Origin of the sequence: Olivibacter sp. 47, from assembly GCF_030372825.1 — a bacterium.
Classification (GTDB): Bacteria; Bacteroidota; Bacteroidia; order Sphingobacteriales; family Sphingobacteriaceae; genus Olivibacter; species Olivibacter oleidegradans.
The window spans coordinates 2,741,616-2,799,286 of the sequence record NZ_JAUCNR010000001.1; the positions used below are offsets into that span (position 1 = coordinate 2,741,616).

Sequence of the window (57,671 nt, forward strand, 5' to 3'; positions counted from 1 at the left end):
TAAATTTCTTATCATAAATAGTTCCACCAATATAATAACTCAGCAAATATTCATTGGTTAAACCGAAAACCTGTTCGTCAATTGCTTCTACTAATGCAAACTCTTTTGCCTCTATATCTCCGATAAAATGGCGTAATACGGAAGTTTTTACTTCGCGCTCATCCTTCAAACCATAGCCCTTGCTGCTGATAAGCACATTCTTTATGGGTTCTTCCTTTTGGTTGATTAAGTAAACATTCCAGTGTCTGCTGGTAGGCGAATCACTTTCCAATACAACAGCTACATATATATCTTCTACAACGTTTGGAGGAAGGTCCTTCTTCATATATCTTCCGCTATTTTTTCTTTGCCGTTTTACTTTTGCCTTTCGCAGGTACCTTCTTTTTGGTGCCGGTGTTAGACTTATCACTTTCCGCTAATTGCAAAATATCATTATATGTTATTTTGTCTACGTCCTTATCTTTAGGAATCTTAATGTTTTGTTTTCCGAAACGGATGAAAGGTCCCCAGCGGCCTTGTTCAATTCGTGCCTCCGGATTTTCATCAAAGGTCTTGATCACTTTCTCAATGTCCTTTTTTCGTTTCAATTCAATGATTTCTATCGCTTGGGTCTCGTTTACATCCATTGGATCTATTCCTTTGGGTAAGGAGTAAAAAGCATTGTTGTGGCGGATATATGGTCCAAATCGGCCAATTGCTACCGTCATCTCCTTATCCTCGTACTTTCCAACTTTTTTTGGCAACTTAAATAATTCCAAGGCTTCCTCTAAAGTGATGGTCTCGATCATTTGTCCGCTGCGCAGACTGGCAAATACCGGTTTTTCTTCATCATCTGCCGAACCAATCTGTACCAAAGGGCCAAAACGGCCTATTCGTACACTTACCTGTTTACCCGTTTGTGGATCCGTCCCTAAAATCCGCTCACTGCTTGCTCGGTCGGCGTTTTCAATGGTATCGGTTACTTCTTTATGAAAAGGGCCATAGAAATTGTGGAGCATAGCGGTCCATTCTTTCAGTCCATTAGCGATTTCGTCAAATTCTTTTTCAACCGTAGCCGTAAAATTAAAATCGACGATATCCTTAAAGTGTTCTACTAGAAAATCATTAACCAAAATCCCAATATCGGTAGGAAATAGTTTTGATTTTTCGGCTCCTGTGATTTCGGTTTTCTTAGTAGTATTTACTTTACCATGGCCTAATGTCAGTACATTGTATTCGCGTTGTTTTCCCTCCCTATCTTCTTTTACCACATAGCCTCTATTCTGGATAGTCGATATCGTAGGAGCATAGGTTGAGGGTCGGCCAATACCGAGCTCTTCTAGTTTTTTTACCAAACTTGCTTCAGTATAGCGGGCAGGTGGCCTACTAAAACGTTCTGTAGCGGTCATTTCCTTTAAACCGAGCTGCTGACCGTTTCTAAGAGGAGGTAGAAGTGCATTGTCATCAGATTCTTCTAAATTGACTTCGCTTTCCTCATCAGTCGACTCAAAGTAGACTTTTAAGAAACCATCGAATTTCATGACCTCGCCACTAGCCGTAAACTCTTCGTTACGCGTTGAAATATTAATTTTTGCGGTGGTTTTTTCAAATTCAGCTTCGCTCATTTGCGAAGCGATCGCTCGTTTCCATATAAGCTCGTAGAGTCTCTTTTCTGAATGATCCCCCTCTATGGTGTGTTGGTTAAAATAGGTAGGACGGATCGCTTCGTGTGCTTCTTGGGCACCGGCTGATTTAGTTTTATATTGCCTTCTCTTATGATATTTATCGCCATAGGCAGAACGGATCTCTTGTTCGGCTGCCTGTAAGGCCGTATCACTTAGATTGACAGAATCGGTACGCATATACGTAATTTTTCCCGATTCATACAAACGTTGCGCCACTGTCATGGTTCTAGCTACTGAAAAGCCAAGTTTTCTACTGGCTTCCTGTTGCAAGGTCGAAGTTGTAAAAGGTGCAGCAGGATTTCGCTTGCTTGGCTTTGTTTCTAGGCTTTTGACATGATATGATGCCGGAATACAGTCATTAAGAAATTTTTCGGCTTCATTTATAGTTGCGAATCGTTTCGATAATTCCGCTTTGAAAAGTTCTTTTTTATTTTCTTCCGTAAAGAAGATTGCAACAACCCGAAAGGCTGCTTCGGGCTCAAATTTGTTTATTTCCCGTTCTCTATCAACTAACAGCCGTACTGCTACCGACTGTACGCGACCGGCCGAGAGGGAGGGTTTAACCTTTTTCCATAATACGGGAGATAATTCAAAACCAACTAGACGATCCAATACGCGTCTGGCTTGCTGGGCATTTACTAAGTTAAAATCAATTTTTCGCGGCTGTTCAATGGCTTTAAGAATGGCAGGCTTGGTAATTTCGTGAAAAACAATCCGTTTTGTGCTGGATTCTTTTAGGTTTAACGTTTCGTATAAGTGCCAGGAAATCGCTTCTCCTTCCCGGTCTTCATCGGACGCGAGCCAAACAGTTTCAGCAGATTTGGCCAGCTTTTTTAACTCGCTTACAACCGCTTTTTTATCCGCCGGGACTTCATATTTCTGCTCGAAATTATTTGCAGTATCAATGGCATCATCCGTTTTTACCAGATCACGAATATGTCCATAACTTGATTTAACTAAAAAATCTTTTCCTAAATATCCTTCTATTGTTTTTGCTTTTGCCGGTGATTCTACAATTAATAAGTTCTTTGCCATTCAGTATCTTGATTTTTGCAAATAAAGGGATTTATTCATGTTTTAGCAAACTGCCTTCGCCTTTTTGATCAAAAAGCCGAAGTATACACGCTTCGGCTTTTTGTTTTATCGCTCAAACATAGATAAAATTGTTCGTTATTTGTATAATAGTTAGTTGATTTTATCTTTCGTTTTCGTTGCCAGTCTAATCAATTTATGGATCAAATTAAATATTGGAAATAAAGATCACCAAATTTTTTTAATTAAAATTGCATTAAAATTTACATGAGGAATCCACCGCCCAACAAATCATTCCCTTCGTAAAAAAACCGCCGATTGGCCCGGAGCTATTCCTTTTACATAATGTTCGAAGTCCACTTTCATACTTCCGTTTTCTTCAACAATCCGACTAATAGCACCGGCATCCTTATAGCGTATTTTGGTTACTGCTTCCATCGGTTCAGGTATATGCTCGTATTTGATCAGATTGATATTTCTGACGTATGCCGTATCTTTTTGGAGTTCCTCTTCTGAACCCAACACTACTGTATTGCTTTCAGGTAGTATTTGAATAACAAAAACAGGACGTCCCAGAGCAATCCCCAAGCCTTTTCTCTGTCCGATGGTATAATAGGGATATCCCGCGTGTTTGCCCACTACCGTACCGTCCGATAAGATAAAGTTACCAGCACCTATACGCTCATCAATGTCCTCTACGCGATGGCGTAAAAAAGATCGATAATCGTTGTCCGGAACGAAGCAGATTTCATAGCTTTCCGATTTATTGGCCAATTCTACTTGTCCCATTTCAAGCGCCATCTGTCTGATTTCAGCTTTGGTAAAGCTTCCCAAGGGAAATTTTGTTCTAGCCAGATTTTTTTGGGAAACGCCCCACAACACATACGACTGATCTTTATGCTCATCTCGGCCTTTGGATATGACATACCGACCGCTGTCCTGTAAGCGAATATTTGCATAATGACCCGTTGCAATAAATTCGCAATCCAGTTTGTCCGCTCTTTTTAATAAAGCCTCCCATTTGATATGGGTATTGCAAAGAACACAGGGATTAGGCGTTCTTCCCGCCAGGTATTCATCCACAAAATTATTGATCACAAAGTCGCCAAATTCATTTCGAATATCTAAGATATAATGAGGAAAACCATAACCAACTGCTAAAGCACGGGCATCGTTAATGCTATCCAAACTACAGCAACCGGTTTCTTTGGTGCTTCCTCCGGAAGATGCATAATCCCAGGTTTTCATCGTCAACCCAATAACCTCATAACCTTGCTCATGAAGCATCACTGCGGCCACTGAACTGTCTACCCCGCCACTCATAGCTACTAAAATTCGTCCGTGCTTGCTCATATCTTAAAAATAAAGCGCAAAGATAAGTCTAAATTTTTGTAAAGCCAGCTCTTTGGCAGTCAGTTAAATGTAATATAGGCCTTTTATGCTCCCTGTCCCAAATTTATACTTAAGGCGCCATCAATAGTAAAAGTCGTTCCCGTAACATAATCACTATCAGACGACGCAAGGTATACCGCTAAAGGGCCAATCTCTTCGGGTTTGCCGGCACGCTTGATGGGAATGTGCTGCTCCTTCTCCTCCCGTACCTTTTTGTTATCCATGGCTTGCTGGTTCATAGGAGTTAGTATCATCCCCGGGGCGATGTTATTAACACACACACCTTTAGGTGCCAGCTCCAAAGCGAGGCTTTTGCTGAAGTTTCTAACCCCACCCTTAGATGCGTTATAATCGGCATTGCCTGCTGTACACACTTCTTCGTGGATAGAACTGACAATGATTATTTTAGTTCCCTTAAGTTTGTTTTTTCGCAGCCTCAAAAATTCTCTACAGCAATAGAATGCACCATACAGATTCGTTTTGATACACGTATCGAAAGTTTCTGTGTCCATTTCCACTACGGGGATATTACTGCCGTTAACGCCTGCATTGCTGACCAGTATATCGATTTGACCAAATTCCTTTACAGCCTTTCCGAAAACCGATTGAACACTGGTCTCATCACTCACATCCAATTGATAGGTTGAAACTTTTGTTTTTAATTTCTTTATCTTTTGTTCAGCCTCTTTAGCACTTTCCCGGTCAGAATGGTAGGTGATAATAACCTGAGCGCCTTCGGAAGCATACGCTTCGGCGATTGCACGACCAATGCCGGAATCAGATCCGGTTATTAGAGCCACTTTGTCTTTCAATTTACTCATAAATCTTAAATGAATTGATTGTTCTTTTTTATACTATGATGGAACAATAGAAAGCGCAAATTGTTGGTGCCGGAGCTAGCACAAAAAGATAGGCTGGATGGTTTAATTTTTTGAATAATGAAAAACAGCCATTACGATTATCGTTATGGCTGTTTTCCGGTCTAGAAGTTCATGTTTTCCACCTCTTGTGCGGTCTCTTCTATTTTTTTCTTCAACTCTTGTTTGAAATGGATAAGATTCTGTGCCAATTGCTGATCAGCAGTAGCTAAAATCTGCGCAGCCAAAAGGCCTGCATTCTTTGCTGCATTCAATGCTACCGTAGCAACGGGAATGCCATTAGGCATTTGTAATATAGACAAAATGGAATCCCATCCGTCAATAGAATTGGAAGATTTGACGGGTACCCCGATCACCGGCAGGTGCGTAATCGATGCTACCATACCCGGCAAATGAGCGGCCCCTCCGGCTCCTGCAATGATTACTTTCAGTCCGCGCGACGCAGCCGTTTGCGCATAGTCGAACATACGTTCCGGAGTCCTATGCGCCGATACGATAGAAACCTCTATTTGAACACCCAGTTCTTTTAATATTTTAATCGCGTCTTCCATTACGGGGAGGTCGGATTTGCTGCCCATAATGATTCCTACTGAAGGAAGTTGACTTGTTTGCATAATAATGGATTTGATTTTTATTTAGGCCTTTACTTTAATGGTAGCCTGTACTTTTCTAGCTAAGGTAACCGCCTTTTCACGATCTTCGTTCACAATAGTTACATGTCCCATTTTACGAAAAGGTTTCGTGAATTTCTTACCGTAGAGGTGTATATAAACCCCTTCTTCCGCCAATACCTCTTCAAGCCCCTCATAAATCGCCAGTCCTTCATAATTGGCTTCACCGAGCAAATTAATCATCACCGCATTGCTACGTGCAGCGGCGTTGCCTAGCGGCAAATTGAAGATTGCGCGCAAATGCTGTGCAAATTGCGATGTACAGTTTCCTTCAATTGTATGATGTCCGCTATTGTGCGGTCGGGGGGCGAGTTCATTTACCAGAATATTTCCATCCGGCGTTAAGAACATTTCCACTGCAAGAAGTCCTACGATTTGAAGATCCTCTGCAATCTTTATGGCTAACTGTTCGGCTCTTTCCTGTATTTCGAAAGGTAAAATGGATGGGGAAATTAAAAACTCAACCAAATTAACCTCTGCGTTAAATTCCATTTCAACCATTGGAAAGGTCGATACATCACCTTTATCATTTCGCGCTACGATGACGGCGATTTCCTTTTCGAAAGCCACCCATTGTTCAATCAAGCTCGGTGCCTCAAAGGCATTTGCTAAATCAGCTTCATCTGCAATTTTATGCACTCCTTTTCCATCATAGCCATCTTTTCTCAATTTTTGTATATAAGGAAAAGGGATGGTTAAATCTTTTAATGCATCTTTTGAAGAAATCAACTGAAAGGGTGCTGTTGGAATATCGTTTTGTTTAAAAAACTGTTTTTGAAGTCCTTTGTCCTGAATTAAGCGGATGACACGCGCCTGAGGAAAAACGACAACACCCTCTTCCTCTAGTTTTTCCAGCGCATCTACATTTACTTTTTCGATTTCAATCGTAAGCATATCTACTTGCTTACCAAACTTATAAACTGTGTCAAAATCGGTTAGTGATCCTGCTTCAAACCGATCGCATAATTTTTTACATGGGGCATCCCGGTCTGGATCCAATACTGAAACACTTATGTTCAGATTGATCGCTTCTTGGATAAGCATGCGTCCGAGCTGTCCGCCACCAAGGATGCCCAAGCGTAAATCGCCATAAAAATCTTTTTCCATAGATGTGTTTAGTTAAGGAGTAGCTTAACTAATAATTGTATTTTTTAAGAGTTTATTTTTTCGTTAATAATGTGTTCCGATCCTATTTTCTTTTGAAGTTCTAAAAATGCACCAATCAGCGCCTCAGGTCGGGGAGGGCACCCTTGCACGTATATATCAACCGGAATTATCTTGTCTACTCCTTTTACTACATGATAACCGTGTTGCCAGTACGGGCCCCCGCAATTGGAGCAGGACCCCATGGATATAACGTACTTTGGTTCGGGCATTTGTTCATATAAAAGCCGTATTCTATCAGCCATCTTAAATGTAACGGTACCCGCTATAATAATAACATCTGCCTGCCTTGGAGAAGCCCGCGGAAAAACACCGTATCGATCCAAGTCGTAAGTAGCGGCCATTGCGCCCATCATTTCGATGGCACAGCAAGCGATACCGAAACTCACGGGCCACATGGACGATAACCGTGCCCAATTAAGGAGGTCGTCCAACTTTGCTACAACAATACCACTATCTGTTTGCGTGCTTGTACTCATTACGAATCCTTCTTTACAAATTTAGGTTTAAAAGCAGGTTTAGCGAGAGCAGACGGTTTATCCGACTGTATATCCTCCGTCTTATTCGTTGCTTGAAATGGCCTTAGCTTATAAGTCGCTCTGTTAATGTTCTCATAAACTTCGAGTGGGATTGTACCCGGTAAGGAAGGGAGGCTCGGGTTAGGTTTTATCCATTCTAAATCGCCTTTTTTCCAAACATAAAGTAAACCAACCAATAGAATTCCAATGAATATGAACATTTCCGCCAAGGTATACCAGCCCCATCTACCATCTGCATGGATTAAATCAGCAGCACCAAAAATGGTTGTCCATGGAAAAATAAACACCATTTCCACATCGAATAAAAGGAATACGAGGGCTATAACATAGAACCGTGAGTTAAACTGAACCCACGAACTTCCCCGCGCCACTTCGCCACATTCATAGGTGCTGCTTTTTGCCGAACTAGGTTTACGGGGAGACAATAGTTTTCCTAACAATAAAGTGAAGAGAACCAAGAACGTTCCAACGATCAGATAAATAAAGACCTTGCCAAATTCCGTTATTTGAGAACCATCTTCCATAGGTTCAAAAATAATAAAAAAATTGCTCAAAAAGATGTCGAATTTCTTTTCCCTGTTTACAGTTCAAGCTTTATCCGCTAATATGTCTTATGATTTGTTCTGCGTGAACGCGTGAGTTCTCGATAAACCAGAGGTGTGTATTCATGCCTCCGCAAACTACGCCTGCGAGGTACAAATGTGGAATATTAGTTTCCATTGTTAATTCGTCATGCTCCGGAATCAATAAATCATCAGGAGATAACCTAATGCCCAGTTTTTTCAGAAAGTCAAAATTAGGCTGATAGCCGGTTAAAGCTAACACAAAGTCATTTTTAATAGTAATCGGACCTTCAGGCGTAGCGATATGAACCACATGTTCTTCAATGGCTGTTAAACAACTATTAAAGTAGGCCTTGATTGAACCCTCTGCTATACGGTTGTCGATATCCGGACGCACCCAATATTTTACACGATGACTGATTTCATTTCTTCTTATCACCATAGTCACCTTGGCACCTTTGCGATACGTTTCCAACGCGGCATCTACAGATGAATTGCTACTACCTACTACCACTACCTGCTGATTTGCATAGTAATGGGGATCATTATAATAGTGTTTTACTTTCGGTAAATTCTCTCCCGGTATTTGCATCAAGTTAGGTTTGTCGTAAAAGCCTGTAGCAAGAATCACATTCTTTGCCCCAAAGACATTCTTTATGGTTTGGACGGTAAACAGATCATCCTTTTTCGTGACGTTTATTACCTCTTCGAACAAGCGAACGTTTAGCGAAAATTTTTGCTGTACTCTCCGGTAGTATTCCAATGCCTCCAGTCTCTTTGGTTTTGGATTAGTGGATACAAAGGGCACGCCCCCGATTTCCAGCTTTTCAGAGGTCGAAAAAAAGGTCATGTGCTGTGGATAATTGAAGAGTGAATTCACTAAACAACCCTTCTCTAAAATCACATAACGTAGCCCGGCTTTTTCGGCTTCAATTCCGCAAGCCAAACCAATGGGGCCGCCGCCTACAATGACGATGTCGAAAATATCCATAGTATCTAAACTAAGAAGTTACTTAAGGGAACGATCAATGAAGGTCCTTTAAGTAACTATAAACAATTTGCTTGTACAGAGCAAAATTAGGACGAACAGCCTATGCGGAAGACTATCCGGAGGAAATACTTGATAGCCTATTTACCGGCGGCTTTTGCATGATCAGCCAAAAACTGAGCCAGACCACTATCAGTAAGCGGGTGCTTCAACAATGTTAAAATAGCTGAAAGCGGTCCTGTCATTACGTCTGCTCCTATTTTGGCGCACTCAATAATATGCATGGCATGACGTACGGAAGCTGCTAGGATTTGCGTTTCATAGCCGTAGTTGTCATATATCAGGCGAATATCTTCAATCAAGCTTAAGCCATCGGTAGAGATATCGTCTAAACGGCCAATGAACGGAGAAACATAAGTGGCTCCGGCTTTTGCAGCCAAGAGTGCTTGTCCGGCAGAGAAAACAAGGGTGCAATTCGTTTTGATACCTTCACTGCTGAAGTATTTGATCGCCTTTACTCCTTCTTTTATCATAGGTACTTTAACGACTATTTTGTCGTCCAGTTTTGCTAGTGCAAGCCCTTCTTTAATAATATTTTCATAATCAGTGCTAATCACCTCCGCACTTACGTCGCCATCTACAATATCGCATATAGCTTTGTAATGATTGATCACATTTTCTTCACCGCTAATGCCTTCTTTAGCCATTAGGCTTGGATTTGTTGTAACTCCGTCTAAAACCCCTAAATCTTGCGCTTCTTTGATTTGCTGAAGATTGGCGGTATCTATAAAAAATTTCATAAGATATTATTGTTAAAACTTGGTTTTGATTGCAACAAAAGTAACCAATATTTGCTATTTTAGTAAAAGATAAGTGTAAAAAGAGGAAATAAAAAAGGGCAAGCCCCTTTTATCGCACCGCTCAACCTTTTACCCTTGCTGTGTTCCCACCCTGGGGGAGTTCAAAGGGAGCTGGTCGTAAAAGACTTACCCACCGCAAAAATAGGAAAAAAACTTAATTTACTAAGTTTTTTTATTGAAATAGTGCTAGATCATTGGAGATCAGACTGTTTTTTTTTATGCTGTATGCATTTTCATATTTGAAGCGCTTGCGAAAACATGGTTTACGATTTTTTTAAGTTTATTGTGTTATTCTAGATATTTCATCAAGTTTTTATCACAAAAAATAATAAAAATTTAATATTGTCGAATATTAATGTTATTTTAGCAATCTATTTAAACTAAGCAATAACAATGACAGTTGAAGATATGGAAGAACAGGGATTGTATCGTTCTGATTTTGAGCATGATGCGTGCGGGGTTGGTTTTGTGGCTCATTTAAAAGGATTAAAAAGTCACCGTCAGGTTCAGGACGCGTTGACGATGTTGGAGAACATGGAGCACCGAGGGGCCTGTGGTTGTGATGAGGAAAGCGGCGATGGAGCCGGTATTATGATTCAGATACCGCATGAGTTTCTTTGGGAAGAATGTAGTAAGCTGGATATAAGACTGGGAGAACCGGGTTACTACGGCGTGGGGATGACGTTTTTACCCAAGGAGGAATCACTGAACGAACGTTGCAGAGAACTTATTAAGGACTCCTGTGCCCAATTGAGGCTTAATTTTCTCGGCGTACGCGAAGTGCCTGTAACGCCGGAAGGAGTGGGAGTGACCGCCTTAAGTGCTGAGCCTAACATTATTCAATTTTTCGTTGAGCGTCCTAAAGAGGTTCGTAATACGGAAGATTTCGACCGAAAACTGTTTGTGCTTCGGCGATTACTTGTAAAAAGAATAAAAGAAGAGCTGGCAGAAGCAAAGGAGCAATTCTATATGCCGTCCCTATCCAGTAAAACACTTATTTATAAAGGACAGCTAACCACTTATCAGGTGCGTTCTTATTACAATGATTTGTCGGATGAGCGGGTGGTTTCTGCCTTTGGCCTGGTGCACTCGCGTTTTTCAACTAATACTTTTCCTTCCTGGAAATTGGCGCAACCATTCCGTATTGTTGCTCATAATGGAGAAATAAATACGCTTACAGGAAACTTGAATCGCTTCTACGCCGGTTTAAGGTCTATTTCTTCACCTTATTTTTCGGATGAAGAGCTTGATATTTTACTTCCTGTAGTAGATCCGGGATTATCGGATTCTGCTTCATTGGATAATGTGGTAGAATTGCTTTTACATAGTGGGCGTTCTCTGCCGCACGTGATGCTTATGTTGGTACCTGAAGCATGGGATGGAAACACTTCAATGGATCCGTTGCGCAAAGCCTTTTACGAATACCATGCCACTATTATGGAGCCTTGGGACGGCCCGGCGGCATTATGTTTCACAGACGGAAAAACCATTGGTGCTACGCTCGATCGAAATGGATTACGACCCCTTCGTTATGCGGTAACGAATGATGATCGGGTAGTGGTAGCATCGGAGGCGGGCGCCTTGCCAATAGATGAGAGCATTATTATTAAAAAGGGCCGCCAACAACCGGGAAAAATATTCTTGGTTGATATGGAAAAAGGGGAAATTTTGAGTGATGCGGATATCAAGCATGAATTAGCCACTAAACAACCTTATGGCGAATGGCTTGACAAGTACAAAATCCATATTAAAGATTTGGCAGAACCGCGTGTTACCTTCACCTATCTTTCGAAAGAATCTGTATTTAAATATCAACAAATATTCGGCTACTCAAGAGAGGATATCGAGGGTATCTTGATTCCGATGGCACTAGATGGAAAAGAGCCAGTAGGTTCTATGGGAACAGACGTGCCCCTGGCTGTACTGTCTGAACATCCACAACATCTTAGCAGTTATTTTAAACAATATTTTGCGCAAGTAACCAATCCACCGATCGATCCGATTCGGGAACGTTTGGTGATGAGCTTATCTACCTTTATCGGAAACTCCGGAAATATTTTGGATGAAGATAAAATGCATTGCCATTGCGTTGCTTTGGAGCATCCTATTGTTACTAGCAGAGATCTGGAAAAATTGCGTAGTATCGATACCGGAATCTTTCAGGCAAAAACATTGCAAACCTATTTTAAGGCGGACGGAAAAGAAGGTTCACTGGAAGAGGGCCTGGCACGTCTATGTCGTTACGCCGAGGACGCCGTCCGCGACGGATTTGAAGTGTTGATATTGTCTGACAGAGCAATTGATTCGCAACACGCAGCGATCCCTTCGTTATTGGCGGTATCGGCGGTTCATCACCATTTAATAAAAACGGGCTATCGGGGCGCAGTAGGTTTAGTGGTTGAAGCAGGTGATGTATGGGAAGTTCATCATTTTGCTTGTTTACTTGCTTTTGGTGCTACGGCTATTAACCCGTACATGGCTCTTGCATCTATAAGGACATTGAAAGAGGAAGGTGTGATCGAAACATCCCTCACTTGGCCTGAGCTGTCTAAGAATTACGTTAAAGCTGTTTGTAGCGGATTGCTTAAGATATTCTCAAAAATGGGAATCTCTACTTTGCAATCATATAATGGTGCGCAAATTTTCGAAGTATTGGGAATACATAAAGATGTTGTGGATCGATACTTCTGCGGTGCGGTATCCCGAATCGGTGGCTTAGGATTGGACGATATTGCGCGAGAAGTTTTAAGTAAGCATGATCGTGGATTCCGTAGTGAAAAGAAAACCAATCTGTTACCCGAAGGGGGAATTTATGCTTGGCGTAGAAGAGGGGAGGCACATTTGTTTAACCCCACGACGGTACACTTACTTCAGCAGGCTTGTAGAACCGGTAACTATGAAATTTACAAGCAGTATGCAGCGCATATCAATAACCAGAAGGAGCGTATGTACACCTTACGCGGTCTCTTTGATTTTGCTAAACACCGTGCTCCCATTTCGTTAGACGAAGTAGAGCCGGCAGAAAATATTATGAAACGCTTTGCTACCGGCGCCATGTCTTTCGGCTCTATCTCTCATGAGGCGCATAGCACGCTGGCTATTGCCATGAACCGAATAGGAGGGAAAAGTAATACAGGCGAAGGTGGTGAAGATGAGATCCGTTATAAGCCATTGCCTAATGGTGATTCAATGCGTTCGGCAATCAAACAAATTGCTTCTGCTCGTTTTGGTGTAACGTCAAATTACTTAACGCAAGCCGATGAATTACAAATTAAAATGGCACAAGGGGCGAAGCCGGGTGAAGGTGGTCAGCTTCCGGGACATAAAGTGGACGAGTGGATTGCCCGAGTTCGTCACGCAACGCCGGGTGTAGGTCTGATTTCGCCTCCTCCGCATCACGACATTTATTCTATTGAGGATTTAAAACAACTGATTTTCGATTTGAAAAATGCAAACCGCGCAGCCCGTATCAATGTGAAACTGGTGTCAAAAGCGGGTGTAGGAACTATCGCTGCGGGCGTAGCGAAGGCGCATGCCGATGTTATTCTCATTGCCGGTTACGATGGGGGTACGGGTGCTTCTCCGATTAGCTCAATTAAGCATGCAGGATTACCTTGGGAACTTGGTTTAGCCGAGGCGCAACAAACCTTGGTCAAAAACCAGCTCCGTAGCCGTGTGGTATTGCAAACCGATGGACAACTTAAAACGGGAAGAGACTTAGCAATTGCCGCTTTATTGGGCGCTGAGGAATGGGGCGTAGCTACCGCTGCTTTGGTTGCGGGAGGCTGTATCATGATGCGTAAATGTCATTTGAATACCTGCCCGGTTGGCGTTGCAACGCAGGATCCGGAATTGCGTAAGTTGTTTACAGGCAAGCCGGAAGATATTGTTAACCTGTTCAAATTTTTAGCAGAGGAATTGCGCGAAATCATGGCAAGCTTAGGTTTCAAAACCATTAATGAAATGGTTGGAAAGGCACAGTTCCTTAAAGTCCGTGAAGATATTAATCACTGGAAGGTCAATAAGCTCGATTTGTCCGGCATTCTATATGCACCCCAAAACCCATCCGGTAAGAGTCTATACCAAACCGAATCACAAGATCACGGCATGGATATGATTTTGGATTGGGGTATGTTGAAACAAGCTGCTAAAGCCTTAGAAAGTAAGACACCTGTATTCGGTACGTTCAATGTAAAAAATACAGATCGTACCATCGGAACGTTATTATCTAACGAGGTTTCAAAAATATATGGTTCAGAAGGACTGCCCGATAATACCATTAACTTCAAATTTGTTGGATCGGCAGGACAGAGCTTCGGTGCTTTTGCCGCAAAAGGTTTATCTTTTGAGTTAGAGGGCGAAGCAAATGACTATGTAGGTAAGGGCTTGTCCGGTGCACAATTGGCAATTTATCCTGCAAGCAGCAGTCAGCTGGTTCCGCATGAGAACATTATTATTGGTAACGTAGCACTTTACGGCGCTACCTCCGGGCACTTGTTTGTATGCGGCCAGGCAGGTGAACGTTTTGCAGTACGTAACTCAGGAGCAACAACCGTTGTAGAGGGAGTTGGTGATCATGGCTGCGAATATATGACCGGTGGACGGGCACTGATATTAGGCGAAACAGGTCGTAATTTTGCTGCCGGTATGAGCGGTGGTATTGCTTGGGTATATGATATCAACGGTACTTTTAAAGATCGTTGCAATCTTGAGATGGTTGATCTAGATCCGCTGGATGAAGAAGATGAAACACAAATTATTAATTTGTTGAAACGGCACATTAATTTGACAAATAGTAAACTAGCCTCAACTATTCTAAGTAACTGGAAGAACGAGCGTAGTCTATTTGTAAAAGTATTCCCGAAAGAATACAAGCGTGTTTTACAGACGAAATTGGTTGAAGCATAATATTATTAGGTAAGAGAAATGGGAAAAGTAACCGGGTTTAAAGAGTTTGAAAGACAGCTCCCCACAAAAGATACTCCTGAAGAGAGACTTAAAAATTATAAAGAATTTGTTCATACGTACAGTGAGGAAGAATTAAATACACAGGCTGCCCGTTGTATGAACTGTGGCATCCCTTTTTGCCATTCAGGTTGTCCGCTAGGAAACGTTATACCTGAATTTAATGACGCTGTGTACGACGGTAAATGGGAAGAGGCTTTTGAAATACTATCCTCAACCAATAATTTTCCTGAGTTTACCGGGCGTATTTGTCCGGCACCGTGCGAATCGGCTTGTGTATTGGGTATCAATCGCTCACCGGTGGCAATTGAAGAAATTGAAAAACACATAGCGGAAATAGCTTATCAAAAAGGTTTTGCCAAAGCAAAACCGGTGGCTATTAAATCGGGTAAAAGCGTTGCGGTTATTGGTTCAGGCCCTGCCGGTTTAGCCGCAGCAGCCCAACTGATTAAGGCGGGTCATGAGGTAACGGTGTTTGAAAGAGATGATAAACCGGGCGGTTTATTACGATATGGCATCCCGGACTTTAAACTGGACAAGTGGGTGATCGATCGGCGTATTGAGCTGATGAAACAAGAAGGCGTTGTTTTCAGATGTAATGCGGAGGTGGGCGTCAATGTGCCGGCCGATGAATTGAAAGCCTTTGATGCCATCGTGTTGGCAGGGGGCTCTACCATTCCAAGAAATTTGAATATTCCCGGAAGAGAACTGAAAGGCGTTTATTTTGCAATGGAATTTTTGAAACAGCAGAATAAGCGTGTTGGTGAGTCTGCCTATCAGGAAGAGGATATCTTAGCAAGCAATAAGAATGTATTGGTGATCGGTGGCGGTGATACCGGATCTGACTGTGTAGGTACTTCAAATCGTCATGGAGCAAAAACGGTTACGCAGTTTGAACTAATGCCTAAGCCGCCTGCTCAGCGCACGTCCGCGATGCCTTGGCCTACTTATCCAATGCTTCTTAAAAATACCACATCACATGAGGAAGGCTGTGAGCGGTTTTGGAGCATCAATACCAAGGCGTTTTTAGGTGATGAGCATGGTAACTTAAAAGGTGCACTGGTGGTTGATTTGGAATGGGAAACTGATGCCCTGGGCAGACCGGTTAAATTTGCAGAAGTGCCTGGATCGGAACGTGAAATACCTTGCGAGCTGGCTTTATTGGCTATGGGATTCTTACATCCACAACATGAAGGCTTGTTAAAACAGCTTGGTGTTTCTTTAGATGCACGCGGCAATGTCAATGCAGCTGAAGGCAGCTATAAGACAACTGTTGATAAAGTGTTTGTAGCGGGTGATATGCGCAGAGGGCAATCACTGGTCGTATGGGCAATTTCTGAAGGACGCGAATGTGCTAGGAAAGTAGATGAATTTCTTATGGGGAAATCGGTACTCGAAAGTAAAGATTCGATTGCGTCATACGCATAAGATTTTTTAATAGTAAAAGCGGCGATACTCCTAGGAGTCGCCGCTTTTTAGTTTTAGTTTCCGATAGAAATCCCATAAAACGATTCCCGCCGAAATGACAACATTAAAGGAGTGTTTGGTCCCGAATTGGGGGATTTCAACGCAATAATCGATCAGCTTCATTGCTTCTTCTGAAACACCATTTACTTCATTGCCGAAGATCAACGCATAGCTTTCGCCCGCTACCGGGATGAAACGATGCAGCATAGTGCTGCCTTCTGCCTGCTCTATGGCGATTATTTTTTTCCTTCCTGTTTTAAATTAATTATCGCTTCCTCAATATTCTTTTCGTATTGCCAGGCCACAGATTGTGTAGCTCCTAAAGCTGTCTTTTCTATATCCCGATGGGGAGGGGTACCGGTAATTCCACAGAGAAGAATGCGTTCCACCGCAAAGCCATCAGATGTTCTAAAAACAGATCCTACATTATGTAGACTTCGCACACTATCAAGTATAACCGTTACTGGCAACTTATCTAATTGCTTGAATTCGTCAACACTGGGGCGCCCCAGTTCGTCCATTGATAATTTACGCATCCTTTGGTCTTATAAAGAAAAAAGACCTGAATAAAAATTCAGGTCTTTTTTAATATTTTGTTATTAGCCTCTTATTTGCTTTCTGCAGTAAGTTTATCTAAAACAGCATTATTTTTGGTGACTTGGCTATTTTTTGGCTCTTTCGATCTACTTCCAACTTCAATATTACGGCCAAGCTTTAAGAATTGTACCTCTAAACGTGATACGGTTTTATTTCTTCTATCTTTTCTTTTTAAGCGTGTAACTCCCATGGCTTTTATTCTTTAATAAATCTTTTAATGAGGTCGGAAGCGGATTCGAACCGCTGTAGGAGCTTTTGCAGAGCTCAGCCTAGCCACTCGGCCATCCGACCCTTTCCGTTTAGGCTTGCAAAAATAGTAAAATTATCTTTCTTTACTAATTTTTTTCAACTTTTATGCAAATTATCTTTTCTGCTTATTTCCGAACAACATATAGCGGCTGAAACTGCTACATTGAGCGATTCAGCGTTTCCGAAACTTGGAATCGTGATACGTTGTGTTTTATTGCTGATCAGATCGGGCGCAATACCGTTCCCTTCATTGCCTAAAATAATGAATCCCTCACTGCCGAAATCGGTTTCGTAAATGGATTGGCCGTCCAACACCGTCGCAAAACTCGGCAGCGTGACATCCTTAAGAAAAGCATGCAGGTCTGTGTAGTGTATAGAAACATGTGCTAAAGAACCCATGGTAGCCTGTACCACCTTTGGATTGAAACATTCTACAGTTTCTTCCGAACAGATAATATGTTTGATGCCGAACCAATCTGCCGTTCGGATAATCGTGCCTAGATTGCCGGGGTCTTGAATAGTATCTAATACTAGAGAAAATTGATCCCGTAATTCATCCTCCTGAACGGCAACTTCACTTGGCGTTTCTATTAATGCCACTATTCCCTGTGGCGTTTTCAGTGTGCTAATTGCCTCCAAATCACGTTCCGATATGGGATAATGTTTTATTTTCTCTCCGAAAATATCGATCTTTGGCCCTACTTTTGGAGTATAGTAAATACTATGTATTACATAATCTGAGTGAAAAAAATCCGTTATGGATTTAAAACCCTCTACAATAAAGAGACCATGTTCTTTTCTGAACTTTTTTTGATGTAAGGATTTAACAAATTGAAGCTGAGACTTTGAGAGCATCGCAATTATCTTACTTGTATTTTTTTGTATTCATAGTGCTCACATCACTATTTTTCTCGTCTTGCAGATCCACGAGATTGTTGAATGATGACCAGGCATTGGTTACAAAGGTAAAGTTAAATGGGATAAATAAAGAATTTAAAGAGGGTGCTGAAGCTTATGTTCAACGGGAAATCCGTCCGAACTCTAAGATAAATCTCTTCATTTATAATTTTGCAAACAGTAAAGGTGGAAAATATCGAACGGATAAAATTAGGAATGTCGGCGAACCTCCCAGTATACTAGACAGTTCCTTAGTTGAGATTTCCCGAAACCAAATCGAAAGGTTCCTGGTATCCAAGGGTTATTTTAATGCAGAAGTCAAAAGCCATATTTACGTGAGACGTAAAAAGGCAGAAATTGACTTCGACGTGAAGCAGGGAGGCGTTTTTAAGATCCGTTATATTGAGCATGAGATTGGTGATCCACAGGTTGATAAATTGTACAAACAACATATTGCACGCTTTCCTGTATTGCGACCGGGTATGCGCTTCGATGCAGATACTCTGGTAAAGGAGCGTGAGTCAATCTATAACCTTATGAAACATAATGGATATTACGATTATCTACGTCAATATGTTCGGTTTGAAGTGGATACCAATATGAACAGTAGCCAAGCTGATCTTAGGCTTTTCATCGATAATCCCGAGGGCAAGAGTGGGCACACTGTTTTTAAAATCGATAGTAGTTATGTCGTCATAAAAAACAGTGATGGAGAAGTCGGAATAAACAAACCGGATAGCACTCAGTTAGCTCATGGCTTGGAGGTAAAGGATTATACACAACGTTTTCGACCAAAGCCACTTGCACGGTACATTTATCCCAAAATTGGCGATATCTTCGACATCGAAAAGGAGAACCTGACTTATGATCGATTATATGAATTAAATAGCTTTAGGGGAATAAGAACCAGCTATAAGAAAAAAGACTCCACGCATCTCACTGTTCATTATGAGTTGACGCCCTTGAAGCGGATGTCTAACCGTGTGGAAGGTGAATATGTATTCACCTCGGGGCGGAGTGGTTTCAATATTGGTAATACTTATACGAATCGAAATTTATTCGGCGGTTCTGAGCAGCTTGAGATCAAGGCACGTTTTGGCGCTTTGTTCGATTCGCAACTCGGAGGTCCTTTGTGGAGCAGGATCTGGAACCGCGACTTACAGTTTGGCGCTAATTTATCCATTCCACGATTGATCGTTCCTTTTCGTATCCCGTTAGTAGGTAAAAATGGTATGCCTCATACGATTTTTTCAACCAACTGGCAGATATTTGATCAGTTGAATACCTATAGTAATCGCTATATTATTAATTCGATCTCCTATAACTGGTATGATACGAAATATAAACTGCACAGTGTTACGCCAATATCCCTCGAATATCGACTAGGACGATTAGACAACGCGTTCAAGGATTCCCTGCAGAATAATGGCTACGAACTTTATGTGAAGAGTAATGACCGTGCCTATTTTGGTATTGGCAGCCAATATACTTATACGTTCAATACTTTGCGGTTGAATACTTACGATAACTTTTTATATTTCCGGGGTGCATTGGATTTAAGTGGTAATACGCTTAACTTACTCAGTAAGATCATTAATTTTAAGAAGAATGATATCGGCCAAAATACCATATTGAATGTTCCGTATTTGCAATATGTTAAAACGGAGGTTGACTTTAGGATATATAGGCATCTAGGGGGAGAACGCCAGTTTGTGGCCCGCATAAACGCCGGTATAGGTGTTCCTTTTGGGAATAATTCAGAGTTCCTGATTTTCGAAAAGCAGTTTTTCGGGGGCGGGATGAATGATCAGCGTGCCTGGCAGGCGAGAACTTTAGGTCCCGGTAACTACAATCGGTCGATTTTAACAGAAGACTTGAGAAATCGACTCCGAAATCTTGATCAACTGGGAGAAATTAAGATTTTCAGCAATTTTGAATATCGGTTTAAGTTGTTGAATGATTTTTTTGGTGCTAAATTGAAAGGGGCAACCTTTACAGATATCGGTAATATTTGGCGATTAAAGGAGAGCGCTGAAAACCCTGGCGGTGAATTTAAGTTTAATAAGTTCTTGGGACAAATGGCCATTGGGGCGGGAGCCGGCTTACGGTTTGACCTGCAGTACTTTGTTTTCCGTTTTGACGCAGGTATTAAAGTCAAAGACCCACAATTCGAAGGCGCTGATCAATGGGTTATTACCGATTTATTCAACAGTCGCGAATTTAAACGAAACTATAAACTGACCAACGGACCGGATCCTTATAATTTTATCCAGTATAACTTTGGTATTGGTATGCCTTTTTAGGTATTAGTAGTAAGTTGTTAGGCGTTAGCTATCGGCGACGGAACGTTACTTTTGAAGTCCAGCACATAACAATAAAGAGACATAGATACTGTGCCCTGACAGCAATGTTACAAAGTAACACTTATATTAGAAAAAACTCCTTATCCCCGCAGATACCGTCTCAAAAAGACCTTCGAAACTCAGTCCTTTGTTATAATTGAAATAAGCAAAAGCCAGCAGCGCGACGATGGCCAACAAAATAAGCCTTTTATAAATAGTTGCTATAAATATTATGACAAGCGGAATCAACAATAAGAAAACCCAACTGATTTTAATTGGCTTTAGCCCGTCATCATTCTTCATGACATAATACAACTTACTATGCGTACCATGCTCATTTTGATGCTTAAGAAAGACAAAAGAAGATTTATCAATCTCTTGTGGAGAAATGGCGACCCCTCCGGAAAAATTAAGCTGCTGTTTAAATCCATTAATAACAAATAGGAACGTACCGTTAAGCTTATCTGTTGGTTCATCCAGCGAATCGCAGGCGATAATGGCTAATTTGTTATTTTTGATCAGATTCTCCTTAACAATAAAATTATCTAAATGATATCGTTGCTTTGCCGACACCAAATTTGTAAAGGAAAAGAAATAGATAGCACATAGCAATAAAATCGAGCTCTTTTGTTTCATCTGTTTCATTTGATACCACCCACCGCATTCTACATACAGGATTAGGCGCTCAAACTTAGATAAAATGCGCTTTATTTGCAACGACGAATCTAAGTATGTTGAGGTTATGGCCATTTTTTTGTGAAAGGTCGTATAATATAATGATGCGCTCTTTGTTAGGTTCTTCTCCGGGAAATGTTTAGTTTAGGGCTACGTAAATTAGCGATGCTGAATAACGTGTTCAGGGCACGCAATAAGTGCGCTGAATGTAAAAATTAAAAAAAAGTCGAAAATTAATACTACTAATACGGTATACTTTATATATTTGCTAAATGGAAATATTATCAAGTCGTTTCGATACTGTTTTTTGGCTTAACGATTTTTTAATGTTATTTAAGTTTTTTTGTGTTTTTAGCAATCGATTAGGTTGAGCATTTGACAAATGAACTCGACATCAACATTTAATAAGGGGTAAACGATGCAAAGTTTCAGAACGGAATTAGAGAATCCAGTAGTGGAGCAAGATATTATAGATCTTGAAAAGAAAATCCATGCCTTTAGACAAGGTTCTATTCATGACGAAAAGTTTAGAAGTCTCCGGCTTGCTAGAGGGATTTATGGACAACGCCAACCCGGTGTACAAATGGTACGCATAAAGCTTCCGTTTGGAAAAGTGACTTTTAAGCAATTTTTGAGAATAGCTGATATCGCCGACGAATATGGAAGTGGTAATTTGCATTTAACTACGCGTCAAGATATACAGATACACTACGTGAGTTTGGATCGGACGCCGGAGCTTTGGTCCAAATTGGCAGCCGATGATGTGACTATCCGTGAGGCTTGTGGTAATACCGTGCGAAATGTTACAGCCTCTCCTACAGCTGGTATCGATCCGGACGAACCTTTTGATGTTTCTCCTTACGCTTACGCTACTTTCGATTATTTTTTGAGAAACCCAATTTGTCAGGAAATGGGGCGCAAGTTTAAAATTGCCTTTTCATCCAGTGAAAAAGATACTGCATACAGTTATGTGCATGATGTCGGGTTGATACCTAAAATTGATCCAAGTGGCAAACGGGGCTTTAAAGTCGTTATAGGCGGTGGCTTAGGTGCACAACCTATTTTGGCGCATCTTATTTATGAGTTCTTGCCTGAGGATCAGTTGATTCCTTTCATTGAAGCTGTTATACGCGTGTTCGATCGGTATGGTGAACGCAATAACCGTAATAAGGCGAGAATGAAATACCTGATTCAAAAATTAGGCTTGGATGAAGTCTTACAGCTTATAGAAAAAGAAAAAATTGCCATCAAAGCTAAACAACTTCCAATAGATATTGATGCAGTAAAAGCACCGAATATTCCGGTGAATACAGTTTTAGAGGATGTATCGGACGCAGAGCGTCTTCAATATGAATACTGGTTAAAAACCAATGTATTTGAACAGAAACAGAAGGGGTACTATGGCGTATACATCAAAGTGCTTATTGGAGATATAAAAACGGATCTGGCAAGGGAATTCATTTCCTTGATTCAGCCCTTGGTAGCCGATGAAATCCGTATCACCCAAAATCAAGGCTTATTGCTGAAATACGTGCCTGAAGCGCATTTACCAGCTTTATTTCACGCATTGAATAAAATCGGCTTTGCTAAAATTGGTTTTGATTCGGTAGCGGATGTTACTACTTGTCCGGGTACGGATACCTGTAATTTGGGAATTTCCAATAGTATGACCTTGGCAACGGTATTGGAAGACCTCGTGTATGAGGAATACCCCGAGTTTGTCTTCAACAAGGACATCAAGATCAAAATCAGTGGCTGTATGAACTCCTGCGGACAGCACGGACTTGCCGAAATAGGATTTCACGGTAGTTCGTTAAAGGCAGCTGGAAAGGTGGTGCCTGCTGTACAGGTAATGCTTGGTGGGGGAACGGTAGGGGATGGTGTCGGACGTGCTGCTGAGCGCGTTATAAAGACGCCGTCAAAACGCGCTACAGACGTTTTAAGATCTTTACTGGATGATTATAAGGCAAATGCGGAAAAGGGGGAGCGATTTCAGCAATATTACGATCGCCAAGGGAAGGATTACTTTTATCAATTGTTGAAACCGCTGGCAGATCTTTCCAGCCTGAAAGAGGAGGAATTTGTAGACTGGGGGCATGAGGAAACCTTCAAGACGGCTATTGGGGTAGGCGAATGTGCGGGCGTGGTGATAGATTTAGTAGCGACCCTACTTTTGGAAGCAGAAGAGAAACTTAGCTGGGCTAACCAAGCCTTGGATAATGGCGCTTGGTCAGACGCCATTTACCATGCCTATAGCACCTTGATAAGTAGTGCAAAAGCGATGTTGTTGGATAAAGGAGTGAATAGCAGTACGCATATCGGTGTTATCAACGATTTTGATGCAAAATATGTGGACAGTGGTGAAATCGATCTTCCAACAAGCTTCGCGGAAATGGTGTTGAAAATTAATAAAGAAGAACCTTCTGCCAATTTTGCTCAGGCCTATTTTAAACAGGCCGAGGAATTTTTAAAACTAACGAGAACTAAACGAGAGACGGTATTACAATCATGAATGATATAAAAAAGAATAACGCACCTAGAATAACCTTGGTGGGTGCGGGGCCCGGCGATCCCGAACTGATCACCTTAAAAGGTTTAAAGGCTTTGCAAGGGGCGGATGTTGTACTGTATGATGCACTGGTTGGTGAAGAACTTTTGCAATTTATTCCACCAAACGCTACAAAGGTATATGTAGGGAAACGCTCAGGTGATCACAGCTACTCACAAGAGGTAGTAAATAGATTGATGGTGGACTATGCCTTGAATTTCGGGCACGTGGTACGACTAAAGGGAGGTGATTCTTTTGTTTTCGGACGAGGTTACGAAGAGCTTGAATTTGCTGCCGCTTACCGTATACCGGTAACTGTTATCCCTGGTATATCCAGCTCTATCGGTGTTCCGGGTCTGCAACATATTCCTGTTACGCATCGCGGACTGAGTGAAAGCTTTTGGGTGATTACCGGTACCACGTCTTCAGGAGAGGTTTCGCATGATGTCTATCAAGCGGCACAAACAAAGGCGACGGTAGTTGTACTCATGGGATTGAAGAAGCTCAAGGAAATCGTAGAAATTTTTAAAGCAGCGGGTAAGGACAAATTACCGGTGGCTATTATACAGAAAGGCTCAACGCAGGACGAAAAGTTGGTGGTAGGAAACGTGCATAACATCGTAGATAAAGCGCAACAGGAAACGATTACAGCTCCAGCTATATTGGTATTCGGAGAGGTGGTTTCTTTGCACCCATCATATAAATCGATTGTAAAGGAGTATGCCTCAGTTATTGGAGAATGATGCAGCCCTTTTAGCTGCAAGCAATGAAAACGCTATAGGAAATCAATTGTTTCCCGTTTTTTTAAAATTAAACGATTTGCACACCCTCGTAATCGGGGGTGGCCCTGTTGCATTGGAGAAATTACAGGCACTTCTTGGAAACAGTCCTCAGGTAAAAGTCAAGCTTGTAGCGAAAGAAATCATTCCGGAAGTATATCAATTTGCTGAAACGCACACACAACTTCAAATCTTCCAAAAGGCATTTGAGCCGACCGATATGGATGCCGTTCAGTTAATCGTGGCGGCCACAAACAACAATGAATTAAACGCAGAGATCAGAAAAGCTGCGCACGAACGGAAGCTTCTGGTCAACATAGCCGATAAACCATCGCTTTGTGATTTTTATCTTGGATCTGTCGTTAAAAAGGGAGATCTCAAAATAGCAATATCAACGAACGGTAAATCACCCACAATTGCTAAACGATTAAAAGAAGTACTAGCTGAAAGCATACCGGATGAAATTGACCAAACGCTTCAGCAAATGAGTGCTTTACGGGGGAAACTGAAAGGGGATTTTTCTGACAAAGTCAAAAAATTAAATGCAGTAACTGCGACGCTTGTTACATCGGAACCAACGGAAAGTGTTCGTCGGAATTTTAAGTGGCTTATCTGGTTGGCTATAATTTTTTCGATGACGATTGGTGTCTTGGTTTTTTGGCATAAAGAGCCGGAATTCCAATCATTTTTAATGGAGCTTGACCCTGTATTCTATTACTTTTTAGGAGCAGGCTTTGTCTTTGCTATGGTGGATGGTGCAATAGGAATGTCCTATGGAGTTACTTCCTCATCTTTTTCCCTGGCAATGGGCATACCGCCTGCACCGGCGAGTATGGGAATACACTTATCAGAAGTGCTTAGTAATGGTATTGCCGGATGGATGCATTACCGCATGGGCAATGTAAATTGGAAGCTTTTTAAGTTGCTGCTCATTCCCGGTGTGGTTGGAGCCGTGATTGGGGCTTATCTACTTTCATCCTTAGAGCATTACAGCGCATATACAAAACCTTTAGTAGCTTTGTATACCGGTATTTTAGGAGTAGTTATTCTAATGAAGGCCTTTAATATCAAGAAAAATAAAAAAAGAAAAAAAATTGAGCGTATTGGCTTACTGGGTTTCTTTGGAGGCTTTATTGATGCGGCATTTGGCGGAGGGTGGGGATCCATCGTACTATCCAACTTAATTGCAGGTGGCCGACATCCATTATTTTCTTTAGGAACGGTTAAGATCACGCGATTTTTTATCGCTATATTAAGCTCCCTTACCTTTATTTCCATGCTTGGGGGTGCTCATTGGGAAGCTGTTTTGGGATTGATTCTGGGAAGCGCACTGGCAGCACCTATTGCGGCTAAGGTTTCTAATAGGATATCGGCAAAAACAATTATGGTATTAGTTGGTGTCATTGTCCTGATCGTAAGCTTAAGAAATATTGTACTATTTCTGACGCATTTATTTGTTGGATAAAGTTTTAAGGAGGTTCAGAAAAAATAGCTGAACAAAAATAAATCAAAATGGACTTACACGATTTGAAAGAGAAGCTGAGGGGACTAGACATAGTTGGGTCGTTAACATTTTTGGCAAAAGAATTTAATGACAAAATTGTTTTTTCTACCAGCTTCGGTTGGGAAGACCAGGCTTTAACGCATATCATCTTCAGTAATAATATACCTATAAAAGTATTTACGCTGGAAACAGGGAGGTTATTTCCAGAGACCTATTATGTTTGGAATCGAACATTGGAAATTTATAATAAACCCATTCACGCCTTCTATCCTGACAAAAACTTGCTAGAAGAGATGGTGAGCACGAAAGGGCCCAGCAGTTTTTATGAGTCGGTTGAAAATCGGAAAGAATGCTGCTATATTCGCAAAATTGAACCGTTGAAGCGCGCTTTAGCAGGTAATGCTTGTTGGATTACCGGTATTCGGGCTGAGCAATCAGCTAATCGACAAGGAATGGATAACATCGAATGGGATGAAGGAAATCAGATCATTAAATTTCATCCTATTTTCGATTGGACTTTGGCTGATGTAAAGGCTTATATAAAAGAAAATCACATCGTTTACAACACCTTGCATGATAAGGGTTTTCCTAGCATTGGATGTGCCCCGTGTACCCGAGCAGTTAGAGAAGGAGAAGATTTCCGTGCGGGACGATGGTGGTGGGAAGATCAATCAAAGAAAGAATGCGGCCTACATGCCGCTCAATCATAATGTAATTAAAATGAGTAAAAACAGTTTAGATTATTTAGATCAGCTAGAAGCAGAGGCTATACATATTCTGAGAGAAGTGGCTGGTCAATTTGAAAAGCCTGCTCTCCTTTTTTCCGGTGGGAAAGATTCTATTACGTTGGTTCGTCTGGCTGAAAAGGCGTTTAGACCGGGGAAGTTTCCTTTCCCATTGGTACATATAGACACGGGCCATAATTTTGAAGAGACTATTATTTATCGCGATAAAATGATTGAGCGAATTGGCGAAAAGCTAATCGTCGGCTATGTACAAGATTCGATCGATGAAGGAAAGGTCATCGAACAAAAAGGAAAAAATGCCAGCCGTAATGCGCTTCAAACTGTAACACTGCTAGATACCATAGCGAAAAATGGTTTTGACGCCTGTATTGGTGGTGCTCGGAGAGATGAGGAAAAAGCACGTGCCAAGGAGCGTATATTTTCGGTTAGGGATGAGTTCGGACAATGGGACCCTAAACGACAACGCCCTGAATTATGGAATATTTACAATGGGAAAATTCACAAAGGCGAAAACGTCCGCGTATTTCCCATTAGTAACTGGACTGAATTGGATGTCTGGAATTACATCCGAAGGGAAGGGATTGAGCTTCCTTCTATATATTTCGCTCATGAGCGGGATTGTATTACACGCAATGGACAGTTGATGGCTGCTTCACCCTTTCTCAATATGGACGAGGAAGACAAGGTCGTCAGAAAACAAGTGCGTTTTCGTACGGTAGGAGATATGACTTGCACGGCGGCAGTGGAGTCGAGCGCAACCTTAATTGACGATATCATCGACGAGATCAGTCAATCGAAAATCAGTGAGCGTGGCGCCCGGATGGATGATAAAGTTTCTGAAGCCGCTATGGAAGATCGTAAAAAAGGCGGTTATTTTTAATGGTTGCCAATTGTAAGTATAGCAGATAAAGGAAATAAAAAAAGGTGCCAAAAGGTACTAAAATACAAAGAGAGAAATGAATATATTGAAATTCTTTACGGCTGGTAGCGTGGATGACGGCAAGAGTACGCTTATTGGACGGATGCTTTATGATACAGGCTCCATTTTGGCTGACCAACTGGAAGCATTGCAGAATTCTAAACGTAAAAATGACGATGGCAGTATCGATCTAGCCATATTGACCGATGGCTTACGGGCAGAGCGGGAGCAGGGTATTACGATTGATGTTGCCTATAAATACTTTCAGACAGAAAAACGTAAATTTATTATAGCCGATACGCCGGGCCATATACAGTATACTCGTAATATGGTGACGGGGGCATCTACCGCCGACTTAGCAATTATTCTAATTGATGCACGTAATGGCGTTGTGGAGCAGACCATTCGCCACTCTTACCTTGCGTCTTTATTGGGTATCAAACATTTAATTGTTTGTATCAATAAGATGGATATGGTTGACTATAGTGAAACGGTTTTCGATGCCATTATTTCAAAATACAAGGCACTGGCTCATCAATTAAATTTGCAACAGGTCAATTACATTCCCGTGAGCGCGCTTAAAGGAGATAATATCGTGCAAAAGTCTGAACACATGCCTTGGTATCAAGGAGAAAGTTTGTTAAATTATTTGGAAAACGTAGATGTCAGCCATGATTTAGATGTAGAATACGCGCGTCTGCCCGTACAATGGGTTATTAGGCCACAAACAGAAGAGCTTCATGATTACCGTGGCTATGCCGGTAAAGTTGCCAGCGGGACCTTTAAAGTGCATGATGAAGTAACAGTGTTGCCCTCGGGATCGAAGTCGACAATCACTAAAATCGAACAGCTTGATAAAAACCTAAACGAGGCCTTTGCCGGTCAATCGGTAACCATTCATTTAAAAGATGATATTGATATCAGCAGAGGGGATGTCATTGTAAACAGCGACAGTTTACCTTATCAATCACAGACCGTAGAAGCCGATTTATGTTGGATGGATACAAGACCTTTAGACCTGTCGTTAACCTATCTTATACAACACAATAGTAAATTATCTCGTTGTAAAGTTCAAGAAATCGTCTACAATGTAGATATTAACACACTGGAAAAACATAGTGCTGACGAATTTAAGTTGAACGATATTGGTCGGGTACGGTTGAAAACCGCTGATGTACTTCCATTTGATTTATATGATGACAACAAAGCAAATGGAGCAGCCATATTGATTGATAGTCGAACCAACTTGACGGTCGGAGCGCTTATGTTCCGCGTGGCGCTTGACTATTAAACAATCTTATGTTTATTTAATATAAAAAGAAAACGCTATCGAACTTCGATAGCGTTTTCTTTAGAAGAGAATGTTCGGTTTAGATTCTAAATCCTAAACCAACAGTCCAAACGCGATTGGTTTGCTTCATATCTGTTCCTTCGAATCGTGCGTTTAAGTTAGTCAATCCTAAGCCATAACCACCATGGATCATTAAGCCGTTGGTAAACTCAAACCCGCCGATGAAGTTCAAACCAAAATCAGTTGATTTCAATGCACCGTCGCCTCCGAATTCAAAATCAGGAATGTCTGTTTCCGAAGAGCCGCCATTGTTAGATTCCCATTTGTTCTTACCTGAAATACCAAAAGCGATGTAAGGACCAGCCCCAAGGAAGAAGCTACCTGCATCAGCAGTTGGAAATTTAGCCACAAAGTTTACTGGCACTTCTATCCACATAGTATTCTGTTTGTAAGAGCCAAATTGATTTTCTTCAAGTTTTCCGCCTTTTCCTTGTAAAGAGATACCAGGCTGTACATAAAACCAATCAGTCGCAATAGGCGCATCCAAAAAAGCAGTTATATGGAAATTGGTCGTTGAACCGGTAGATGATACACTTTCTCCATTGTTGGAGAAATTGTACTTAGGAAAGTTAACACCTGCTTTTAAACCAAAGCCCATTTCCTGTTGAGCAAATGCTCCTGTTGCAAAAAGTAAAGCTGTAATCGATAATAATAACTTTTTCATGATTTTCTTATTTTTTAACTTTTTATTGTTGTTAGTCAAATTACAATAGCTAAGCCAAAAAATGCAACTATCTGTAAATAAGCTTTTTAAATTTTATTTAATTTTTTGAACAGCTGTACTTATTTTTAGACAGTGATCTTAATGTTAGAAAAATCTGACGAGCTTTTAGAACAATGAGAGCTGATTGTCTTCCGATTTAGCAATGTTAAAATTGGATACAGTTAGCCCCAGCAGCCTTATAGGTTTGCCGTCTATGGGTGCTGCTTTTAAAAGGTCAAGTCCAAAGGCTTCCACTTGGTCCAGATGGATGAGATTGGAATGGGTGTAATTGCGGGTAATTTGTTTGAAATCAGCAAATTTAATTTTAAGTGTCAAGGTGCTGCCCAGTACTTGTTTTGCCTCCAATCTCTTAACCACCCGTTGCGCGATCAGTTTTAGTTCCGTCATGAGTTCCTGTTCTTCCATTAAGTCGCTTGTAAAGGTATCCTCGGCACCAATTGATTTAAGCTCCCGAAAAGTTTGAACGGGACGTTCATCTATTCCGCGGACAATATCGTAGTAGAAATTACCTACCTTTCCAAAGAGATTCAGTAGATGGTCCCTTGATAACTTTTTTAAATCGGCTCCTTTATAGATTTGCAAACTATTCATCTTTTTTGCCGTCACTTTACCGATTCCGTAAAATTTTTGAATTGGCAAGGCTTCTATGAACGCTTCGATTCTTGACGGACCGATAAAAGTAAGCCCGTCGGGTTTATTCATATCCGACGCTATTTTAGCAACAAATTTATTCGTGGATACACCTGCCGAAGCTGTAAGATGAAGTTCGGTTCTAATAGCATTCTTTATTTCCTTCGCAATTTCTATTGCAGAGCCAATTCCCAGTTTATCTTCGCTGACATCTAAATAAGCCTCGTCAAGGGATAAAGGTTCAATAATATCGGTATAGCGATGAAATATTGATCGTATTTGATTGGAAACAGATTTATAGACTTCGAATCTCGGGCGTACAAACAAGACCTGTGGACAGAGTTGTTGCGCCTTTCGGGAAGACATCGCCGAGTGTATACCATAGGCCCTCGCTTCGTAGCTGGCGGTAGCTACCACACCACGCTGATCCGGTTGTCCGCCAACAACAATGGGAATGCCTCTATATGTTGGATTATCCCGTTGTTCTACCGATGCATAAAATGCATCCATATCTACATGAATAATCTTACGGAACGACATAAATACAAGTGAAGTGTTATGCCTTTTTCTGCAACAATGAAAGGGCTAAGTTTTCTAATTCGTCCAGATCAAACGGTTTTCTAAGATAACTGTCGGCACCTGCTTCTTCCGCCAAAGTAGGTAAATTGCTATTAGCCGAAAATATAATAACCGGAATATCTTTTAAATGGGAGGTGGCTTTTAAGGTTTGCGTTCCTTTTACACCGCCCAGTCCAGGTATCCAGTTGTCTATTAAGATGATGTCCGGATTAGCCTTTTCTACCTGTTCGATAATATCCTTGCTGTGAGGAGATGATATAACCTCAAAATCTAAGTTCTCGAATACCACAGAGCAGAAGTAAAGGATATCCTCGTCATCATCAAGAATCAGTATCTTGTTCCGCATTCTCTTTTCTTATTGCTTTTTACAAAAATACTTTTTTCATGTTAAGCACCTAAATTTTCTACTAATATTTTACGCAACATCCCATAGGGTTTGAATGGGTGTGCATCCAAATCAGAAGTAAATACCTATTTTTATGACAGAAACATCTGTCTGGCTTACAATGCTGCAACCTAGACAAGGCGCCTTTCTTTGAGTTGAATTTATATTTCTCTAGTCTTGATGCTCACTATAAATACGCATGGCATTTTTTGGCAACTGTTGCACATGCAGTAAATATTTGGTTACATTTTGATCCCAATCCCTACGGTAGTTATATCCTAATTGTTGAGCTACATACGTTGCAACTTCCCTAAATAGCTCGATTGTCTTATAGAGGGCAATCCAAGTATTATCTAAATGTGCATCTGAGTAAGTGGCTAAGAACTTTTTATATACTTCCCCTTCTAGGTATCGCTCATAGAATTTGCCAAATTTACCCGGATTAACCGTGAAATCGTGACGACATCCAATATACCAGTCCATCATCTGCATCAAAGCAGCATGGATCACTTGGCTGAATAATTCTTTAACCAGTACCAATTCACCACGCCATAAGCCTTTAGCTAAGCCGGCAGTGGTGTACCAAAATTCATTGCAGCAATCTTCAAACGAACGTGCCGAAGGCTTTTTTACTATATAGCTGGCATCACTAGCAGGAGGGAGTGGCCTTTCTTTGAAAAGGCCGTTTTTGTCCCAAATTACCTTACAAAGACTATCGTTCGTAAAATGGTGCAAACGTTCGAGCGGCACGATGGTTAAATCAATGCGATTACCATCTTTAAATTGCAATAAATAAGAAAATGCGCCAGCCATCTCAGGCGTTGGTGGGTATAATTCCATGTCTTCCGGTATTTGCATAATCATAAGCTCGCCAAATACCTCCAACCAATCTGCATTTAGGTAACGTGGTTCAAGACTTTCAACTACGTAAATAATGTCGTAATCCTGAAATATATCCTTGCTTACATTGGGATTTGATCGAGAACCATCTTGTAAAACGCCGAGGATCTTTGTGTCTTTTGCCGCAACGCGCAAAATTAATTCCATCATTTCGCTTTCGCTTCTGCTAATTACAGGTTTGTTTGTCGTCATATAAGAACATTCTTTATTACTTTACTTTGCAAGATTGATTTCATGAAATGCTTATAAAGCATTATAGGCTTTGTTTCCGTAAGACTTCAAGGTTTTATGCTTTTTTTTGCAAGAGCGATAAAGCTAAGTCTTCCAGTTCGCTTAAGTCAAATGGCTTTTTCAAGTAGTTGTTTGCTCCCGCCTCTTCCGCCAAACTAGGTAGGTTACTGCTAGCAGAGAATAAAATAACTGGTATATTCTTTAAATGGGGTGTATTTTTTAGTATTTGTGTTGCTTTTACGCCCCCCATACCCGGTATCCAATTATCAATTAAGACTATATCTGGAGCTGCCTGTTCTACTTGTGTGATAATATCCTTACTGTGAGGAGACGATATTACCTCAAAGTTCAGGCCCTCAAATACGACAGAGCAAAAATATAATATATCCTCATCGTCGTCGAGAATTAATATCCTGTTCCTCATTATTTTATGTGCTTATGACGCGTAGCTGTCGATGATTTGTGCTAGTTGATTTTGTGGCACTACGCCGCTTTGTCGCCATTTAATCTCCCCTTCTTTAAAAAGAATCAGTGTGGGAACGCCTCGAACTTGATAATTAGACGCGGCTTTCGGATTTTTATCTACATCAACTTTTAGTATGGTGACTTTATCACCAAATTGCGATTTGACTTCATCTAATATCGGGGCCATTATCTTGCAGGGACCACACCATTCTGCAAAAAAGTCAACCAGTACGGGGGTTTTTCCTTTGATGATTTCGGAGAATGTTGCCATTGTATATTAGTTAATATAACTACTAATCTAATAAAAAATGGATAAATCTAAGAAAAATTGCAAAATAAACTTGTGAAATATAGAATCGTTCAGTTAAAATATAGCTTGGGTCTTTATGGTTGATTAATGTAAATAGACGGGAGGGGGACGCACGAAGGCTTGATAGAAAGCAAAATTTTTTATATCTTTGTAGGCTATATATTACATGGGGTCGACCGGAATTGACAGGATGGAGACGGTTATGTAAGCATGCAGTGCGTTGTTAGTCTAGCACTATAATCTGAACTTTCAACCTTATAAATGGCGAAAATAACTACGCCTTAGCTGCCTAATTTAGAATTAGCATAGCTTTTGTTCCGTTGCAGTCTGCTTCGTGCTGTAACATCGGGAGCATCGATCAACGAAGCTAGCTGACTTAGCGGCACGATGAGTTGGCGAAATTAAGTGCCTACGGAAACTGGTATAGGTAAGCGACCGACCTTCCACTTCCCGACAATTAAACGGAAGCTAAGCATGTAGAAAGCATATACAGTACCATGTTTGGACGAGGGTTCGAATCCCTCCGGCTCCACAAATTAGTAAACAAAACGCGTCAAAACCCTATAAATAGTGCTATTTATAGGGTTTTTGCATTTATAAGCCTTCCCGATCATTCTATATTTCCCAATTGCAGCGAGACCCTAATTCTGAAAATTTAGGGTCTCGCTAAACCTCACAAAAACATAACTATAAATTAGTTATGTAAACGGTTCAAAATCTAAACATCTTGATTTTGAAAGCAAAAGGAAATAATTTGAATAACATAAAACACCACAACAATGAAGGCAAACTTATCCGTTCACATGTTGAAAAGTCGTGACTAATTCACTTGAGACGACACCTAGTTTCTTCTTCTGTCTTCTGTAAGCTTATACTAGCCGATTACTGGAAAGATTTATATTTTATTCAACATCTGATGATGCTGGTCCTGGAAAAGCTATGTTTAATTGGCCGAAAAGAACGCGAACTTTCTTTCGCCAGCTTGATCGTGCTATGGGCCAACTTTTTTGGTCTTTTACAATATCTACTCTATTTTGGGAATGGTGAGGTCTTAACTTATTGTCTTGAGCGTTGCCTTCATCAAACTTCAACAAAGTTAAAGGATCATCTAAAGGGCTTATTTCGCCATCGAGGTCAAAAATATTTTTATGCAACTCTTCTGAAAATAAAGACCGCTTTTTATTAAGTTGTTCATACAAATACGCTAAAGTAAATTTTTCAGTTAGAAGATCTAAGTCATAGACATCTTTCTGGGTGGCACGATTTGCTGCAGACATCATCTTAAATAATGCAATATCTAGTTCCGATACCAATTTAATATCGTCCAATTCTTCGATATCACCCATCATTTTCATGTTCTGAAGAACTTCTACCTTGATGGTTTCCCCATCACATATGATAAAAAACCGAAGAAAAATATACTGATCGTCTATTTCGCATGGATACTGGGTGCCAAATACACGCGCACCATAAAAATCCATGACATCTTTTTTGATTTTTTCATAACCTGCTTTTCCAATAATATGAGGAAAAAAGATATCGATGTCTGTAGAGATACGATGGTTATAACGAAGAGCCAAATTAGTGCCACCGCCTAAGGCAGAACCCTTAATGCTTTCGAAAGACTGTAATTCACGAATTGTCTTTAATAAACCGGGAGAGATGGCAGACATTATTGATAACGTAAAAACTGCTTCACATGATAACGACGAGCGACAAGTTTACACACCTCATTACTTATACGTTCTTTTGTGCTTTGCAATTCCTTAACGATTTGAACTTTGCTATATAACTTCTCCAAAGGTTGGATATCTTTAGCAAATGTTTCAGCGGTTGTAGCAATTAAAGCTCTAGGGATAATAAAATCACTATCATCCTGAATATCTAAATTCTTTGGATCGACATCCCAAAATAAATGTTTGGGCAGGATTCGTGATATATCCTTTCTAGCGCTCATTATGCAAATTTACCATATAACAAAATCAAAAAAAAATATTTTAAAATAAATTTGCGATAAAAGTATATGCTAAGAAGTCTTTAAACAGTGTTCTTATTATTCCTCCGGTCGGTTCACGCCTTTCGTTCGTACCTCACTCCAGGCATTCACTCACCTCTGGAAGCCCACAGCAAGCGTATTCCCTCAATCAACCGTCCCTAATGATTTGGAATGTCAATTTCGCTCATGTCGTCCAGCACTTCAAAAACTCGAGTTGGGGTTTAGTAAGATGTTCTGATATGTAAACGCTGTCTGTCATATTACCTTTTGTGGTATGATAAGACCTAAAAATTGGGTCTTATCACACCACGATTGATAAAGACAGAAAACAAATGCAGAAAAAACAACAGTTCTTATCCTACAAGAAGCTATAAAGCTAATACTATATTCCGCACTTTTTTAAAGAAAAGGAGTATCTCTACTTGGCACGAAGATCGTACATAAATCCGCGTAATCACTATTCATATTAAGTTTTTATATGCCAAAAAGGATAGGGTTCATCCCTTTTGCAAACAACTACATAGATTCACCTTCTCGATAAATACTTTATGGATTTTACCCCTTCGGACATAAAACTAATTCGTAATCTTTCAAAGGCCGGGAAGATCGTTTTACACATAAGGAAGCTTGGCTAATCCAGGTGTTGTATTTACAGTAGAAACACCTGGATTTAATCATCAGAAAATTAACGTTTTTTTATCCTCTTAGCCTCATCTGAAATTCTAGCAAAAGATTTGGCTCTTTTACGCTTTTCATATTCAGAAGTCGAAAAATGCCAAGATTCTTTTCGCAATTTGAGATAACTATTGTACACTTCCGGTTCTAAAATGCCACTGTTTACAGCTTCAACAACGGCGCACCCGGGTTCATCGATATGCATACAATTCTTAAAACGGCAGGATTCTGCAAAAGCAGAAACATCGAGCATATCTGCTAATGCCTCAGCATTGTCTGAGGCTAAGCCGAATTCTCTTACACCGGGTGTGTCTATTAGAATGCCACTATCATCCATCAAGACCATCTCTCTTCGTGTTGAGGTATGTCTTCCTTTACCTGAGGACTTGCTTATTTCAGATGTTAAAAATACCGTCCGTTCACACAGTGCATTAATTAATGAACTTTTTCCAACGCCCGACGATCCTACCAATACAATCGACTCTCCCTGGCTGACAAATTTTCGTATAGGAAGGATTGTTTCGGGAGAAAGAATACTCGTGAAAAATACCGGTATCTGGCGATCAATATGTTTCAGCGACTCATTGACTTGGTGACGATTGAATTCCAAATCAGATTTAGTGAGTATTAATATCGGCTGTATGTTTTCTTCTAATACCTGAAACATAAAGCGCTCCATTCGGCGAACGCTGAAATTGGCATCAAGGCTTTGTACAATAAATGCCTTATCGATATGGGATGCAATGGCCTGTCTTTCAGATACGGTTCCGCTCTTTCTTCGGTACAGGGTATGTTTACGTGGTAAAATATCAACGATTATTCCTTTGTTATCGTCAAAGGGTTGAAAAATAATCCAATCGCCCGTACAGGGAAGTTCAAATGATGACCTTCCATAAAGCACATTACCGCTTAGTTCGCATAATAGTACACCATGCTCGGCGATAACTTCGTAATTGGTCTTGTTTACTGCCGAAACGCGGCCATGAAAAAGATGTTTATATGCTGAATTTTGTTTTAGTTGGAATAAATTGTCGTTCCAACCATATAATGATAAGTTATTCACTACCTTAATAATTTAAAATGATGAAATAAAATTGCTTAATTCTCTATCATCCGAACGGTTTGCAACATATAAATCACCCTTGGTAATATAGGAATTACCAAGTCAGCGATTTTAGAAACAAGCCCTCGGAATTAGGCAATCATTCCAACCACCAAATTATAATATGTGAATAGCTGTTTTTGCATAAGTTACAAAGATACAAAAGATTAATTCAACGTCCACTATGATTAGGACGAATATTAAAAGAAATGCCGGCATCGGCAATCAACTTTTGTGAGACGCTTTTTTGACAGCACCGCAAATAATAGAAAAAGATAGCCCCTCCAAAACGCTTATGGGAAGCGCGGAGGGGCTCAACCTAAACCTATTTATCATAAAAGTACTAGATGAATCAGATGATTGCAAGAAACGTTCTAGGCATTCCGCTAATTGTTACCCGATTTCCCAATGGATGAGAAAAAGTGATCTATCCTAATGCTTGTTACCCTTCTCCTAAATTGTGGTACACGGAAAAACCAAAATAATAAAAGGCTGATTTTGCAATGCAAACCAGCCTTTTCTTGGAACTCTATTATTATGTTGTCAAATCATTCCAAATATAGAAGTAGTATGTTAAGCCGATATTATGAATAAATTATCTATTCTATGTCTGGCAAAAAGAGATCACAGAAAACTGCCTTAATACGCATAATACAATAATACCTAGACATCGTAAGTAGTAAAGGTAGAAAAGAGTGTCACTACGGATAAATGCGCTGCGATCGACTTTAGCCGACAGTTAGATCAGTCCACGTAAATAGGCCTCTTTAATGAGGCCCGCCATTGTTTTTACATTGAGTTTCTGATTAAGACTATGGCGATGTGATTCAACGGTTCGGATGCTTAAAAAAAGTTTATCGGCGATCTCCTGGTTAGAATACTCATTCGCTATCAAAGCGAGAATTTCTTGCTCTCGGCTTGTCAGTTTTACCGCTACGGTTGTTCGCTTGCCTGAGATTGTTTGATTTACAACAGCTATTTCAACCTGTTTGTCAATAAATTGTTGGCCCTGAGATACCATTTTGATAGCTGTGATCAGCGTGTTTTTGTCGGTCCCCTTTAATAGATATCCTTGCGCACCATTACGCATCATTTTCTTTATATAAACGACTTCATCGTGGTTGGTAAGTGCTATAATTCGGATACTTGGAAATTGCTTTTGCAGCAACGTGCATAAATCAAGTCCGTTAACATCGGGCAGTTCAATATCTAATAAGAGTACATGTGGTACTTGCTGCGTTAAGGCTTCCATTAATTCTTGAGCCGTTCCGGCCGTAAAAATTAGTTGACAGTCTTTCTGTTCGCTTAACATATGAGCCAAGCCACTGATGATAAGGGCATGATCATCCACAATTCCAACGTTAATCATCTTATAGTATTTTCTTGTAGGCAAAATAACAAAAAAAGCGGAGTATATAGGTTTAGCGCGGCCACCTTCGTTTAAACAACGACTAGCGTATTGTTGATGTTAGTCGTTGTATTGGCGAATGTACCTTAGTATTTAAACCTTCTTAGCAACATAGGTGGTTCGTATAGTATGCTTTCCCTTGCTCGATTGGTGAGTGGAAACAAAGGTGATTTTATTGGGAGTAATAGTTTCAAGTTTGCCCTCAATGGGTTTGCTGCCGTCATATCGCTCCATAATCAGTGTTTTCGTGGACGGGTTATAAGCCCAGGTCCCGGTTTCTTCGACCTTGCCTTCGTCTTCTTCGCAGGAGGTAGCGCCTCTGTGGGTGATGATAAATCCATCTGCACGAAATAGATCCGCATCATCGCGCTCGCAAGGCCTTATTAAGATCATTAAGTCTGTATCCAACTTGCCATCAGCATTCAGGTCGATGGCTGGCTGAATGCTTGCGGCCTGCATGGTCCAGTGCTGATTACCAAAGGGTGATTCCTCGACTATTGTTGTTGTGGCTGCCGGTCTACCAGCCGCTGAACATACCATGATGGCCGCCGCCAATGATATTGATCGTAAAGTGTTTTTATGGTTCATTTCTGTTCTTTTTTCTTCCACAAAATTAATGGTAATGGTAGCTTGAATTTTCGGGTGCATTACCGATTAACGGATTTAAGTAGTACTACTGAATTCTTCTTCTCCGCAATAGTGCGCTAAAATTCACCAACTCCTTGTACTAGTTTTGGGCAACGACATATAGGCTGTCGAAAGGTTATTCCCTTTAGTTTTTGCATAGAAATAATATTAAATATGAATAAAACGATTTTAATCGCTGACGGAGAGTCTCGTTACCGGGAATTGATCCGTCAACACATCAACAGTCGTCCAGGATTCCGCGTGGTAGGAGAATGTCGCAATCGATGTGAAACTATACGATATGTAAATGCCTTGGAACCTGACGTGCTCTTCTTGGATATTCAGTTGAGTGAGGCTAACGATACTGATTTTTTGCAAACTACGTCTCATCTGCCAAAGGTAATTTACACAGCGGCTATCGATAGTGGAGTCAGTCAGCTAGCAAATAGGAGAGATTCGACGTTTCTTTTAAAACCTTATAATGACAAACAACTCGATACGGCCTTGCAGATCGTTAGCACGGTACCTGCTTTTGAAGGCCTAACACACCAAGCGGTGCTTTGGGCTGATCGTCCGAAAAGCATTTTGGCTGAAGAAGGGGGAAGATTGAAAAGAGTTTCCTTACGTGATGTCTGCTATTTAAAAGCAGCTGGCGATTACACCGTGATTCATTGCGCGATGAAACAATATTTAAGCTCTTCTGGTATTGGTGCGATTGAAAAAAGGTTGGATCCGTCGTTGTTTATCCGCGTACATCGTTCATTTATAATTAATATTGAACACCTTGATGCTTGCTATCGGGATATTGGTAGATGGTATTTAACAATGGAAGACGGCCGGCAGATAAACGTGGGCAAACATTATCAGGAAAATATGAAACAACTTATTTTATAATAACCATGGAATATTTTGTGGATAACGAAGACTACTATGGCTATTGTTTGGGAGCCAATCATCAAGGCTCCCAATAATATTCTATTTTAGCACAATTGTCACATTGTGAGGTCACTTGAGGAAGGAAATCGAGGTGGTAGGTCTCTTGAAATTCCTGCTCGGAGTTCCACGTTCTGAACTTCAACGATTTTCCCTGATAGCGGGCTGTTAATTGGTACTTGCCAATAGGAACATCTAAAATGCGATGGTTATCTTTACTTATGCGATGAAGGATTTTACCTTCACTTCCGTCAATGAGCGGCGTGAGTGGTGTAAATATGAAATCGATCTCCTTTACATTGATGTAGACTCCTGGGAAGCTGTCAATTGTTACTAATCCTCCATAATAACCAGATAGTGGCTGTGGCATGTCGCCCGATAATTTCCAAACAAAATTACGAACGGCTCCTTCATTCCCGAAACCACCTGCGTTTTCAGGATGGAGATAAAAAGTAAAATTTTTACCATTATATTTAGCTGTGTGTTGTGCAAACGCGTACCAAGATCCGGCTGGTACTTTTATTTTGTATTTTCCCTCGTCATCGGTAATTGTACTGAGATCCGAATTAAAAAAGATACTGTGATCAATTAGCACGCGAACGCCTTCCATCGGAATACCCCTATCATTTTTTATAGTTCCACTAACATAACCCGTTTCAGGTGCCTTCGAGTCACTATCGTCTAATGACCCTAAATTATTTTCTTTCGTACATCCAATTGCTAGGCTCAGTATAACAGTTAGCAGTAAAAGGGCGGCGCAAAGCTTGCGGTAATTCAGTTTATATTTCATGGTGATTTAAATTAAAAATTCATCAGTTTCAGTTGCGTTTTAGTTTAAAGGAAATTTCCAGTTCTCTGGCATCGCTAAACCCACAAATCTGTGCTCTGTAATACGCGGTCCCCTTAAATGTCCCTTCAATGAAGCCCTCTACAGAGGTGATGTTGGTTGTACCGCTATATTGAAAACCGGGACATTTGTCATACCCATTTACATAACTGTTCAGGCCTCCTGCGTTTCGTGGAAGTGTGAGTGCAATAAAGGATTTTCCCTTTTCCATACCGCCAACGTACGATCCGAGCGCCGTACCAAAGCATTGCAGGTTTATCACGAGCGATTGCGCTTGATTTGTGCCTCTGATGACGATCTGATTCTCTTGAACGGCGGCTATCGCTAAATGAGACATGTCATAGCTTACCCCATTCATTTTAAGAGAAAAAAAATTGTTAGGTTCTAAACGGATTTTGGTGATAAGAATGAGTTTCTCCATCTTTCGCCGGCCGTTGGGTGCGAGTGGGTCGCTGATATAGCCGTTTTTGCTTTCGATTTCTACTTGAATCTCCACATCGGTGGTTTTTGTGACTGTAGCAGGAGCGGTATATAAAGCATTTCCCATCAAGCCGTGCGAATTTTTTTCTGCTTTCAGGCTGCCGGGGCCGGAGATGATTTTCCAGTTTTTCACGCTCATGCTCTTCGAATACCCAATGGGATCGAAAGCCGCAAGAGGGACGCTGTCAATGCTGTTTACTGGCATAAGTGATCCTAGAACCATTTCCAGTAACTGCAGGTTAACCGCTTGATTGGCCCCGATCTGCTCTTTATCCTTTCGTAAGGAAATGAAATCGAACCAGACCCAATCGCTAAAATGGGTGGTCTCTACGGTAAGCTGTCGGCGTTCTTTATCAAGTACCGTAGGGACTCCGCACCATACACCATCACTTCGTTGGTAGGCCACCATACGCGTATCCGGATTTGATATATCTGCCGTATCATAAGGAAAGGCAATGCGAACAGCTTGTTTGAAATGGACGCCTTCGGGCAATAATCGGAAACCCGTATGTATGGATTCATCGTCTAATGTATTCCGTATAGGTTGAATCTGAAATAAAGTTGACTTGTCGACTGCGCCTGCGGGAACATGCACGGTGATTATATCGTTGAGCGACAAAACACCGCCTTCTGGACCTATTGATTTGGATACCCCTATAGCTAACACTTCACCCTTTGGTTTTGCAGTCGGCTGCCCGAAAACGGATTGTACTTCTTCATCTACAGGTAGTTTATCTTTCCTACAAGATGAAATTGAAACGATGCCTATTAATAATAGGACTACATGGAAAAGTTGATTGCGATTCATGTTTTTTTGAGCAAGTATAGCCATCCACTCAGCTCGTTAATGGAGTTTTTCGACGAATGGCTGTTATAAGCGATGAAGATGCGTATAAAAGGATGTGTGGATTTTGATTGTTTAGTCGACGTTATTAGGCGCTTATCCATTTATGCTGCAGTTGGTCGAAAATAATAACCTAAACTCTTAAACGCCTGTAAATTTGATAGCTATAAATTAAATAACATGAATGCATTTGGAATAATAAGGCTAAGTTTGGGGATGAGTATTTACCTCGTAGGTCTTGGCGTAGGATCAAGCGCGCAAGCTCAGTCCCTTTTTAAAAAAATCAAAAACAGAGTGGAACAAACGGCCACAGAAAAAGTACTGAACAAAGCCGATAAGGTGGTAGGAGAGGGTGTCGATAAAGCAATTGATGGCACTAGCGTGAAAGGAAACACGAAAGTTCTTGCTGAAAAACCGGAAGCATCTTTGACACAGGTTACGCCTGACAGCACCACGTTTATCAAGGCTTTTGCAAAATATGATTTTGTGCCAGGAGATTCGATTATTTATGCAGCTGATTTTGCGGACGATGTGAATGGTGAACTGCCCTCAGGCTGGAACAGCAACGCGGGTTCAGTGCTTGTAAAGCTCAATCAAATTCCGGGTAATTGGTTGCGACTAGCCCAGCGCAGCGTATGCCTCAGTAGTAATGATCAGCTACTCGGACCCGATTTTACGGTAGAATTTGATTTGCTTATGCAATTTGATTTAAAAGGTTGGTTGCCGCCATCTTTCCGGTTTGGCCTATTGGCCTCGGGTAATGTTTCTTCTACAGACAATACGTTGTTGAATGATCCGAAAGGTGTTAAATCTTTCTATACTGAACTGGCACCGCTTGCTGATGGCGCCAATATCGCCTTGGAAAGCTATCAGGCTTATACTCGCTACTTTCATAGTATGCCGAAAAAACATACTGAGCTAGCTCAATGGTACGGGAAGCCGGTACATATAGCGATCCAGGGCCAAAAGGAACGCTTGCGTATCTGGCTTAATGGCGAGAAGCTGTACGATGTACCAAAAGGAATACCCGGCGAAAATGAATTTAATCAAGTGTTTTTCAGCCTGTCGAGCAGTCCTTATAAGGATGAACAGGTTGGTGTATATATAAGCAATGTTAAAATTGCAAAAGGTATGCCGGATGGTCGGACTAAGTTACAGAAAGAAGGAAAATTTAGCACTACCGGCATTCTTTTTAGCACGGGGCAAGCAACTATTCTTCCGGAGTCTGAAGGTGTTTTGAAATTTATTGCCTCTATATTGGCCGAAGATCAGGCTGCCAAAATACAGGTGGTAGGACATACGGATGCGGTAGGGGATGATAAAAGCAACCAGATCCTTAGTGAGCGCAGGGCGGAAGCGGTAAAGCGGGCATTAACAACGCGATATGGTATCGCAGAAATGAGCTTGCAAACGAGTGGAAAAGGTGAATCAGAGCCTGTTGCTGACAATCAAACGGTCAAGGGAAGGACACGTAATCGGAGGGTCGAATTTATCCGTATTCAATAAAGGGTGCGTGTAATACGAAATTAACCTAATCGATTTTTTGGGTCGTAGCCTAGCAGTTTATTCGGCTAAGCTACGATCTTCAACCTGCTCTTCACTCAGTTGGAATATCATTTGAATAATACGCAATCGCTGCTGCAAACTCATATCGTTGGCTTTAATTCTTAGCGCACGTTTTTGTCTAACCTGGCCCAGCAATCCGAACATTTCTGCATAGTTGTTTTTTGAAGATTTCTTTCTCATTTTTTTGCATTAATAAATAGCTCATGCCTTACTAAAGTTTGGCAGAGGTTAAATCATTTTTAATTGTTTTAGCATCTGCTCTACTACCAATATTAAGCGAAGATTTTCGGTAAGGTGCCCGTGCTGAATTTCAATATTTATATAAGGGATGCGACGTTGCTGCGCATAGACCGAAAGCGAACCGTCTATTGCCTGGGTACTTTGTAGCACCACGTTTATTCCCATCCGCCGCAGATAAGTATAGTAGCTAGCTTCGGTGACGAATATCAGATCGTCAGCGTCCATAAGTGGGTTGACATAAACGCTATCCGCTACAGTTTTAAGCTTTCCGCTTAGGTAAGAGTTAATATTGAAATTGCCCTCGGTGTTATTATGCAAAGTAATAAAACAGTTTGTGTGGAGGTTTTTGTAGCGTTGGAGTAAAGAATCAGCTAAGGACCGTACTGGTTGTATTTCTTTGGCAGTAGGGGCCTGTTTGCTATAAAACCGCATGCTTTTATATAATCCCGTTGATTCAAACATTTGATTCGGATCAAAAGCGTAATTGCCCTTTTTGTTCCTAAACGTAATATTGCGTACCTCGCCATAACAGAGTTCGGTAATTGAGCCGCCAATTAAACTGCAATAGATCTCTGCCGCTTCTTTTCCGGTGTTCTCGTCATCGTGTAATATCAAGAAATTTAATTTTGGTTTACCATATATACGTTGCTGGATTTTAATCGTTTTTCCCGGTAATTCATAAAGGCAATGACTGTTTGATATAATTGCGACGGAGCCGAAGAATAGTAATTTGAGCATAGCCGGGGAAAAGAGGGGTATGGTATAATACCATATTTTACTGATTAAAGTATCCATTTAAATTAAGTTGAGTTGGTTTTCCCCCGTAAGGGCTTAACAAATATGACCCTTTAAACAAGCTCTTTTTATAGGATTCGATGAAGTATCAAAAAATGGCGATAAGCGTTAAATTGATGCCATGAACGAATAGAGTATTTAGCAGATACATACGCCTTTATCATAATAATTTTCTAAATTAGTTTTGAAATTTAATCACCTAAATGGAAACCAAAAATGAAACTGTATCAGGTAATCGGGCGGTTATTCCTTTGTTGCCTACCTATAAAAGAATCTGTACGTTAAAGCGCTTTTTTTGCTATTTGTATTAAGTATCATGATGGCCAAGGCGCTAGGACAAATCAGCCAAGCTGATACGAACCGCGTATATATGCTGGTTAATCTGGCGAAAGAGAAACAGCAGCAGGGATCAGCGGATTCCGCCGAATTCTATTTTAAAGAGGCAGGTAAACTGGCTCAGCGTCTGGTATTTGATAAAGGAATGCTGCAGTATGCTGGTCATTATTGTGTCTTTTTGTACCAGGAGGTTCGATATAATGAAGCCTTAGCTATGGCTAAAAAGCAATTAGCAATCAGCCTTAAACTTAAGGATTTACCACGGGCTGCTGCGGCGTATAATAACATGGCTTTGCAATATCAGGCTTTGGGGGAAATGCAACGAGCCTCTGAAATGTTGATGAGTGCCCTGAATATTTTATCGGACATCGATCGTCCTACGCGACAGGATAGCTCGTTTTTACGAAAATACTATAACAACCTCAGTTCATTGCTACTTGATATGAACGATTTAGCGAAGGGCTTGCGCTATGCCATAAAATCGTATCAAATCGCTGAAGAATTACAGGATTCGGCCGGCATTGGGAGTAGTTTAGTCAATATGCTGGTTGCGGAGGCTATGAGTGGTAAGCTGGCTGATGCTGAAAAACACTGCCTAGAGCTATTGGCGCTTGGTCGGTCTTTAACTGATCCGCCTATGCAACTAAGGGCGCTTATTAATCTCGCTGACATTTATTGTCGACAAAAAAGGTATGAAGTGGCACTTTTAACCTACGATAAGGCGCAAGCTCTACTTGCAAAAGCGCCGCCAGGCAATGAGGTGTACATACTTGCCGGACTGTCGACAGTTTATAAAAACATGAAGCGATATGGAGAGGCGGATACTTATTTTAGCAAGGCGTTGGCCCTTGCCGAAAATGAGCTTGCTAAGCCGCAGCAAATGGAACTGCTACTTTCCGGAGCGGAGATTAAAGAAGCCACCGGATCATATCGAGAGGCACTTGACCTACGTAAACAGTATGAGCAACTCAGTGATTCGCTGCTTAATAGCGAAACACATCATACTATTCAGGAGTTGGAAGTGAAGTACCAAGCGTCGGAGAAACAAAAAGCTTTGGTAGAAAGAGACCTCAAGATCAGCAAGCAGCAACGTGAACTCGAACGCAAAAATAAGTGGATAATCCTTTCTATATTGGCAATGGTGATACTTGGCGTCTTCTTTATTTTTAGCAGATTTATCAACAAATTGAAACGGAAGGCAGAAGCGTCACGGCAAGAAAGTCGTTTGTTGGAAGCGAAGTTGAGAGGCGAAGAGGAAGAACGCGCTCGGACTGCACGTGAATTGCATGATGGGGTAGCAAGCATACTCTCAGCAGCAAAACTTCACTTAGGTATGGAGCTCGTCAATGAGCCGAAGACCGAAGGGAATGATGTCAATCGCCTGCTCGAATCGGCTCTAAAGGAGATCAGGAATATTTCTCATAACCTTGCACCGGAGGCTGTACTTGAGGAAGGCTTTGCCTATGCTATAGAAGAGTTCTGCCGTCGGGTTCGAAGCTCCTCACTTGAACTGAATTGCTATGTTATTGGTACATTGCCAAAATTCAAAAAAGACGACGAACTTTTATTGTATCGCATGATACAAGAAGCCGTTGCCAATATGGTAAAACATTCGGAGGCCACGGAAGGGATTGTACAGTTGGTAGCCACAGAAAATAGACTAGCAATTACTATAGAAGATAATGGTGTGGGATTTGATGTCGAGGGATCGAAGTCAAAGGGGCTCGGCCTGAAAAACCTGCTCTCCCGTACACAACTTTTAAAGGGTGTATGCGAAATTCAATCAACGCCGAATAAAGGCACCTCGATTTACATTGAAGTAAGTGCTACTGAAGTTGCGGAATCAAAAAAAATGCGAGGGCGAAAGGAAGTGATTGCTTAGGCCTGCAATGTTCAACAGATGTTGGTCTTATTTGAAGGCAAAGGCCGAATGGTTATCCGGCCTTTATTAAAATGAGATAGTTTAACTTACTGTGTACGACCCGGATAGTTTTCCAGTCCTTTTTCAATGCAACTTATGGCGCTGGCCAAGTCTTCCAGGCATAAAACATAAGCAAGCCTAACTTGCTGTTCACCTAAACGGGTATCTGAATAAAATCCGGTTGCCGGTGCCATCATAACCGTCTGGTTATTATAGTCAAATTCTTCCAGCATCCATTGGCAGAACTTATCCGCATTATCAATTGGTAGTTTCGCAACTACATAAAACGCACCGCCTGGAGTAGGGCAGTAGACACCTGGGATTTTATTCAGTTCTTCTACCAGTAAATTCCGTCTTTTTGTATATTCACTGATTACATTATCAAAGTAACTTTGTGGTGTATCAATAGCAGCTTCGCCTGCTATCTGGGCAACTGCTGGAGGGCTTAATCTTGCCTGTGCAAATTTTAAACCAGCTTCCAGTATCTCTCGGTTTTTGGTGATTAAACAGCCAAGTCGAGCACCACATGCGCTATATCTCTTGGATACGGTATCAAAAACGACGACATGATTTTCCAATCCTTCCATATGCATCGGAGAAATGAAAGTATTACCATCGTAACAGAATTCTCGGTAAGCCTCATCAGAAAAAAGGTAAAGATCGTGTTTAAGGCAGAGTCCTTTCAGTGCCTCCATCTCTTCCTGCGAATAGAGGTATCCCGTAGGATTGTTGGGGTTGCAAATGATAACGCCTTTCGTCTTCGGACCAATCAACTTTTCAAATTCGGCAATATTGGGTAAAGCAAAGCCATCATCTATACTGGAAGGAATTGGCTTTACTTCCACACCGGCCATGCATGCGAAGCCGTTATAATTGGCGTAAAAAGGCTCCGGTATAATCACTTCATCTCCTGGATCGAAACAAGATTCCATGGCAATTGTAATTGCCTCCGATCCGCCGGTGGTTACGAGAATGTTATCTGCTGAAATATTATAACCAATGTTATTATAATAAGTGCTTAACTTTTCGCGATAGCTGGCATTTCCTTGTGAGGGAGTATAGGCCCACACCTTGAAGTCAATGTTTTTAACGGCATTGAGCATGGTTTCCGGCGTTTCAATGTCAGGTTGTCCGATATTGAGATGGAAAACTTTTTTGCCCATTTTTTTTGCTTCGTCGGCATAGGGTGTCAATTTTCTAATAGGGGAAGCGGGCATGCGCTTACCCTTGTTGGATATTGTTGGCATAATATATTGTTGGCAATTTTGATACAAACTTACTAAAGTAAATCAACAAAAAAAGCCGCTTAGTTTATGAAGCGGCTTCCTGTTGTTCTTATTAAATGCTTTATTTTACTACTTCTCCTTTTATATAAAGGGACTTTAGCGGCGTCTTTGCATTTGAACGGATGGTTACCGACTTGCTGAAAGGTGCCGCCTGGGCTGCGTTGAAGGTTACACTGATGGATCCCGCTTCACCCGGCTTTATCGGCGCATTTGTGTACTTGGGAACGGTACAACCACAAGAAGACTCGACTTTGGTAATAATCAACGGTTCAGTTCCTACATTCGTAAACTTAAATTCATACGAAACGGGTTTACCTTGGGGAATCTTGCCAAAATCATAAGTCTCTTTTTCGAACTTAAACTCTGCATTGCCATCTACTTTCCAAGCCGTGAAGGCTGTGAAAGCCACTAAAAGCGTAAAAATGGTTAATAGTTTTTTCATTTGCATACATTTTTTAGCGATGAAGTAATCTGCCGTTATCTGAGACAGTCTCATCTTTTTGTTTTTGTATAAGAATCTATTTCCTATGCTTTACAGCACCTTTGCCGGTGCTGTCCAAAAGCAAGCAAACTTCAATTCTTCGCATAAATTTATAACAAAAATATGATAAAAGGCAATTATAATGCCAATAAAGTAAGTAATATATTTGTTTCTATTTGATAGTGAAGCGCTTCATTTTATGGTGCCAACTAGTGCGAAACAATTCCGTTTTTTATAGTCGACTAATAATGTTACTTTTACGGAAGAATGAACCAATTTAATTTATGATATAATGCTTTATGTGCACAGCTGAAATTTTGTTTGTTCTTTATGTGAAATTTTAAAATAGCTTTGGGGTTTGTAGGCATAACGCAGAATTTTATATAATTTTTATTACTTTTGAATTTTAGCATGATTTCTTGATATGTCAGATACTCACTTGAAATATACGGATCCGATTGATACCTCGAAACTTAGCTTTGAAGATTTTAAAGCTACAGTATTGAATGATTATCGCATTATATGCGAGAGTAGGGAAGCTAGCTTGTTAGGACGGAAAGAGGTATTAACGGGAAAAGCCAAGTTCGGCATTTTCGGTGATGGCAAGGAGGTGGCACAGATTGCAATGGCAAAGGTCTTTAAAGAGGGAGATTGGCGTTCGGGTTATTATCGAGATCAGACTTTTGCTTTTGCTACCGGTATATCAAATGTGTATGAATTTTTTTCTCAGATGTATGCACATCCGGATATTGAGGCGGAGCCTGCATCAGGAGGTCGCATGATGAATGGCCATTTTGCTACACGCGAGCTAAATGCCGATGGAAGTTGGGTCAATCAAACGCAGCTTAAAAACTCTTCGGCAGATGTTTCTACCACCGGCGGACAAATCCCGCGATTGCTTGGCTTAGCGCAGGCGTCGAAAGTATATCGAGAAAACAAGGAGCTTGCTTATTTAACGCACTTTTCAAATAATGGGAACGAGGTGGCTTTTGGCACGATCGGTAATGCTTCCACTTCGGAGGGGGTTTTCTTCGAAGCATTCAACGCTGCCGGCGTGTTACAGATTCCCTTAGCTATTTCTGTTTGGGATGATGGTTACGGCATTTCGGTCCCCAATAAGTACCAAACGACGAAAGAAGACATTTCGGAAGTATTGCGAGGTTTTCAACGAGATGAAAAGGGGGAAGGGTATGAGATATTCAAAGTGCGCGGGTGGGATTATCCAGGCCTTTGTGAAACTTACGAACGTGCTATTCGTATGTGTAGGGAGGAACATGTTCCGGTATTTATCCATGTGATAGAGATGACGCAACCACAAGGGCATTCCACTTCCGGATCTCACGAGCGATATAAATCAAAAGACCGGCTCGACTGGGAAGCTGAATATGACTGCCTGGTGCAGATGAGAAAATGGATGCTCGAATCGGCCATCGCAACGGAAGACGAACTGGTCATGATTGAGCAGCAGGCGAAAGAATTTGTGAAGGAAGAGCAAGTGAGAGCTTGGAAAGATTATATAGGCGCTTTTGCCGAAGAAAAAGCAAAGGCTATTGAATTGCTGAATGCGATTGAGCATAAGTCGGCAAAAATTTTAGCTAATCGACTAAATGCAATCAAAGAACCGAATTTAAAGCAAATTTACGGTACCATTAGAAAGGCTTTAAGAGAATTGAGGGGGCAAGAAAGCCAAGGAAAGGATGCTTTAATCCGATGGTATAGAAAGCAGCAAAATGTCAATTACGAACGTTATAATTCAAAGCTATTTACTGATACGCCGGAGGCGCCGGATAAGGTAGAGATGGTACCTGTGGCTTACGATGAAGATGCAAGAATGGTAGACGGGCGCGAGGTGCTTAACGCTTGCTTCGCTGCCAATTTTAGTCGTGAACCGCGGTTATTGGCTTTCGGTGAAGATGTAGGAGCTATCGGCGATGTGAATCAGGGCTTCGCAGGCTTGCAAGCTAAATTTGGCGAACATCGTATTTTTGATACCGGTATTCGGGAAACGGCTATCATCGGACAAGGCTTGGGTATGGCACTAAGAGGGCTGAAGCCAATTGCTGAAATTCAGTATGTAGATTATCTACTATATGGACTCACGGTAATGAGTGACGATTTGGCGTCTTTAAGTTATCGTACCAAGGGTGGGCAAAAGGCACCTTTAATTATTCGTACCAGGGGACATCGCTTGGAAGGAATATGGCATTCAGGTTCGCCTATGTCGATGATCTTAGGCTGCTTGAGAGGACTTCATGTATGTGTACCACGTAATATGACGCAAGCTGCCGGTATGTACAATACCTTGTTGCGGTCGGACGAACCGGCACTGATGATTGAGAGTCTGAATGGTTATCGCTTGAAAGAACGAATGCCTGCCAATGTGGGCTATTTCACGGTTCCTTTAGGAATCGCTGAGGTGGTGAGAGTGGGTAGCGATATTACGGTTGTTTCTTATGGATCTACACTTCGCTTGGTACAGGAGGCTGCGGGTGAACTAAGTGAAATGGGAATTTCGGTTGAAATTGTAGATGCACAAACCTTACAGCCTTTTGATAAACTACATACTTGTGGGCAATCGCTCTCAAAAACCAGCAAACTGTTGGTAGTAGATGAAGACGTTCCTGGCGGAGCTTCTGCCTTTATATTGCAACAAGTGTTGGAAGAGCAAAACGGATATTTCCATCTCGATTGTAAACCTCGTACTCTATCCGCTAAAGCACATCGGCCACCTTATGGTTCGGATGGGGATTACTTTACGAAACCATCTGTAGATGATATCATCGAGATGATTTACTCGATGATGCATGAATCCAATCCTGATAAATTTCCGGAAATTATCTAAAAAAGAAGTTAAAAGTCGTCATTTCGATTAGGCAGTGCGAAGCTGGAAATTTTCTAGTTTATATTCATCGCACTGGTCTCAACTGAAATGACGACGATAGATAGAGATCGTTACGCACGACCTAAATTCAAATTGCGTAAATAGTGATCAACAATTACTAAGGCAGCCATCGCTTCTACAATCGCTACCGCCCTGGGAACAACACAGGGGTCGTGCCGACCTTTTCCTGAAATCTCTGTTTCTTCTCCTTGCTGGTTAATCGTAGATTGTGAACGCATAATCGTTGCGACAGGTTTAAACGCGACCCTGAAATTGATGTCCATACCATTTGAGATACCGCCTTGAATACCACCTGAAAAGTTCGTTAAGGTTTTAAGCGAAGTCGCCTGCTTAATAGGATTAACGAAAATATCGTTATGTTCTGAACCGCGCATGCTTGCACCGCTAAAGCCTGATCCGTATTCGAAACCATGAACCGCATTGATACTTAACATAGCTTTGCCTAAATCGGCATGCAATTTGTCAAATACCGGCTCACCTAAACCGACCGGAACTCCCTTTATAACCGCACTCACCACGCCACCAACGGTATCTCCCTCTTTTCTGACGGAATCAATAAAAGTAATCATTTGGTTGGCCGTAGCAGGATCGGCACATCGAACAATGTTTGCTTCCCGAATAGCCACTAATTGATTTACATCCAGATCTCCCAAATTAGGGGCTTCTATATTTCCAACGGCTGACACGTGGGCAAAAATGCTTATACCAAGTTCTTTAAGAAAAAGTTTGGCCACAGCCCCTGCTGCTACTCTTGCCGCAGTTTCTCTAGCCGAAGAACGTCCACCTCCTCGATAATCACGTATGCCGTACTTCGTTTGATAAGTATAATCGGCATGAGAAGGACGATACTTATCCTGAATATGAGAATAATCCTTCGAGCGTTGGTCTTCGTTTGGAATGAGCATTGCCAACGGAGTGCCGGTAGTTTTTCCTTCGAAAATGCCGGAAAGAATTTTAACGGTGTCGCTTTCCTTTCGTTGGGTGGTGATTTTTGACTGACCAGGTTTGCGTTTATCGAGCTCAGCCTGTATAAAATCAAGGTCGACACTTATATTTGGAGGACAGCCATCAATGATTACACCAATAGCATCTCCATGAGATTCTCCAAAAGTAGTAATACGAAAGCTCTGTCCGAATGAATTTCCTGCCATAGGTAATAATTTTTGTTAAAGTAATTGTATGTTTTCGAAGGACGCTTGCTTAATCTAATATAAAACCTACGCTTGCCAAATGCTCCCAGAAAGCGGGGTATGATTTACCCACCACCGCAGGATCTTCGATTACAATCTCGTCAAAAGCAAGAGCCAACGGAGCAAAGGCCATTGCCATACGATGGTCTTCGTAGGTTTTTATTACGGTGCTTTTTGGCATCGCTTTGTTTGATGTCCTCAAGTGATAAATTTGATTGTCTTCAAGCAATTGCACTCCAAATTTAGCTAATTCATTTTGAAGCGCTAAAATACGGTCTGTCTCTTTGATCTTAAGGGTTTCTAAACCGGTAAAGCTTGCATCGTATCCCAGAGCTGCACAACAAGCAATAATGGTTTGTGCTAAATCAGGGCATTCTTTTAAATCAAAAAACCGTTTGCTGTCCGATGTAGTCGTTTTCTCAATTTTAACACCTTTATTTTCAAAGGTGGAACGAACACCAAAGTTTGCCATAATTCCAGCAATTGCACGATCGCCTTGTAGACTGCGATCTTTAAGTCCGGGTAAAAATAAGCAACTACCCAGTGGCGCAAGTGCTACTAAGGCATACCAGTAAGATGCGGCACTCCAATCAGGCTCTACGTGTAGGATCGAATCTTGTACGGGTTGCTTGCGGATTGTAATGCTATTTTCATTCCACTCATGAGTAATTCCTGTTTCTCTTAACATATCCAAGGTCATATCGACGTAGGGTTTGGATGTTAAGGTGCCTAGGATATTTAGACGAAGCCCCTTAGGAAGAAACGAAGCAACAAGTAATAAAGCGGATAGGTATTGACTGCTGACATCACCTTTTATAAAGACTTCTTCCTGCTGTTGCGTGAAATTACCATGTATTTGCAAAGGAGGGAAGCCTGGTTGTTCAATGTAATTTATATGCGCGCCAATGGTTTGAAGCGCATCAACTAAGATACCTATGGGACGTTGTTTCATCCGTTCAGACCCCGTTAATACGAAGGAGCCCGGAATGGTTGAAAGGTAGGCGGTAAGGAAACGCATAGCCGTTCCCGCAGGTCCGACATCAATTGTTCGGTTTTCCTGCGGTGTATGCAGCGAGTCCAAAACAGCTTTCAGGGTTACAGTATCATCTGCATTGGATAGATTCTCGATGCGAACTTTTCCTTTGCTGAGCGCGCTTAAAATAAGCGCGCGATTACTTTCACTTTTAGATCCGGTTAATTGAACGGTGCCTTGTATGGCCCCGTTCGGATACGATACGCTGAGTGTTTTCGTGTTCATTAGGCCTCCACTGCTGGTTTGGCGTTCATGATTTGATTCTGTTTGCGAATAGATTCACCGTGAATCAATTCTAATAATTTAACAGTAAAGTCTTCCTCCAGGTTTAAGGCCTTTGCAAATTTGCTGCGTTTCTCGATGATTTCCTCCCAGCGATTTACCTGTAAAATCGTTACTTTATTGTCTCTTTTGTATTCACCGATTTTTTCAACGATTTTCATTCTATCTGCAACTTTTTTGATGATCTGATCATCAATAGCATCAATCTCTTTCCGCAGGGCAGCAAGTTTATCTTCGAATACGGGGTCATTTGATTCTGCTTTTCGAAGGGAAAGGTTGTTAATGAGGTCTGCTAATGCTGCTGGAGTTACTTGTTGCTTTGCGTCTGTCCAAGCTACCGATGGGTCGATGTGCGACTCAATGATAAAGCCTTGCATGTCCAAATCCACTGCTTTTTGCGCTACGTAAGGTATTAATTCTCTTGTGCCGCAAATATGGCTAGGATCATTGATGATAGGAAGTTCGGGGGCTACCGTTTTTAACTGAATAGCTAGATCCCACATAGGCTCGTTACGGAAAGCTGTTTTTTCATAAGAAGAAAAACCACGATGTATTGCGCCCAATTTCTTGATTCCGGCGCGATTGATACGCTCTAAAGCACCAATCCACAACGACAGGTCGGGATTAACCGGGTTTTTTACTAAGACTGGAACATCGACGCCCTGTAGGGCATCAGCAATTTCCTGAACGGTAAAAGGATTGGCAGTTGAGCGGGCACCTACCCATAGTATATCCACACCGGCAGCTAACGCCTCCTCTACATGTTTGGCGGTAGCCACTTCTGTTGCGGTCAATAAGCCGGTCTCTTCTTTAGCTCGTTTTAACCATTCCAGGCCGATGCTTCCAATGCCTTCAAATTCGCCCGGACGAGTACGGGGTTTCCAGATGCCTGCGCGTAACACAGAGATCTTGCCGGTGGCAGCCAGCAAATGAGCCGTAGCAACTACTTGTTCTTCTGTTTCGGCACTGCAGGGTCCCGCAATTACTAAGGGTTCTTTGCCGGTAGCTAACCATGAGCTTAAGGGCAAGATGTCTAAATTTAGCTTCATTGTTCTATTGTATTATATTTTGTATTGCTGTTAATAATTCCTAGTTTATTATACCTTATCGTTTTTTATATACTCGCCTAAAATGTTAAAATTAATGGTATGTTTGAGCGTTTTCCGAATCGCTGCATCGTAGTTGTTTTGTTTTTTCCACTCAATGTCCACATAAAAATCATATTCATTGCGCTTTCCCAATACGGGCATCGATTGGATTTTACTCATGTTTATTTGCTCTTCAGCAAAAAAAGTGAGTACACGAGCTAAGGATCCGATGCTATTGTCTGTTTGAAAGAGCAGCGTTGCTTTGTTGGCTTTGGGATTTTCTGTTTTTTCTTTGGAGAGAATCAGGAAGCGCGTATAGTTCTTTTTGTTTGTTTCAATCCTCCGATCAATGATTTCCAAACCATATAATTTTGCCGCTAACTGATTCGCTACAGCTGCCGTGTCAGTTAATTTATTTTCGGCGATTTTTTTTGCGCAGGAGGCCGTATCGGTACCTTCCGTTATTTTAAATTGAGGGTGTTCCTCCAAGTAATCAGCACACTGCCGTAAGGCAATAGGATGAGATTCTACCTTTTTGATCTGTTCTAGTTTAGTTCCTGGTAAAGCTAGCAGGTTAAGCTGAATGCTTAAATAGACCTCACCTACAATCGGGAAGTGATAATCGTGCAGTAGTGTGTAGTTAGGAAGCAAACTTCCGGCAATGGAGTTTTCGATGGCCATCACAACATAGTCTGCCTCATTCTTCTTTAAAGCCTCGCATGTATGTTTAAAAGTTTCGCACTCCACCGTCTGGATGTCTTGACCGAAATATTTGAAAGCTGCTTCTTCGTGGAAAGAAGCACGTGTTCCTTGAATAGCTACTCTTATTTTGCTCATTTTAAATCTCAAAAAAAAGTCCCGGTGAACAACCGGGACTTTCTTATACATTTTATTTCTTTATACATGCATATTAATCCCGGCCCTTACTGCTAAAGTAAAAGTAACCAAAGAACCAATATGCAGCTGTGTATTTCATTTTTTCTTTTTGATACCGCAAATATATGTAAGAATTATTATGAAACAAGAAAAAAAATAAAAAAATGTAAATATTCTTTCCTGATGCAGTTCTCTTCAAAAGAAAATGGCTGCATCAGGCATCGTTGTTTAGGCACTTGGCGATGAAATCAAAGTGCCCTGTGTATAGTTTTCGTTGTGTTGCGATAAATCTAAACCTTGCTCTTCTTCCTCGGAAGTAACACGAAGTGGCTGAATCAAATTAACCAGCTTAAAGATGACGAAAGATACTGCAAAGCTGAAGGCTACAACGATAAGCATCGCTTTCAATTGGGTGAAAAAGAACTCTGGATTGCCATAGAAGAGGCCGTCGTTACCTATTGGATTCACCTTTTTGCTGGCAAAAACACCCGTCAACAACATGCCAACCATACCGCCTACGCCATGACAAGGGAATACATCCAACGTATCATCCAAAGCTGACTTAGATTTCCATTGAACGACAAGATTAGAAATGATGGCCGCAACCACGCCGATGAAAATGCTTTGCGGAATTGCTACGAAGCCCGCTGCGGGGGTAATGGCTACCAGGCCGACAACCGCTCCGATACAAAAACCTAGTACAGATGGTTTTTTTCCTTTAATGACATCAAAAAACATCCAGGACAGGCCTGCTGCAGCGGCGGCTGTATTCGTCGTGCCGAACGCGGATACCGCTAAATCATTTGCAGCCAGTGCCGACCCTGCGTTAAAGCCAAACCAACCGAACCAAAGCAAACCGGTGCCTATTAATACATAGGGAATGTTTGCCGGTGGTACTTCTTGGTGTTCAAGGTGCGATTTTCTGCGTTTTAGTACCAATGCTCCTGCTAGTGCAGCGCAGCCTGCAGATATATGTACCACGGTTCCACCAGCGAAATCAAGCACGCCCATCTTAGCTAAAAAGCCTTCGGGGTGCCAGCTCCAGTGTGCCAAGGGAGCATAAACAAACAGACAGAACAATACGATGAAAAGGATGTAGGATGTAAATCGGATGCGTTCGGCAACGGCACCGACTACTAATCCGGGGGTAATGATGGCGAACATTAGCTGAAAAAGTGCAAATAAGGAAAGTGGAATCGTAGGTCCACCGCCCCAAGGTTCACCGGAAATTACGTTATTAAAGAACAGAAATGTTTTTGGATCACCAATGAAACCGCCTATCGAATCACCGAAACAGAGGCTAAACCCAACAATAACCCAGATTACACTTACGATTCCGGCCGCAACTACACTTTTGATCATCGTGGAGATTACATTTTTTCGATGCACCATACCTCCATAAAAAAAAGCCAAACCGGGAGTCATCAGGAAAACCAAGGCTGCTGCCGTAATTACCCATGCAATGTCAGCTCCACTGTAAACGCCCTCACCATTAAATGCTGTGACGGGTTGAATAAAAATTGAGGCAATAGCCACCGCAATCAAGACCAGAAAGGGTGTCGATTGTTTGATTGAATTTGTTTCCATAATTGTACTTAAAGTTGATTTCTACTATTTTCTTTAGAATGCGTACACAGCTGCAATTAAAAACTGTGACGCTGTTTTTGTCGTATTTAAATTCTTTTTGAAGAATATTTCCTCCGAACCGGAGTCGAGCCGGAGTTCGGGTATGATCGTTAAAGGACCCGC

The 57,671-nt window shown here is 41.3% G+C and carries 48 protein-coding genes, 1 tRNA gene, 2 other RNA genes and 2 pseudogenes (2 of these 53 cut by a window edge); 14 read left to right on the top strand and 39 right to left on the bottom strand.

From position 1 onward, the window contains the following. From QT327_RS11830 to ffs, 11 genes and pseudogenes are all read right to left on the bottom strand, one after another. Window positions 1-325, bottom strand: the 5' portion of a protein-coding gene (locus QT327_RS11830; protein ID WP_013666436.1) for a hypothetical protein. 83 nt of this gene lie to the left of the window's left edge; only the first 325 of its 408 coding nucleotides appear in the window; the start codon lies at window positions 323-325; its stop codon lies beyond the left edge, outside the window. Between the two features lie 10 nt (window positions 326-335). Continuing rightward, window positions 336-2,699, bottom strand: coding sequence for a type I DNA topoisomerase (gene topA, locus QT327_RS11835; protein WP_130857450.1), 2,364 nt, complete (start codon window positions 2,697-2,699; stop codon window positions 336-338). 260 nt (window positions 2,700-2,959) lie between these two features. Next, window positions 2,960-4,049, bottom strand: a pseudogene (gene mnmA, locus QT327_RS11840) (tRNA 2-thiouridine(34) synthase MnmA). Window positions 4,050-4,132: 83 nt separating this feature from the next. After that, a complete protein-coding gene (locus QT327_RS11845; RefSeq protein WP_289552975.1) occupies window positions 4,133-4,909 on the bottom strand; it encodes an SDR family NAD(P)-dependent oxidoreductase in 777 nt (258 codons plus the stop codon). 161 nt (window positions 4,910-5,070) lie between these two features. After that, complete coding sequence (purE, locus tag QT327_RS11850) at window positions 5,071-5,580, bottom strand: 5-(carboxyamino)imidazole ribonucleotide mutase (protein WP_013666440.1); 510 nt, start codon at window positions 5,578-5,580, stop codon at window positions 5,071-5,073. A gap of 21 nt (window positions 5,581-5,601) precedes the next feature. Beyond that, window positions 5,602-6,744, bottom strand: a complete 1,143-nt coding sequence (locus tag QT327_RS11855) for a 5-(carboxyamino)imidazole ribonucleotide synthase (protein ID WP_289552977.1) — start codon at window positions 6,742-6,744, stop codon at window positions 5,602-5,604. A gap of 44 nt (window positions 6,745-6,788) precedes the next feature. Further along, a complete protein-coding gene (locus QT327_RS11860; protein WP_013666442.1) occupies window positions 6,789-7,280 on the bottom strand; it encodes an NADH-quinone oxidoreductase subunit B in 492 nt (163 codons plus the stop codon). Then, on the bottom strand, window positions 7,280-7,864 hold the full coding sequence (locus QT327_RS11865) for an NADH-quinone oxidoreductase subunit A (RefSeq protein WP_130857454.1): 585 nt from the start codon (window positions 7,862-7,864) through the stop codon (window positions 7,280-7,282). The genes QT327_RS11860 and QT327_RS11865 overlap by 1 nt, the downstream gene beginning before the upstream one ends. Before the next feature lie 70 nt (window positions 7,865-7,934). Then, on the bottom strand, window positions 7,935-8,894 hold the full coding sequence (locus QT327_RS11870) for a YpdA family putative bacillithiol disulfide reductase (RefSeq protein ID WP_013666444.1): 960 nt from the start codon (window positions 8,892-8,894) through the stop codon (window positions 7,935-7,937). A gap of 137 nt (window positions 8,895-9,031) precedes the next feature. Next, entirely contained in the window at window positions 9,032-9,691 is a 660-nt protein-coding gene (gene fsa / locus QT327_RS11875) for a fructose-6-phosphate aldolase (RefSeq protein WP_013666445.1), read from the bottom strand. Window positions 9,692-9,784: 93 nt separating this feature from the next. Continuing rightward, window positions 9,785-9,883: signal recognition particle sRNA small type (gene ffs, locus QT327_RS11880), an RNA gene on the bottom strand. Between the two features lie 261 nt (window positions 9,884-10,144). Between ffs and gltB the strand changes: the two genes are divergently transcribed. Continuing rightward, on the top strand, window positions 10,145-14,659 hold the full coding sequence (gene gltB, locus QT327_RS11885; RefSeq protein WP_130857455.1) for a glutamate synthase large subunit: 4,515 nt from the start codon (window positions 10,145-10,147) through the stop codon (window positions 14,657-14,659). Window positions 14,660-14,677: 18 nt separating this feature from the next. After that, window positions 14,678-16,144 carry a glutamate synthase subunit beta gene (locus QT327_RS11890; RefSeq protein WP_130857456.1) on the top strand — a complete coding sequence of 489 codons (1,467 nt, stop codon included), beginning with the start codon at window positions 14,678-14,680 and terminating at the stop codon, window positions 16,142-16,144. Between the two features lie 30 nt (window positions 16,145-16,174). Here the strand turns inward: QT327_RS11890 and QT327_RS11895 are convergent. The 4 genes and pseudogenes from QT327_RS11895 to QT327_RS11910 all read right to left on the bottom strand — a co-directional run bounded on the left by QT327_RS11895 (window position 16,175) and on the right by QT327_RS11910 (window position 17,884). After that, window positions 16,175-16,719, bottom strand: a pseudogene (locus tag QT327_RS11895) (RNA methyltransferase). Between the two features lie 71 nt (window positions 16,720-16,790). After that, complete coding sequence (locus QT327_RS11900) at window positions 16,791-16,970, bottom strand: hypothetical protein (RefSeq protein WP_013666449.1); 180 nt, start codon at window positions 16,968-16,970, stop codon at window positions 16,791-16,793. A 30-nt stretch (window positions 16,971-17,000) separates the two neighbouring features. Then, window positions 17,001-17,071 (bottom strand) — tRNA-Cys (locus QT327_RS11905). A 54-nt stretch (window positions 17,072-17,125) separates the two neighbouring features. Beyond that, the gene (locus QT327_RS11910; protein ID WP_130857458.1) at window positions 17,126-17,884 is read right to left on the bottom strand and encodes a TrmH family RNA methyltransferase; all 759 of its coding nucleotides are present in this window, start codon (window positions 17,882-17,884) and stop codon (window positions 17,126-17,128) included. A gap of 35 nt (window positions 17,885-17,919) precedes the next feature. On the opposite strand from QT327_RS11910, the gene tamL reads away from it, so the two are divergent. Further along, window positions 17,920-20,229, top strand: a complete 2,310-nt coding sequence (gene tamL, locus QT327_RS11915) for a translocation and assembly module lipoprotein TamL (protein WP_446686258.1) — start codon at window positions 17,920-17,922, stop codon at window positions 20,227-20,229. Window positions 20,230-20,355: 126 nt separating this feature from the next. Here the strand turns inward: tamL and QT327_RS11920 are convergent, their stop codons facing one another. After that, window positions 20,356-20,904 carry a hypothetical protein gene (locus QT327_RS11920; protein ID WP_041388341.1) on the bottom strand — a complete coding sequence of 183 codons (549 nt, stop codon included), beginning with the start codon at window positions 20,902-20,904 and terminating at the stop codon, window positions 20,356-20,358. Window positions 20,905-21,361: 457 nt separating this feature from the next. Here QT327_RS11920 and QT327_RS11925 point away from each other — a divergent pair, with 457 nt between their 5' ends. The 6 genes from QT327_RS11925 (at window position 21,362) to QT327_RS11950 (ending at window position 28,730) form a co-directional block, all read left to right on the top strand. Next, entirely contained in the window at window positions 21,362-23,455 is a 2,094-nt protein-coding gene (locus tag QT327_RS11925) for a ferredoxin-like domain-containing protein (RefSeq protein WP_130857459.1), read from the top strand. Further along, window positions 23,452-24,234: a uroporphyrinogen-III C-methyltransferase gene (gene cobA / locus QT327_RS11930; protein WP_013666454.1), complete on the top strand. Its 783-nt coding sequence runs from the start codon at window positions 23,452-23,454 to the stop codon at window positions 24,232-24,234. Before QT327_RS11925 ends, cobA begins: the two co-directional genes overlap by 4 nt. Continuing rightward, window positions 24,212-25,735 (top strand): TSUP family transporter, encoded by a 1,524-nt coding sequence (locus QT327_RS11935; RefSeq protein WP_130857460.1) that lies wholly within the window; start codon window positions 24,212-24,214, stop codon window positions 25,733-25,735. The genes cobA and QT327_RS11935 overlap by 23 nt, the downstream gene beginning before the upstream one ends. Before the next feature lie 47 nt (window positions 25,736-25,782). Beyond that, window positions 25,783-26,484: a phosphoadenylyl-sulfate reductase gene (locus QT327_RS11940; RefSeq protein WP_130857461.1), complete on the top strand. Its 702-nt coding sequence runs from the start codon at window positions 25,783-25,785 to the stop codon at window positions 26,482-26,484. A gap of 10 nt (window positions 26,485-26,494) precedes the next feature. Continuing rightward, window positions 26,495-27,400: a sulfate adenylyltransferase subunit CysD gene (gene cysD / locus QT327_RS11945; RefSeq protein WP_041387458.1), complete on the top strand. Its 906-nt coding sequence runs from the start codon at window positions 26,495-26,497 to the stop codon at window positions 27,398-27,400. A gap of 76 nt (window positions 27,401-27,476) precedes the next feature. Then, window positions 27,477-28,730, top strand: a complete 1,254-nt coding sequence (locus QT327_RS11950) for a sulfate adenylyltransferase subunit 1 (protein WP_013666458.1) — start codon at window positions 27,477-27,479, stop codon at window positions 28,728-28,730. Between the two features lie 79 nt (window positions 28,731-28,809). On the opposite strand, the gene QT327_RS11955 is transcribed toward QT327_RS11950, so the two are convergent. From QT327_RS11955 to trxA, 6 genes are all read right to left on the bottom strand, one after another. Continuing rightward, the gene (locus tag QT327_RS11955) at window positions 28,810-29,454 is read right to left on the bottom strand and encodes a porin family protein (RefSeq protein WP_130857462.1); all 645 of its coding nucleotides are present in this window, start codon (window positions 29,452-29,454) and stop codon (window positions 28,810-28,812) included. A 165-nt stretch (window positions 29,455-29,619) separates the two neighbouring features. After that, complete coding sequence (gene dinB, locus QT327_RS11960; RefSeq protein ID WP_130857463.1) at window positions 29,620-30,684, bottom strand: DNA polymerase IV; 1,065 nt, start codon at window positions 30,682-30,684, stop codon at window positions 29,620-29,622. 16 nt (window positions 30,685-30,700) lie between these two features. Continuing rightward, window positions 30,701-31,069 (bottom strand): response regulator, encoded by a 369-nt coding sequence (locus QT327_RS11965; RefSeq protein ID WP_013666461.1) that lies wholly within the window; start codon window positions 31,067-31,069, stop codon window positions 30,701-30,703. Window positions 31,070-31,279: 210 nt separating this feature from the next. Next, on the bottom strand, window positions 31,280-32,200 hold the full coding sequence (locus tag QT327_RS11970; protein ID WP_130857464.1) for an aminoglycoside 6-adenylyltransferase: 921 nt from the start codon (window positions 32,198-32,200) through the stop codon (window positions 31,280-31,282). Between the two features lie 94 nt (window positions 32,201-32,294). Then, window positions 32,295-32,663 (bottom strand): response regulator, encoded by a 369-nt coding sequence (locus tag QT327_RS11975; RefSeq protein ID WP_013666463.1) that lies wholly within the window; start codon window positions 32,661-32,663, stop codon window positions 32,295-32,297. A gap of 12 nt (window positions 32,664-32,675) precedes the next feature. Beyond that, window positions 32,676-32,975 (bottom strand): thioredoxin, encoded by a 300-nt coding sequence (gene trxA, locus QT327_RS11980; protein ID WP_013666464.1) that lies wholly within the window; start codon window positions 32,973-32,975, stop codon window positions 32,676-32,678. A 207-nt stretch (window positions 32,976-33,182) separates the two neighbouring features. On the opposite strand from trxA, the gene ssrA reads away from it, so the two are divergent. Then, window positions 33,183-33,549: a transfer-messenger RNA gene (gene ssrA / locus QT327_RS11985) on the top strand. Window positions 33,550-33,916: 367 nt separating this feature from the next. Here ssrA and QT327_RS11990 read toward each other — a convergent pair. From QT327_RS11990 to QT327_RS12010, 5 genes are all read right to left on the bottom strand, one after another. Further along, window positions 33,917-34,687 (bottom strand): nucleotidyl transferase AbiEii/AbiGii toxin family protein, encoded by a 771-nt coding sequence (locus QT327_RS11990; protein ID WP_130857466.1) that lies wholly within the window; start codon window positions 34,685-34,687, stop codon window positions 33,917-33,919. After that, window positions 34,687-34,971, bottom strand: coding sequence for a DUF6922 domain-containing protein (locus tag QT327_RS11995; protein ID WP_130857467.1), 285 nt, complete (start codon window positions 34,969-34,971; stop codon window positions 34,687-34,689). The genes QT327_RS11990 and QT327_RS11995 overlap by 1 nt, the downstream gene beginning before the upstream one ends. 724 nt (window positions 34,972-35,695) lie before the next feature. After that, window positions 35,696-36,748 carry a ribosome small subunit-dependent GTPase A gene (rsgA, locus tag QT327_RS12000; RefSeq protein ID WP_130857468.1) on the bottom strand — a complete coding sequence of 351 codons (1,053 nt, stop codon included), beginning with the start codon at window positions 36,746-36,748 and terminating at the stop codon, window positions 35,696-35,698. Window positions 36,749-37,526: 778 nt separating this feature from the next. Further along, entirely contained in the window at window positions 37,527-38,156 is a 630-nt protein-coding gene (locus tag QT327_RS12005; RefSeq protein WP_013666469.1) for a response regulator, read from the bottom strand. A gap of 132 nt (window positions 38,157-38,288) precedes the next feature. Then, window positions 38,289-38,843 (bottom strand): hypothetical protein, encoded by a 555-nt coding sequence (locus QT327_RS12010; protein ID WP_130857469.1) that lies wholly within the window; start codon window positions 38,841-38,843, stop codon window positions 38,289-38,291. Between the two features lie 153 nt (window positions 38,844-38,996). Here QT327_RS12010 and QT327_RS12015 point away from each other — a divergent pair, with 153 nt between their 5' ends. After that, entirely contained in the window at window positions 38,997-39,716 is a 720-nt protein-coding gene (locus QT327_RS12015; RefSeq protein ID WP_130857470.1) for a LytR/AlgR family response regulator transcription factor, read from the top strand. A 61-nt stretch (window positions 39,717-39,777) separates the two neighbouring features. Here QT327_RS12015 and QT327_RS12020 read toward each other — a convergent pair whose 3' ends face one another. Continuing rightward, window positions 39,778-40,545 (bottom strand): carboxypeptidase-like regulatory domain-containing protein, encoded by a 768-nt coding sequence (locus tag QT327_RS12020; protein WP_130857471.1) that lies wholly within the window; start codon window positions 40,543-40,545, stop codon window positions 39,778-39,780. A 28-nt stretch (window positions 40,546-40,573) separates the two neighbouring features. Then, complete coding sequence (locus QT327_RS12025) at window positions 40,574-41,890, bottom strand: hypothetical protein (RefSeq protein WP_130857472.1); 1,317 nt, start codon at window positions 41,888-41,890, stop codon at window positions 40,574-40,576. Window positions 41,891-42,106: 216 nt separating this feature from the next. Here QT327_RS12025 and QT327_RS12030 point away from each other — a divergent pair, with 216 nt between their 5' ends. After that, the gene (locus QT327_RS12030; protein ID WP_149105645.1) at window positions 42,107-43,432 is read left to right on the top strand and encodes an OmpA family protein; all 1,326 of its coding nucleotides are present in this window, start codon (window positions 42,107-42,109) and stop codon (window positions 43,430-43,432) included. 57 nt (window positions 43,433-43,489) lie between these two features. Here the strand turns inward: QT327_RS12030 and QT327_RS12035 are convergent, their stop codons facing one another. Both QT327_RS12035 and QT327_RS12040 read right to left on the bottom strand, forming a co-directional pair. Beyond that, on the bottom strand, window positions 43,490-43,672 hold the full coding sequence (locus QT327_RS12035; protein ID WP_013666475.1) for a hypothetical protein: 183 nt from the start codon (window positions 43,670-43,672) through the stop codon (window positions 43,490-43,492). A 48-nt stretch (window positions 43,673-43,720) separates the two neighbouring features. Continuing rightward, complete coding sequence (locus QT327_RS12040) at window positions 43,721-44,527, bottom strand: hypothetical protein (protein WP_130857474.1); 807 nt, start codon at window positions 44,525-44,527, stop codon at window positions 43,721-43,723. 295 nt (window positions 44,528-44,822) lie between these two features. Here QT327_RS12040 and QT327_RS12045 point away from each other — a divergent pair, with 295 nt between their 5' ends. Beyond that, the gene (locus QT327_RS12045) at window positions 44,823-46,745 is read left to right on the top strand and encodes a tetratricopeptide repeat-containing sensor histidine kinase (RefSeq protein ID WP_289552984.1); all 1,923 of its coding nucleotides are present in this window, start codon (window positions 44,823-44,825) and stop codon (window positions 46,743-46,745) included. Between the two features lie 86 nt (window positions 46,746-46,831). On the opposite strand, the gene QT327_RS12050 is transcribed toward QT327_RS12045, so the two are convergent. Beyond that, the gene (locus QT327_RS12050; protein ID WP_149105646.1) at window positions 46,832-48,031 is read right to left on the bottom strand and encodes a pyridoxal phosphate-dependent aminotransferase; all 1,200 of its coding nucleotides are present in this window, start codon (window positions 48,029-48,031) and stop codon (window positions 46,832-46,834) included. A gap of 100 nt (window positions 48,032-48,131) precedes the next feature. Continuing rightward, window positions 48,132-48,512, bottom strand: a complete 381-nt coding sequence (locus tag QT327_RS12055) for a DUF1573 domain-containing protein (RefSeq protein WP_013666480.1) — start codon at window positions 48,510-48,512, stop codon at window positions 48,132-48,134. A gap of 463 nt (window positions 48,513-48,975) precedes the next feature. Between QT327_RS12055 and QT327_RS12060 the strand changes: the two genes are divergently transcribed. Then, complete coding sequence (locus QT327_RS12060; protein WP_149105647.1) at window positions 48,976-51,393, top strand: alpha-ketoacid dehydrogenase subunit alpha/beta; 2,418 nt, start codon at window positions 48,976-48,978, stop codon at window positions 51,391-51,393. Between the two features lie 110 nt (window positions 51,394-51,503). Here QT327_RS12060 and aroC read toward each other — a convergent pair whose 3' ends face one another. The 6 genes from aroC to QT327_RS12090 form a co-directional block, all read right to left on the bottom strand. Continuing rightward, the gene (aroC, locus tag QT327_RS12065; protein ID WP_013666482.1) at window positions 51,504-52,604 is read right to left on the bottom strand and encodes a chorismate synthase; all 1,101 of its coding nucleotides are present in this window, start codon (window positions 52,602-52,604) and stop codon (window positions 51,504-51,506) included. A gap of 49 nt (window positions 52,605-52,653) precedes the next feature. Next, entirely contained in the window at window positions 52,654-53,901 is a 1,248-nt protein-coding gene (gene aroA / locus QT327_RS12070; protein ID WP_130857478.1) for a 3-phosphoshikimate 1-carboxyvinyltransferase, read from the bottom strand. Continuing rightward, the gene (locus tag QT327_RS12075; protein ID WP_013666484.1) at window positions 53,901-55,007 is read right to left on the bottom strand and encodes a chorismate mutase; all 1,107 of its coding nucleotides are present in this window, start codon (window positions 55,005-55,007) and stop codon (window positions 53,901-53,903) included. The genes aroA and QT327_RS12075 overlap by 1 nt, the downstream gene beginning before the upstream one ends. Before the next feature lie 48 nt (window positions 55,008-55,055). After that, window positions 55,056-55,883, bottom strand: a complete 828-nt coding sequence (locus QT327_RS12080) for a prephenate dehydratase (RefSeq protein ID WP_130857479.1) — start codon at window positions 55,881-55,883, stop codon at window positions 55,056-55,058. A gap of 267 nt (window positions 55,884-56,150) precedes the next feature. Continuing rightward, window positions 56,151-57,509, bottom strand: a complete 1,359-nt coding sequence (locus QT327_RS12085; RefSeq protein ID WP_130857480.1) for an ammonium transporter — start codon at window positions 57,507-57,509, stop codon at window positions 56,151-56,153. A 33-nt stretch (window positions 57,510-57,542) separates the two neighbouring features. Beyond that, a protein-coding gene (locus tag QT327_RS12090; protein ID WP_130857481.1) for a porin crosses the window boundary here: on the bottom strand, window positions 57,543-57,671 show its final stretch. Its footprint extends 933 nt past the window's final position; the window shows 129 of its 1,062 coding nt (coding positions 934-1,062); its start codon lies off the right edge, out of view — the gene reads right to left on this strand; its stop codon occupies window positions 57,543-57,545.

Excerpts from the sequence above, each read along its gene's own strand:
- topA (WP_130857450.1), bottom strand. The coding sequence starts at position 2,699 with ATGGCAAAGAACTTATTAATTGTAGAATCACCGGCAAAAGCAAAAACA.
- QT327_RS11845 (WP_289552975.1), bottom strand. The coding sequence starts at position 4,909 with ATGAGTAAATTGAAAGACAAAGTGGCTCTAATAACCGGATCTGATTCC.
- purE (WP_013666440.1), bottom strand. The coding sequence starts at position 5,580 with ATGCAAACAAGTCAACTTCCTTCAGTAGGAATCATTATGGGCAGCAAA.
- QT327_RS11855 (WP_289552977.1), bottom strand. The coding sequence starts at position 6,744 with ATGGAAAAAGATTTTTATGGCGATTTACGCTTGGGCATCCTTGGTGGC.
- QT327_RS11860 (WP_013666442.1), bottom strand. The coding sequence starts at position 7,280 with ATGAGTACAAGCACGCAAACAGATAGTGGTATTGTTGTAGCAAAGTTG.
- QT327_RS11865 (WP_130857454.1), bottom strand. The coding sequence starts at position 7,864 with ATGGAAGATGGTTCTCAAATAACGGAATTTGGCAAGGTCTTTATTTAT.
- QT327_RS11870 (WP_013666444.1), bottom strand. The coding sequence starts at position 8,894 with ATGGATATTTTCGACATCGTCATTGTAGGCGGCGGCCCCATTGGTTTG.
- fsa (WP_013666445.1), bottom strand. The coding sequence starts at position 9,691 with ATGAAATTTTTTATAGATACCGCCAATCTTCAGCAAATCAAAGAAGCG.
- gltB (WP_130857455.1), top strand. The coding sequence starts at position 10,145 with ATGACAGTTGAAGATATGGAAGAACAGGGATTGTATCGTTCTGATTTT.
- QT327_RS11890 (WP_130857456.1), top strand. The coding sequence starts at position 14,678 with ATGGGAAAAGTAACCGGGTTTAAAGAGTTTGAAAGACAGCTCCCCACA.
- QT327_RS11900 (WP_013666449.1), bottom strand. The coding sequence starts at position 16,970 with ATGGGAGTTACACGCTTAAAAAGAAAAGATAGAAGAAATAAAACCGTA.
- QT327_RS11910 (WP_130857458.1), bottom strand. The coding sequence starts at position 17,884 with ATGCTCTCAAAGTCTCAGCTTCAATTTGTTAAATCCTTACATCAAAAA.
- QT327_RS11920 (WP_041388341.1), bottom strand. The coding sequence starts at position 20,904 with ATGAAACAAAAGAGCTCGATTTTATTGCTATGTGCTATCTATTTCTTT.
- QT327_RS11925 (WP_130857459.1), top strand. The coding sequence starts at position 21,362 with ATGCAAAGTTTCAGAACGGAATTAGAGAATCCAGTAGTGGAGCAAGAT.
- cobA (WP_013666454.1), top strand. The coding sequence starts at position 23,452 with ATGAATGATATAAAAAAGAATAACGCACCTAGAATAACCTTGGTGGGT.
- QT327_RS11935 (WP_130857460.1), top strand. The coding sequence starts at position 24,212 with ATGCCTCAGTTATTGGAGAATGATGCAGCCCTTTTAGCTGCAAGCAAT.
- QT327_RS11940 (WP_130857461.1), top strand. The coding sequence starts at position 25,783 with ATGGACTTACACGATTTGAAAGAGAAGCTGAGGGGACTAGACATAGTT.
- cysD (WP_041387458.1), top strand. The coding sequence starts at position 26,495 with ATGAGTAAAAACAGTTTAGATTATTTAGATCAGCTAGAAGCAGAGGCT.
- QT327_RS11950 (WP_013666458.1), top strand. The coding sequence starts at position 27,477 with ATGAATATATTGAAATTCTTTACGGCTGGTAGCGTGGATGACGGCAAG.
- QT327_RS11955 (WP_130857462.1), bottom strand. The coding sequence starts at position 29,454 with ATGAAAAAGTTATTATTATCGATTACAGCTTTACTTTTTGCAACAGGA.
- dinB (WP_130857463.1), bottom strand. The coding sequence starts at position 30,684 with ATGTCGTTCCGTAAGATTATTCATGTAGATATGGATGCATTTTATGCA.
- QT327_RS11965 (WP_013666461.1), bottom strand. The coding sequence starts at position 31,069 with ATGCGGAACAAGATACTGATTCTTGATGATGACGAGGATATCCTTTAC.
- QT327_RS11970 (WP_130857464.1), bottom strand. The coding sequence starts at position 32,200 with ATGACGACAAACAAACCTGTAATTAGCAGAAGCGAAAGCGAAATGATG.
- QT327_RS11975 (WP_013666463.1), bottom strand. The coding sequence starts at position 32,663 with ATGAGGAACAGGATATTAATTCTCGACGACGATGAGGATATATTATAT.
- trxA (WP_013666464.1), bottom strand. The coding sequence starts at position 32,975 with ATGGCAACATTCTCCGAAATCATCAAAGGAAAAACCCCCGTACTGGTT.
- QT327_RS11990 (WP_130857466.1), bottom strand. The coding sequence starts at position 34,687 with ATGTCTGCCATCTCTCCCGGTTTATTAAAGACAATTCGTGAATTACAG.
- QT327_RS11995 (WP_130857467.1), bottom strand. The coding sequence starts at position 34,971 with ATGAGCGCTAGAAAGGATATATCACGAATCCTGCCCAAACATTTATTT.
- QT327_RS12005 (WP_013666469.1), bottom strand. The coding sequence starts at position 38,156 with ATGATTAACGTTGGAATTGTGGATGATCATGCCCTTATCATCAGTGGC.
- QT327_RS12010 (WP_130857469.1), bottom strand. The coding sequence starts at position 38,843 with ATGCACCCGAAAATTCAAGCTACCATTACCATTAATTTTGTGGAAGAA.
- QT327_RS12015 (WP_130857470.1), top strand. The coding sequence starts at position 38,997 with ATGAATAAAACGATTTTAATCGCTGACGGAGAGTCTCGTTACCGGGAA.
- QT327_RS12020 (WP_130857471.1), bottom strand. The coding sequence starts at position 40,545 with ATGAAATATAAACTGAATTACCGCAAGCTTTGCGCCGCCCTTTTACTG.
- QT327_RS12025 (WP_130857472.1), bottom strand. The coding sequence starts at position 41,890 with ATGAATCGCAATCAACTTTTCCATGTAGTCCTATTATTAATAGGCATC.
- QT327_RS12030 (WP_149105645.1), top strand. The coding sequence starts at position 42,107 with ATGAATGCATTTGGAATAATAAGGCTAAGTTTGGGGATGAGTATTTAC.
- QT327_RS12035 (WP_013666475.1), bottom strand. The coding sequence starts at position 43,672 with ATGAGAAAGAAATCTTCAAAAAACAACTATGCAGAAATGTTCGGATTG.
- QT327_RS12040 (WP_130857474.1), bottom strand. The coding sequence starts at position 44,527 with ATGGATACTTTAATCAGTAAAATATGGTATTATACCATACCCCTCTTT.
- QT327_RS12050 (WP_149105646.1), bottom strand. The coding sequence starts at position 48,031 with ATGCCAACAATATCCAACAAGGGTAAGCGCATGCCCGCTTCCCCTATT.
- QT327_RS12055 (WP_013666480.1), bottom strand. The coding sequence starts at position 48,512 with ATGAAAAAACTATTAACCATTTTTACGCTTTTAGTGGCTTTCACAGCC.
- QT327_RS12060 (WP_149105647.1), top strand. The coding sequence starts at position 48,976 with ATGTCAGATACTCACTTGAAATATACGGATCCGATTGATACCTCGAAA.
- aroC (WP_013666482.1), bottom strand. The coding sequence starts at position 52,604 with ATGGCAGGAAATTCATTCGGACAGAGCTTTCGTATTACTACTTTTGGA.
- aroA (WP_130857478.1), bottom strand. The coding sequence starts at position 53,901 with ATGAACACGAAAACACTCAGCGTATCGTATCCGAACGGGGCCATACAA.
- QT327_RS12075 (WP_013666484.1), bottom strand. The coding sequence starts at position 55,007 with ATGAAGCTAAATTTAGACATCTTGCCCTTAAGCTCATGGTTAGCTACC.
- QT327_RS12080 (WP_130857479.1), bottom strand. The coding sequence starts at position 55,883 with ATGAGCAAAATAAGAGTAGCTATTCAAGGAACACGTGCTTCTTTCCAC.
- QT327_RS12085 (WP_130857480.1), bottom strand. The coding sequence starts at position 57,509 with ATGGAAACAAATTCAATCAAACAATCGACACCCTTTCTGGTCTTGATT.